The following is a 55,921-nucleotide window of genomic DNA, read 5'->3' on the forward strand; positions in this document are numbered from 1 at the left end:
GCAGCGCACCGAGCCGATTCGCCTTGTGCGCCGTGAGTTGGGGCCGGATGAGGACGAGCCGATGCAAGGCGCGGACGTGGCGATGCTGGAGGAAATGTTATGGCAGTTGGGACTGAGTCCGCAGCAGGGACCGAACGAGCAAAACCCCTACTCCGGTCAGATAGGCGCGCGGATCGCGAGCAACCGCGCAGGTCTCCCCGATGGCCCGGTCACGACGGAGACGTGCCAAGGCGAGCCTGCCGATCGCCGAGACGCCTACTACAGTGGGTGGTTTGCGCAATGCTCCGTCGGGCGCGTGTCTATGGAAGGTATGGTGCGCCGATTCCAGGCGCGCAATTTCTCCGATGGCCGAGTGCTGCTACGACATCTGCGAGACGATGCTTCAGGTGTCGTGGATGAAAGCACGCTGAATTGGCTAGGCCGTGACTGGTCCCTGTATCAGCGTGCGTACGAGGCATATGCCGACATCGGTAGTGGTGCCGGGGTGCTGGGGCCGGATGTGCCGCAGTTCGCGGACTGGTTGGCAGACGCGGTGACAGTTTGGGAAGAGGGTTACGAGGGGGTGAGTTCTGTCCCGGAAACCTACACCCAGGCCCACCACCGAGACGTCCTGGAAGCCGCCGGGCTAGGTGCGAACAGCTATGCCGCCTACAGTCGACAACGGCTATTACGCGGTTGGATTACCCACGAATCAAGTTTCCACTGGGGCAGCAACAGAGGTGGCAGTGGCGGCCGTCCCTACCAGCCGACCCCGTATCGGATGACCGAGGGCGGGGCGGACGAGCACGGTAGCTTGAGTTTTAGCCAATTGCTCTACGCATTCCGTTTTGGCAGCTCTCCCTGCCGGGCCCATGGCGAGGCTGAGCTGAACCTGTACGACCCTCGGGAGAATGTTATGACGTTTGCGCTTCACACGGGCTCGGACAATTCAAGCGCTGAGGAAATGTCCAATTGTCATGGTGCGTTTCACCGTGCCTTCGTGAGCCGTGGGCACCCACAGGTGTATCGCCAGGACAGAGGAGCTGTGGCAGGTACGGAGCAGCATCTTGACGATCTTGTTGGGTTTCGTCACGGCGGTGGAGCGATTGTGCCGATTGATGAGGCGACGGAGGTGGACGCCTATGACACCTTTGCTCTGGGTGTTGCGGCGTACAATGGCGGGTTAGGCATGTTCGCCCGGTCTTGGCCGCGTTGGCTGAAGTACTGGCGGTTCGACCGGAACGCTGTGCGTAATAGCAATAGCACGATGGTGTGTTTCTCCTGTCGGTATTCGATCGAGGTGCGCAATTTTGAGCACTATCTCAATCTCCCTTATCGGGAGTACATCTGGGCAGGGGAGATTTACAACGACAACGAGGTTCGAGAGGCGCTGATCGAAGCGTTTGAAGTCGAGCTGCAAGCAGCGTTCGGGGAGGAAGGCGCGGGGACGCGGCCCCTGGAGGAACTGCAGACGTGGGTGATGGAGCACGAGGACTTGGGCGAAGAGGCGTTTGCCGAGCGTGGAGTGCCGGATGTTGGGGAGCCAAAGTGGTGCTTTGCTTATGGGGAGCGGGAGTGGCGGGATCCGGAAAGAACGGAGGAAGGAGGGCTGGCCACCTTTGAGGATTATAGAAACTTTGCTTTGGCGGATGGTGAGCGGAGGGTGCCATGCGAGGATTGAATGCAATGAAGGCGCGAATGGCTTTGCTAGTGATGTTGCTGCCGGCAACGGTATACGCGCTGGATTTGACTGCCGGTAAGTCTGAGGCGGATGCCCCGGCTCTATTTATCGAGTTGTATAAGCAGAGGTTGTCGCCCGTCACAGTCGTTGAAGATTGGCAAAATGAGAAGAACTATTTTTACCTTTCTCGTGCCGGCAGTCTGCACTATTTCGATGCAGAAGCTGGAGAGCGCATAAGAGGCTGGCCCCTTACCCGCTGGGAGCACCAGCATGTTGTACCGGAGATAAGACGGCAATACGCAGAGTTTTTTGTCGCTTACCCCGACGAGCGCTATCCCTCGGCTCAGCACCACGGTGTCGGTTGTACGGGCCTATTGCCGCTACGCTATGGGGATCTTGAAGGTGGCGGCGAGTTGTCACTTGTGTTGATCCTGGCCCACCATTTCGTGGTGTTTTCACCGGCGCATGAGGCGATCGTATTTGCCGAGGAGCTAAAGATCGATGATTGGCTTAGCGAGGAAGAGGCCGAGCAGCTCCGTGAATGGGGGCAGCGCGAGGAGGATGCGCAGTACCTGTCGCGTATCGCGAGCGAGTTCGATGTGATCCTGCCGGGGTATCGCGGCTACTCCAAGCTCTTCTTTGGCGATTTCGCTGGCAGCGGTGCCGCCGAGATTGTGATTTGGCGCAAGCTCTACCAATCTCGGGAGAAGGATGATCCGGTGGCAGGCTTTGAGCTCGAACGTAATGAATGGCAACACTACCGGCGTCGCGCCAGTGATGGGCAGTATATTCCGCAGGGGACCCCGGAGGAGCTCATTCGCGCCTGGCTGAGCGAACGCGAGCTCACCTGGGCCGACGGTTACCCCCGTTACAGCGAATGCCCCGGCGAAGCCGGCGAACTGATTCCAGAGATGCACGACCCGCTGCTGAACGACCTGGAGGTGCTGCCGAACTTTGCCTACGAGTAGGGTGAGACGGACTAGGTGCGACGACCTCATCGGTTTCCGGGGCGCTGCTGCCGCATAGCGTCCAGACTCGCTTTGGCATTCACCCTGGCGGCGCACGAGGGGGCAGGTACTATTTTGGCTAAGGCGGTCGAAGCGGCGGTTTAGAGCATGAGTCGGATTCGGAGGAGGGATCTCAGTGCGACGGTTTTTAGCAGTGATTTTATTTGCGTGTGCTCCCAGCTTGGGCGCTCTGGAGTTTTTGCCGCTGGAGGAGTTCTACGTAGAGCAGTACGTGCAGCCCATTGATGACATGCCTTTCGAGCAAGCTAAGCGGGCGCTCTTGGATCAGCGAGAGCGTTATACCTACCCGTATGTGAAAGCGGCGATACGGCATGAAAACGATGTCTTCATGGTCTACTTTAACGGAGGTGTCCGTGGCGAAGAGCGTAGTGAGCTTTCCAGAAAAAACTTACAGCGCCGCCAAGACGGTTTGCCGCAGATCCGCACGCCCGAGCCCTTCGGGGCATTGGCCTGGGTCAAGGACGGCGAGGTCCGTTATTTAAGGCAAGCATTTGGCACCCACGAGGTTGGGAGTGAAAGAACCTTCTGGGTTGAGTACCACCCCTACGAGCGATACGGCTGCCTTTACCAGTCCCCGTTACGACTGACCGAACACTTCGGCTCCGACTATCCGCTGCTGGTGTTTATTGGTGGCCGCGGGGAGCGCGGACCGCCGGTTTTGTATCAATCGGTGGCCGATTACATACAAGTGTCCTTCTTCTCCGGCAATGAATTTCAGCACGAAGTGCGCACGATGCTCATGGCGCTGAACTATGGCGATGCCCGCCGCCCGTCGATCGATGAGCATGGCCCGTCCTGGCGTGACACGGCGTTCGACTTCCCGGCGGCGCATTTTGCTGTGGGGATCGATCCGCACTCGGAGCGTTGGGAGCGGTTTTTCCCGGTTCAGAGTGAAGCCGGTGAAGGCCGCCGAGTCTTTGGCAAACTGTTTGTGCTGGAACGCGATGACGCCGCGCCTGCGCTTTTCGTCTGGCGTAAGGCGTATGTGTCGTCCCTGAAGGAAGAGAGCTTCTCGGGCTTCACGTTTGAGAGCGAGGCTTACGAGATGTTCGAATTGACCGCCACAGCCGATGATTACCGCTTGGCGCCGCAGGCGCTCTCCCCCAGCGAGGGGCAAGCGTTGATCGAGCGGCATGAGCTCCGTTGGCGTGAGGGGTGGCCGTCGAAGAGCGAGTGCCATGACAGCGAAGGCGAGGAAATAGAGTTTTGGCGCGAAGGGATAACCATCCCCGGGTAGGGGTTGTCCCTACCCGGGTTCTGAATGCCGCTGTTTCAGTCGTCATTCCGATCTATAACGAAGTGGGCAGTTTAGAAAGAGTGGTCGGTGGCGTTGCCGCCGCGCTGCCTGAACTCGCCGTTGAGCATGAGATTGTCCTCGTCGATGACGGCAGCTCCGATGGGAGTGGCGCGATTGTCGATCGTTTGGTCGCGGAGTCGTCCGTTGTTAAAGCGTTTAAGCACGACAAGCGACAAGGATACGGCGCTGCGCTCCGGACGGGATTTGCGGCGGCCAGTAAAGATTGGGTGGTGCTGTTTCCCGCCGACGGGCAATTTGATATTTCGGAGTTAAGAGGGCTGCTCCAACGCGGCTCATCGGCCGATCTTGTGGTCGGCTACCGCCGATTGCGGCGCGATGGCATTGTGCGGGCGTTAAATGCATGGTTATGGAATCGCGCCGTCCGCCTGCGGGTTGGTTATCTATGCCAGGATATCGATTGCGGCTTCAAGCTGTTCCGGCGCGAGATATTCGATCAGGTGCGCTTAAGCTGCGATTCGGCGGCTATTGATACGGAATTGCTTATGCAGGCCAGAAGCCAAGGTTACGTGATCGATGAGATTGAGGTCACCCACCGACCGCGCTTGGCCGGGCGGGCAAGTGGGGCGGAAATCGGTGTGATCTTGCGTGCCGTCCGTGACCTGCTCGGGCTACGCAGGCCGTTGTCGGCGGGGTGATGTGAGAGGCAAGGGTCATGCAGCGTTTCCTTAGCGTGATCGACGTAGCTGAATAATACGAAGGTCGTGGTGTGTCGTTTTCAGGGTGACTGCCCGATAGCCCTGTTGATGCAGCAAACGTCGGATTTCCTGCAACTGCTGTTCGGAGGCTCGATTACGGAAAATGTCCGCGACTAGCCAGATGTCGTGGTGTGCATGGTGCGACGCCAGGGCCCATTGAAGCCAGTCTGACGTTGTTTCGGTGGGCTGTAGTCCATCGCGCGTTGCGCCCAGTAGTAGGCCGAAATCGGAGCTGTCATAGGGGATAGTCACGCAGCGAAAGGATGCCTCGCTCGGAAGCGTGCAGCTTGTTCCTCCCTGCCACTGTACGCCGTAGCGTCGTAATTCGTAGAGCACCGGCAATTGCCGCATACCGGTTAACAGAAGGAGGTCGTTTTCCTGGATGGAATGCGACAACAACTCGGCGGTGGCCGTTGCCGGTGGTCCGTACGCGACGGGTTCGGCTGCATAATAGCCATACAGGCGCTCGCCGGTGACGGTGATTAAGGTTGCGCCGAGGCCAACTGCAAGCCAAGCGCCTTTGGCTCCCCAGCGATGGAGTTGCCCCAAGCCCCAAGCGATTAACAGGAGAAACGCTGGGAGCACAATCATGTCGTAACGACCGACGACATAGTAAGGGCGGACCCAGGATAGTAGCCACAGCCCTAGCAGCGGTAAGCAAAGGCTGACTAAGAGCCAAAGCGTTGCGCCGCTTTCCGGGTGGCGCGGTCGCTTGATAACAACGGCCAAGGCGCTGGCGACGAGTAGCAGCAAAATACCGAGGCCTAGGTAGAGCAAGGCTTTGTTTGGTTCCAGCGCCGAGAATTGCTTGAGAAACACCGGGGCGAACTCGGCGTGACTGCCAAGGCCGAGGATGACGAAGCTTTTAGGGAGTGCCCCCAGGGGCGGCGTGCGCTGCCAAACCTCCGCGATCCAGTGGTGAATCTCGCCCTGCCCCGCCCCGGCCGCCAAACTCGGCACGAGCCAGGCCGCCAGCGCGACCAACGCCGAGAGGAGCGCCAAAGCATAGGGTGTGAGGTGGCGTTTATAATCCGCTTGTAAGAGGACGGCCACCAAACTTGGGGCGAGGGCGAATAGGGCTAAGTAGTGGCTATAGAGCGCAAACGTTGCCGCGGCTGCAAAGAAAACCCATGCGATAGGCCGATGGGTTTGCAGTGCGCGCCACAGAGTGCCTAGGCACAGCATGAGTGCCAATAGCAGCATTGAGTAGGCGCGGGCCTCCTGAGCGTAGTAAATCGCCATTGGCGAGGCGGCTGTTAAAAGACCGGCGTATAAGGCCGTGCGGCGGTCGAATAAGGTCGCGGCCGTCCAGATTGCCGCTGCTACAAAACCCAGCCCGAATAAAGCTGATAATATTCTGATAGCCGCGGTGCTTTCGCCGACTACGCTCGTCCATAGCTTGAGTAGGGCGAAATAAAGGGGCGGGTTGCCTTCCCGAAGAAAGTCATCCGGCCAGCGACCGACGTGCGCCGCGAAGAATGAGAAAGCTTCGTCGGCCCATAGCGGTTGGTTATCGATATGCAGCAGCCTTAGAGCCAGTGCCAGCAGGGTTATGCCGAGACAGGCAGCGGCGAAGAGCCGGGTGTTCAGTGTGCTGTCGCGGGGCATGTGTCTGTGGTTGCTTGATTATGAAGAATAAGAAATGGCAGGGGGTTAGATTTGCGGCTCGAATCGAACGTCTTGGTTTCGATCATTATCCCAGTTTTCAATGAAGCAGCAACTCTGCCAACGCTTTTGGCGCGTGTGGCAGCGGCGCCGTTTATGAAAGAGGTGATTGCTGTGGATGATGGTTCGACGGATGACAGTGGCGAGCTGCTACGCGCGGTGAGCCGGGAGTGGCAGACGTCGGGCGACCCCGTCAAGCGGTTGATTGTGCTGCAGCACGGCGTTAATCGGGGCAAAGGTGCGGCGGTGCGAACCGCGCTGGCCCATGCTTCGGGCACCATTACGCTGATTCAGGACGCCGATCTCGAATACGACCCTAAGGACTACCCGGCTCTGCTCGCCCCTTTACTTGAAGAGCGCCTCGATGCGGTCTACGGCTCGCGCTTTCTCGGGGTTCGCAAGCGGCGGGGGTATCGCCTGAACGCGTTCGCCAATGCCCTACTGACGCGATTCGCTAACCGCCTTCTTACCGGGCTCGAACTCACCGACCTGACCAGTTGTTATAAGGCGTTTCGTACCGAGCTGTTGCGAGAGTTGCCGTTGGTGCAGGAACGGTTCGGTTTCGAGGCGGAGGTGACCGCGCAGTTGGCTGAGCGTGGTGCCTGGATACGGGAGGTGCCGGTCAGCTACGATCCGCGCTCATACGCACAAGGTAAGAAGATCCGCTGGCGTGACGCTTGGCCAATTGTCCAGGTGATACTGGGGTCAGCGGCCCGTTCCCTTGGCGGTGGCGAACCCATTGTGATTAGGCGCCGCTAATGAGCTGCGTTGCCCAGGCCAACAGGCTACGGCCCTTGAGGTCGCTCGGTCGCTACTTGCGCCCCTTTCCGTCTTCGTCGCTCATCATGGCCCTGGGGGTGTTCGGCATTGCTTTTGCCATCCACCTTTGGCATATCGCGGCGCCGGCTGGGGGTGGAGCTGCGTTCGGCCTACCCGGTGTCGGACGCCTTTTTCTATTGGCAGGCGGCCTGGTATCGTGCCTTTATCGATGCCGATGGCGGTTTTATCGGCACCTTCATTCCCAACGGACCTTATGTCTGGAGCCTGACGCAGTTTTATCGCTGGCTGGGTCCGGGGGCGGCGGTCCCCTTTTTACTGCACGCCGTTCTTTTGAGTGCAGCGGCGGCGTTTATGGCTCTGCTGAGCCGCGAGCTGTTCGACGCCCGCACGGGCTGGATCGCTGGGTTGTTAACGGCCTTCTGCGGCCCGTTGGTGTTCTTTGCCGGTTTAACCGTTAAGACTAACGTAATCCTGTGTCTGATCGCGGCGTCGCTGTGGTGTTTTTCCGCTATCTCAATCATCGAACGGCGTGGCCCTGGCTTTTGTTGGCGGTGCTGCTCGCCAGTCTTGCGACGTTGGAACGTCATAACATTGGTTTTCTGCCGCTGTTTTATTTGGGGTATGCCTTGTTGCTCGCGCTGCGGATGCCGCAGCCGGGGGCGGCTGTTGCGCGGACGGTGGCTGCCTTTGGCGGCGCTCTGGTGGTGTTTACGCTGGTTTCGGGGTGGGATTGGCGCCAGCCCGAGCAGGAGTTTTTCGCGCCAGTCGGTCTGAATGTCTATGTCGGCAACGCCCCGGGTTCGCGCGGCGGCTATACGCCGGTTGAGGGGTTGCGCAACGACGTGCTGGGTCACTTTTTGCACGCCGCACCCTTTACCCGGGAGAAGCTCGGTTATGAGGCTAGTCGCGAAGAAGTCAGCGCCTACTGGGTTCGAAAGTCGGTGGATTATTATAGTAATCGCCCCGCCGAGTACCTTCAGTTGCAGTTGCGCAAGCTTGGTTTACTGCTCGCCGCCGAAGGTTATGGCTTGCCGGAGCAATACAGCGTCTGGCGCTGGAAGCGGCCTGCCCTGGCGGCGGCGATAGTCGACGGCGCGGTTATCCTCTCGCTGGCGGGAGGTGCTTTGCTCGTCTGGCCGGTATTGCGGCGTTATCCCGCGGCGCGTTTTCTTCTGCTGTGTGCACTGACTTATGCGGCTACTCAGTGGTTGTTCTTTGTCGGCGAGCGATACCGTTTGACGCTCTACCTCTTGCTGTTGCCCTTCGCTGCGGTGGGCGTGCGCTGGGCGTTACAGGCTGTTTGGCGGCAGCGGGTTATTTATGCAGCGGTGGTTGGGCTCTTGTTCGGGGGCTCCCACGCGTTGACTTCGCTTTTGGATCATGGCGCCGGTTGGGCTGCGGACCGACACGCGCAAGCGGCCTGGGAGCTGGAGCAAGTGCATGCGCTAACTCCGTTTTACGATGCTCAGATTGCGGTGGCGAATGGCGCTGGCTGGCCTGCGTGGGCTGAGTTAGGGCGCACCGCCCTGGCCATGGGTTTCTTGCCCGATGCTGAATATTATGCCCGGCAAGCGGTTAGTAGGCGGGGCGAATCGATCGAGCCTTTCCTGTTGCTGGCCGAAATTTTGTTGGCGACTGACGACCATTATGCGCAGGAGCAATTGTGGTTGTTGCTTTCCCAGGTGACGGTCACAACGCCGCAGCAAGCGCGCGAGCTGCAGAAGATACGCCAGCTGCTGCGTTAGTACCCCTTAGCCGGTTCAGCAGCCTGGTAGGCGTCGCCCGGTGTTTGAACACGACGGAACGGAACCGCAGTTTACCTTTCGGTGGCATTGTGGACCTATGAAAGGAGCGTTTCCTATGCGGATGAAAAAGCCGGTGGAGTCGGCGGTTGTCGCCGGGAGTTCGATGTTGGCGGTGATGGGCGTCGATTCGCTATTGAAAGCCGGGTGGCGGCGGACTCGGCACGAGGAGCCGCCGCTAGACCCTTCGCAGCCGGATATTCCGTGGCAGAAGGCGCTGATGTGGGTCGCCGTCTCCAGTCTGGCGATTGCGGTGGCGAAGTTTGTGGTGGCGCGGGGTGCTGCCGCACGCATGCGGCGGCAGCATTTTTAGTCGCTAAGCCCGCACCCGGCCGACTCGGAGGCCGTTTCCTATGCCGGTAAAACCGCTTCGGCTTCGATTTCGATCAGCCATTCCGGTTCGGAGAGCCTGTCCACCAACAGCCAGGAGGTGGCGGGCGGCTGGGTCGGGAAGTTTTTCAGTAGCGCTTCGGCGATGGCGTCCTGTTCGTTTTTGGCGGATTGCACGATGTAAATCCGTAGGAAGACGACATGGGCGAGCGTTCCGCCGATGGTCGATAAAATCGCTTCGATATTGTCGATCGCCGCTTGCGTTTGACCGCCAAGCGTGGCGCTTACTGTTTTTTCGTCGGCATCGACGCCGACTTGGCCCGATAGCAGTACGCGTTTACCGTCCGGTACCACAACAGCTTGGCTAAATCCGTATTGCCGCGTGTTGAAAACGGTATCGGGGTCGAGGGTGTTTCGTTGCATGCCGGCTCCTAAGGTCGCGGGCGGCGTTAACGCCAGTCGGGGAATAAGGGTTCGCCTCGCTCCAGAAGGCTCTTAAGGCTCGATAAGATTGCCGGCCACCCGTGGGTAATGCCGGGCAAGATCCTACTCGCCTGTGGAAATTCGTCGTGGATGAGCGTGAGCCGGACCTTGCCCATGTGCTCGTAGATCTCGAAGGTGACGCGGGAAGGCGGTTCGCGTTTCTCTAGATCGACCCGTTCGCCTTCGTAGTCCGGCAGCTCTTCGTCGTTAAGCGGGTCGAAGGTGTACGAGAGTTTTTTGTGGGGCTCGACGGTCAGCACTTCGCCTTTCCAGTCTACGCTGCCGTCCGCCTTGATAAGCTCGACGGCGGCACCCGGCTGCCAATCGGAGCGGATGCGCCGGCCGCCCCAGTAGCGCGAGGTGAACTCGCCGCCGGTCAGCGCTTCCCAGAGTTGGGCAGGGGTGGTGTCGATGTAGGTGACGTATACGAACTGCGGCTTGTCCATCCTATTTCTTCTCCTCAAGGGCGTGTTTGAGATCTCTCAGCGCGTGCAGGCGATCGTCCTCGAAATTGCTGATCCAGCGCTGGTGGATGTCGTGAATGGGCACGGGGTTGAGGTAATGCAGTTTCTCGCGCCCGTGCCGGATCGGTACGACCAGATCGGCCGCTATGAGTATCGCGAGGTGTTTGGTGACCGCTTGGCGGCTCATGTCCATGTGGGTGCATAAGTCCGTCAGCGTTTGGCCGTTGTCTGCCCGCAAACGATCCAGTAAGCGACGCCGCGTCGGGTCGGCGAGCGCTTTGAATACTTTGTCGAGATCTTTACTCATGCTGCGAATTTAAGCAACCAAATGGTTGCATGTCAATGTGCTTCCCTGATATATCTTTTATGCAACTCTTTGGTTGCGTAAAGATGAATGACGGGAGCGTGTGACAATGGCGGATATCGAACACATTCAATACATTAATGCGCCTGCTGCGGTGGTGTATCGGGCGTTGACTACGGAGGCGGGGCTGGCGGAGGTGTGGACGCGCGAGCTGGCTGTCGAGGCGCGGTTGGGTGCGGTTAATACGTTCCATTTCGGCGACGAAAAGCCGACTCGGATGAAAATCGTAGCGCTGGTAACGGACGCCCGGCTGGCCTGGGAGTGTGTGGACTCCGACCCGGAATGGATTGGTACGGAGGTGAGTTTCGAGCTGACGGAGTCGGCCGGTAAAACCTCCATCATCTTGCGGCATAAGCACTGGCGCGAGGTGACGGATTTTACCGGTGGTGCAACTACAACTGGGCGATGTTTTTGTACAGCCTGAAGGAGTACTGCGAGCATCAAGCAGGCTTGCCGTATCAGGAGCGGCGGTTTTAGGCGCGGCTTTTGTGGGGCGCCGGATGCTGCGCGACGCTTTGTCTCCGGCTGTTCTATTTGCTCGTAGGAGTCATAAGGGCCCCCCGTGCGCGCGCACGGGGGGCTTTAGCTCAGGCGACCTGCTTTAGTAGGCCGAGGGCCTCTTCAAGCGATACTTCGCCTTTAAAGCTTCCGCTGCTGTGCGCGGGTTCGCCGCGTTCGATGGCGTGAGCAAACTGTACCGCCGGGTCGGCTTCCAGCTTGTCGAACAGGCCTTGCACCCGCGGATAGTTGCGGCGGTCGATGACGTCATGGTACTTGGTCCAGCGGGCTATGCCGATGAAGTAGGCGTCGGCGAGGGTCCGTTGCTGGCCGAGGAGCCATTCGTTTCCTTCAAGCATTGCCTCCAGGTCCGCGTGTGCTTTGGTCAGCGCGGCGGTGCCGTAGGCGCGGAGCGTGTCTTTTGCCGGTTGCTCTACGTCGTGCTCCAGTGTGTACCACAAGGGGGCGAAGCCGCTGAAGAGGCTGGTGTTGAGGTACGCCAGCACTTGGTTAAGGCGGTCGAACTCGGGCGTACCTTGGGCAAAGCCAAGGCCTTTGTCGATGCCGCGAGCCCCGACGTGGTTCATGATGGCCATGCTTTCGCTGACGGTTGTGCCGCTGGCGGTCATCAGGGTCGGCGTTTCCGCTACCGGGTTGATGCGCCGATAAGCCGCGCTGGTGACTTGCTCCGGCATGTCGATGCGGCATAGCCGGTAAGGTTGATCGAGCCATTCCAGAGCCACGATCGAGCCGAAAGAGCAGCCGGAAGGCACGCCGTAAAAGAGGATGGGTTCCATGTTGAATCTCCCTGGTTTGTGGTTGCGAAGGTCGATGCCTTCGACAGGGAAAATCTAGCAACGTGGACGACGCGACTGTGATACCTTTTTGTTCGCTTTAAAGTCTATAAATGTGGACGATGAAGGTAGATGCTTAACCTCAACGATCTTCGGTTGTTTGTACGGGCGGTGGACAGCGGCGGGTTTGCTGCCGCTGCGCGGGCGATCGGCTCGCCTAAATCCACGATCAGCAAGCGGGTTGCGGAGCTGGAGGCGGAGCTGGGCGCTCGGCTTATCCACCGCACTTCGCGCAGTTTTACGCTGACGGAGCTGGGGCGCGAGTTCTACGAGCACGCACGGGCGGCGATTCTTGAGTCGGAAACGGCGGAGGATGTGGTGCGCCGGCGCATGGCCGAGCCGAGCGGCAGCGTTAAGATCACCGCTTCGGTGCCGGTGGCGCAGTTCCAGATCGCGAATAAGCTGCCGGGGTTGATCGGCGCTTATCCGAAAGTGCAGGTGCAGTTGCATGTTACCGATCGTTTTGTCGATTTGATTCATGAGGGGTTCGACCTCGCCGTTCGCAGCCACTTTGCTCCCCTGCCCGACTCCGGCCTCATTCAGCGCCGACTGTCGGTTGAGACGATTATCTTGGTGGCGGCACCGGAGTATGTGCGCCGTTGCGGGCTGCCGCGCGTGCCGCAGGAGTTGGCGGCTCACGATGCGGTGAATACGGGGCCGGCCGCGGGAGTTTGGCGGTTGCGGAATCAGGCGGACGAGGAGGTTCAGGTATCTCCCAGGCCGGTGCTCTGCGCCGACGAGGCGGGGGTGTTGCTGCACGCGGCGAAGGCGGGGCTGGGTATTGTGTGTTTGCCCGATGCGATCGCGCAGCCGGGCCTTGATAGCGGCGAGTTGGTGGCCGTCCTGCCGGGTTGGCATGCCGGCGTTGTGACAACTTCTATTCTCAGTTCGCACCGGCGCGGCCAACTTCCTGCCGTGCGCGCCGTGATGGATTTTCTCACGCAGCCGTAACCGTGTATCGGCAAGCTATTTCTGCGATCGTTTGATAAGCTTTTAACTAACTTAGGAAGAGGCGGCTAGCGATGTCGGTTGGAAACGGATGCGGGTGGTGTGCTGATGCTAACGGGCATTAAACAAAGCGGCGGCCTTTTCCTGCTGATTGCTTTGACGATGGTTATCGCGATGCTGCTGGTGGCGTGCTCGACGACTAACTTTAGCGCTAAGCGGATGTTGAGTCGGGTAGTGGCGGACGATTTCGACGGCGCCCTGTCGCGGGTGAAAGTGGAGCGCGAGCTGGAGCTGGGCGGGCTGCAAGGGAGCGGGCGTTTGCGCGTCTGGCTCTATGACGAGGCCGTCGAACAGTACCTTTTCTTTTATCTGCACGCTGCCGAGTACCAAGAGCCGGCGTATCGGGAAAACCGGCGGACACATGCGCGGCATACAGAGGCGGATGTGCAGGCGATAATCGCCGCCCAGCGTGCCGATATTCAGGCGCGAGTCGCTCATTTGCAGGCCGTGCGCGCACAGCTTGACGACATCGTCGAGTATCCGGTTTTCGTTTTTACGGTCGTCGCGATCCGTATCGTCATACGGCGTTCGGCGCACCGACGCATGATGACGATCATCCGCTGAGAGTCGTGATTGCGTTACCTCCCCGGCCTGAGGAGATTCAGTCGGCTGTTGCGGGTTTGTTGCCGTGGTTGCAGGCATTCTTGCAGCAGAATGCCTACGCGCAGGTTCATTTTATAGACGACGAGCAGCAGGAACGCTTTGAGCGCGAGTTCCGGCAAGGCTTTTGGGTCAGTTCGCCGCCGCCCGCTTTCCCTTACGTCGGTAGCCGAACCGATGCCTTTCTTAGCGCGTATACCTTAGCCACGGCACGCGCTCACGTTATCGAGCCCGTGCGTTCCGATCGCGACCGGGTGGCGCGGCATCATTATCCCGCCCCCTTAAAGCATGCCCAGGCGGTTGAGCAGGAGAGCAATCGGCTTGCCCGGCAGGGTGTGGTCATACAGGCCAGGCAAGCGCTACTGCCGCAACTGGCGCCGCTGTGGGAGCCTTCGTTGGCGCGCCTCGACGGCCGTCATTTACAAACGCAAACCTATCTCGATTACGTGGAAGGCAGTTGGTATTACCGGACCTACGTGCGTTCGGAGTCGGCCGAGGCGGTGTATCAGCTCGCTTATTCGCCGCTGACTCGGCAACAGGTTACGAAGGTATTTCCCTATTAGATCAAGGCTGCTGCGCAGGAGAAGTGACGTTGAAGGTAGAAGGACACGATCTGGCTAAGGCAACGCCTTCGCTTCCCGTTTTTCTTGGCGAGAAAGACCCTTTTCAGAACAAAAGCACCTATAGCTATTTCTACAACGGTCGGGCGCTGTATGCCTTTCATGGGCTTACTTGTCGTTCGCTGCCGGGGCTAGACGTTAATCGATTGCAGTGGAAGCCCTACGGCTTGTGCGACGACGCCTCGGTGGTGGTGGGCTTGTCGGTGTTGCGTACTAACCCGAAGAAGTTCAAGCGTGTCGGTAAGTACGGGCATTACTATTTTTGGCGGAGGAAGGCGTTTACCGGCCAATCGGGAAGTTGCCGACCTTGGAGTTGATTCCCGTAGCGGATCGAAAGTCTTTTCGGGTTATCGGCGAGGAGCTGGCCGAGGATGCGGACCATCTCTTTCTGCGGCGCGGGGCGTTGTCGCTTTCGAAACAGGAGTTGGGGGAGTATCGCATCATCGAGACCTCGCCGACGATTTTGGTCGGCGAAACGCGGATCTGGGTCGGCGGCCATGCGCTCGATGTGCATGGGGCGAGCTTTGAGATCAAGCCGGGCGGGTTGCCGGAGGCGGTCGTGCGTATCGCCCAAGACGGCAATTTTTCCCTGTTTATCCTCTTGGGTACCGATCGGGATGGCGAGTTTGTCCTCTTTCGCGATGACGCTAGCTATGGCGATGCTACGCCGCAGGTGATTCGCGGCGAGGCGATTGCGCCCTTCTATGAGCACCTTGAGCAAGTGTTCGAGCAACGCCGGCGGCCGGAGAACAAGCGTTTTCCGCCGGATTTGAGCCGCTTAAGCGACGATAAAGCGCGGCAGGCTTTGCTTACCGCTTGGTTTGAGAATGCCTTTGCGGAGAAATTCGCTTATAACCGCAGCAACGACGGGTTTTACGCGCTCGTCGATGGCTATCTGCGTCTCTGCCTGAGCTTGTACGCCGAGACTGGGGATGCGTCTTATTTGGAAGCGGCGCGCGCGCTTTATGCGCGGTTGGAAGCTTACGGTTGGTTGCTGCCGTCGATTCACTATCACGCCGCGCGCGTGTTTGCGCTGCGGGAGGATGTGGAGCCGATGCTGGAGGCTTTGTACCGAGCCTACCAATACCGCGCGCCTAACCTTGCCGGCATGAGCGAAGAGGAGGCGTTTGCGCCGTTTCGCGATCACCCCCGATTGCTTGCGCTGCGGGAACGCTACCAGCGCGAGGAAGCGCGCTATCGTTATATTACCTTAGAAGTTCTTGAGGCCTATGAGGCCGTAGCGGCGGCCGACGACGAAGCTTTTAACCGCTACTTGCGGCAGAAAATAATGGACGGATACGTGTTCTACGATGCGCCGCAGTTGGCGGAACAAGAAGCCGTATCCGAGCAAGCCGATTATTGGCGTGCACTGGCCGAGAAGAGTATTCCGTTTTTCCGGAATTATATGTTGTTGGAAGGCCTCGAAGCGTTAGGCCCGTTGGATAAACGCGTGCTGGAGCGCTTCCAGTCGTATCGGGACTATCGGATCCTGAGCCCGCTGGTGTACGTTAAATTGGCGGACGAGTTGTTTAAGAGCGCGCATCACTGGACGCCGTGGTCGGAGAAGTTTTTCGGCCAAGGGCAGCAGGGGCGTATGCAGGAGTGTATGGCTTTGCTGGAGGTGTTCCGGCAGCGGCTTGAGCAAATCGACGACGCCGGCGAGCGGCAGCGTTTGGCTGCCGCGGCCGAGGGCTACGAGGCGTATTCGTTTATTTGTTCGCCGTAAGGCAGTGGTGCGCCGGCCCCGTTACCCGCGGTAACGGGCGACCGGCACACCGGGGGTATCGACGTCGAGCGCAAATATGCCGCCCGATTGCGGCCACTTCGCCAGTTCTGCCTCGCTCAGTCCGGCGCGGAGGGAGGTGACGAAAAGGGTTTTCATGTCCGGCCCTCCGAAGCAGGGGCAAGTGGGACGCGGGCACGGCAGTTCTATCCGGCGGTCGAGCCGACCGTCGGGGGACCAACGATTAAGCACTCCGGCCGAGACCCCGGCACTCCAGTAGTAGCCTTCCATGTCGGTAGCGCCGCCGTCGGGGCGGCCGGTCGCATCGCCTTCGGCGAGTATTCGCGGGTTGGAGATATTGCCGGTGTCGAGGTCGTAGTCGTAGGCGTTGATGACTTGCCGGCTCGTATCGGAGTGATACATCGTTTGCCCGTCGGGGCTCCAGGCCAAGCCGTTGGAAATCGCGACGCCGTTGAGGATTGGGTGGCACGTATGGTCGGCATCCAACCGATACAGGCCGCCGATGGTTTGGTTATGCTGCGCATCGTCCATCGAGCCGAACCAAAAGCGCCCGTCGGGTGCGACCTTGCCATCGTTCAGGCGTGTTGCCGGCTCGTCGTCTTCGGGGTCTGGCGCGAGAAAGCTCAGCGCTCCGGAGTCTAGGTCTAGGAGATGCAGGCCGGTGCTCAAGGCGAGGACTACGCCGCCTCCGGCTCGGAGGCCGATGGAGCCGACTACTTCCGGTAATAGCCAAGTGCTCTGTGCCCCGGTCGCCGGGTCGAACCGGTAGAGGGCCGGCTCTAGTATATCGATCCAATATAATGCTTGTTCATCCGCCGCCCACACCGGCGACTCGCCTATGGCCGCTTTGGCATCTAAAACACAGCGTAGATTGGTCATGGTGGCTTACCTCGTGCCGGTGGTTGATGATTACAAGCGGCCTGTTGTGAGTTCGCCGTATGACGTTTTTTGCCTTGTTAACGGAGCAGGCTCGGCACAACGGCGCTTGTGGCTCTTGACCTCAACCGTTGTTGAGGCGGTAGCTTACGTTTTTTGCTTCATGCAACGATACAGAAGGATTCTCTGATGACAACGGCAGTTCCGCTTGATCAGTCGATTACCGCACGGCCTGCGGGGAAGCGCGAGTGGTGGGGGCTGGCGGTGTTGATGCTGCCGACTATCCTATTGGCGGTCGATATGACCGTGCTCCATCTGGCGGTGCCCAGTTTGAGTGCCGATCTGGCGCCTACTAGCACGCAATTGCTGTGGATTTTGGATATCTACGGTTTCATGATCGCCGGTTTTCTTATCACGATGGGGACGTTGGGTGATCGCATAGGCCGTCGGCGGTTGCTGTTGATCGGTGCGTTGGCCTTCGGGATCGCGTCGGTTATCGCCGCATTCGCCACTACGGCGGAGATGCTGATTGCCGCCCGGGCGTTGTTGGGTGTGGCCGGTGCGACCTTGATGCCTTCTACGCTGTCGTTGATTCGCAATATGTTTCTGGTCGAGCAGGAGCGAACCTTCGCGATTACTGTGTGGATGACCGGCTTTATCGTCGGTAGCGCTGCCGGGCCTTTGGTCGGTGGGTTGATGTTGGAGTTCTTCTGGTGGGGGTCGGTTTTTCTGCTGGGCGTGCCGGTGATGGCCTTGTTGCTCATTACCGGGCCGGTGCTCTTGCCCGAGTTCCGGGACGAGGCCAGCGGTCGCCTCGATCTTACCAGTGCCGTGCTTTCTATCGTGAGTTTGCTGACGATTATATACGGTGTGAAGCATATCGCCCGCGATGGTATCGCCGTGGCGTCGGTGTTGACCATTGTGGCGGGGCTTGCGGTTGGGGCGGTTTTTATACGGCGGCAGCGGCGGTTGGCCGACCCGATGTTCGATCTGACGCTGTTTAAGCGCCGTGCGTTCAGCGTCTCCATAGTGGCGATGCTGTTGACGATTCTGGCGCTGTCGGGCACTTGGTTAGTTGTTTTTCAGTATCTGCAGGGCGTGTTGGAGCTTTCGCCGCTCATGGCCGGCGTTGCGATGTTGCCGGCGACCGGCGTGCAAGTCGTGGCTTCGTTGCTGGTGCCCGCGCTCAGTCGCCGGGTGTCGCGATCGGTGCTGATCGCTAGCGGCTTATTGGTCGCGGCACTGGGCTTTGCCGCGATGACGCAGGCGGCCGGGTCGGGCAGCTTGATCCTGTTGCTGGTTGCGGTGGTTTTGATGAGCACCGGGGTGATGCCAATGATGGTTCTGGGTGTCGATCTGGTGGTGAGTTCGGCACCTGTGGAGAAAGCCGGCGCGGCCTCGGCGACCTCGGAGACAGCGGCGGAACTGGGTATGGCGTTGGGTATTGCCGTTTTCGGTAGTATTGCCGCGGCTGTTTACCGAAAGCAGATGATCGATACTGCCTCGTCCAGCCTGCCGCCGGAGCTTGTGGCCATCGCTCAGGATACCTTGGGCGGCGCTTTGGCTGCGGTTAAAGAATTGCCGGCTGTAGCGGGTGCCGAACTACTCGCGGCCGCGCAGGCGGCTTTTAGTGCGGCACTTTATACCAATGCGATGATCGGCGCCGTGATAGCGGTAGGTGTTGCCGTCTTGACGGCATGCTGCCTGCGCCAGGTGTCGGTATCGGCGCCGCCGGCCGCGGACGATGCGTTGGATACCCGGCCGTCGGTGTGAGCGAGCGGTTGCGGGTAGCCCTCGGTTGCGGAGATGGCGCAGCCGAGAGCTACCCACGCAGGGGAAGGTCTAGGTTCTTGTTCCTCTGGCCTGGCGATACAAAGCAGTTTGGTTTTGGCTAAAGCAGTGGCTGTTATTGCACGCGAAAAAGCTTAGCCATCGTTTCCTTTTCCAATGGGTGGTATAGCGCATACCCCTGCGCCCAGCGGAACCCAAGCTCGCGGATTGCCGCCAGTTGTGCCGCTGTTTCTGCCCCCTCCGCGATCGTTTCCATCCCAAGTGCCTCGGCCAGACGCAGAATCGAGCGCACAACCTCACGGCTTTGCGTATTGTCTGCTACTAAGTTTTGGGTGAAGGAGCGATCCACTTTGATAACGTCGAAGGGCAACTGGTGTAGGTAGCTTAGCGAGGAATAACCCGTACCGAAGTCGTCCAGACAGGTGTAGATGCCCATCTGCCGCAATTGGTGCAGGATGGTCGCGGCTTCGCGGTCGTAGCGGATAATGACGTTTTCGGTAATTTCCAGCCGCAGATTGCTGCCGGCGAGTTGATATTTTGCAGCATGTCGTCAATGAACGGGACAAGATCTTTCGCGTAGAACTCTTTCGGGGACATGTTCACGCTGACGTAGAAATCCGTAGGAAAACTATGTTCGTGCCGCCAATCGGCAAGTGCCGCACAGGCCCTTTCCAGGATAAAACGGCCGATGGACGTTATAAGGCCGGTCTCTTCCGCTACGTTGATAAACCGCGAGGGGTCGACGCTTCCCATAACAGGGTGTCGCCAGCGTGCCAGCGCTTCGCAGCCAACGGGTTTTTCGGTATGAACGTCGACAATAGGTTGATACTGAACTTTCAGACCCACTTCTTGCAGCGCTCGCCGTAGCTCGGATTCTAGATACAGCCGCGATACTTCTTGCCCCCGCATCCGGGCGTCGAATACGACGTATTGATTCTTTCCTTGCCGTTTTGCCTCATACAGAGCGACGTCGGCGTTACGTAAGGCGTGATCGCCGCTATGACAGCTCGGGTCGCTCAGCATGATGCCGATGCTTGAGCTTACGATGATCTCTTGCCCGCTTAACCGAAAGGGGTGCTGCAATGCCTCAAGAATCCGCTCGGCTACCTGCTTTACGGTGCTTTTGTCCTCAACCTCGGTCAGTAGCAGGGTAAACTCGTCGCCGCCAAAGCGCGCTAACGTATCGACTGGGCGTAGTAGGTTTTGAATGCGTTTGGCGAATGCGGTTAGCAGCTCGTCGCCGACCTGGTGTCCATAGGTGTCGTTGATGAGCTTGAAGTTGTCCATGTCCATGACGAACACGGCATAGTGTTCGCCGGAGCGCGTTGCGCGCGAGACGATATGATCTAGCCGATCGACGAACAAGGAGCGATTGGCCGCGCCCGTCAGCCGATCGTGCAATGCCTCGTGCTGGAGTTGTAGCTCCATGCGCTTACGGTCGGAGATGTCCCGGTCGATCTTGGCTGCGCCGATAACGCGGCCGGCATCGTCGGTAACGGGGACGACGGCGACCGAAACATCTACCAGCTCGCCATTTTTATGTATCCGGCTCGAATCGAAATACATAACGTTCTTGCCTTCCGCGATGGCGGTTAGAATCATCCCTAACTCGTCTTTATGCTCAGCCGGCATGAGTTCGGTAATGCTCTTGCCTACTATTTCCTCCTCCGTGTAGCCGTACAGCCGTTCGGCGCCGGCGTTCCAGGAGGTGATTCGGCCCCGCATATCGGTGCTGACGATGGCATCCGGGGAGGCCTTTACAATGGCAGCGAGCAGTGCTCGCTCGGCTTCGCTAGCCTTCCGCTCGGTGATGTCGACACTGACCGCGACGCCGCCGGCAATGAGGCCGTCTTTTCCGTAGAACGGTAGCGCATAGTTAAGGATGGTGCGGCGTTCCCCGTCGTATCGCAGGATTTCCATCTCTTCCGCTTTTACCGATTCCCCCGTTCTTATGGCGCGGGCAAGCCCCCACTCGTGCGTTTTGACCGGTTCTCCCGTGTCGGGCCACCAAGCCCGATAATCCTGGTGGTAGCGGTCGGGCGTATCGGATAAGACCGCTTTGCCCCAAAGCTTTTCCGCCGCCGCGTTGAGTTGGATTAAGCGACCTTGGGCATCGGCGATAAACACCGCAACGGGTAAGGCTTCCAGTACCGTGTTGAGTCGGTTTCGCTCCAGTTCTTTGGCTGCGATCTCGCTGCGGATGGCTTCTTCCGTCCGTTTGCGCTCGGTAATGTCGGCAAACGAGGCAACCACTCCGTAGGGCTTGTCTTCTCCGGTGTGAAATAAGGGGCGGGTGCTCGTCGACACCCAGCCCAAGGTGCCGTCGTCGTGACGTAAGCCAATGACGACGTCGTCGTAGGGGGTGCCGTTTCTAAGGGATAGAATGGCCGGCAACTCGGTGCTGGAAAGGGGGCTGCCGTCTTCTCGAACGGCCCGCCCTTCGGCGCAGTCGTAGGATCCGCCCCGAAATAGGGGCAGCCCCAGTAATCGCTCCGCGTTTGCATTCCATGCTTCGATATGCCCGTGTTTGTCGAGTAACACTACCCCTTCCGCTAAGGCGCCGGCTAAGGTACGCCAACGGTCTTCGCTTTCGCGTAAGGCTGCCAGAATACGGTTATGCTCGATGGCTCGACTGAGCGATTTCGTTAACGATTGAACGAGTGCCTGCTCGGCGTAGGAAAAGCTTTCTTCGGTGCGGTGGACCTCTAGCGAGCCGACGACTTGCCCTTGTGCGACCAGCTCTTCCGACAGGACGCTGATGCCCGGTTTGAAGCTGTCGGTTGTAAAGACGTCGTGCTCCCAGACAATCCGGACGCCGACTTGTGTCGGGTCGGAAAAGCCGCCCGGGATAGCCTGTACCACTTCGGCTAATAGCGTTGGCAGACTCTCTTGTCGTTGAATTATGCGCGACACTTTATAGAGACAGTCTAACTCTCTAATCCGCGCGCCGAGCTCTAAGGTTTGACTCCGCACTAAGCGCTCTGCTTGCTTGAGGGCGGAGATGTCGGAGCTTACGCCAAGGATTCCGGTGATGGTCCCGGCCCGGTTGGTCCGCCGTTCGCCTTGTACCGCTAACCAAATAAAGGTCGGCGTGCCCTGCGGTCGCAGACGAATCTCAACTTGAAATTGTGGCGGCGGCGACTGTAGATAGTCTTCCAGCGGAAAGCGGTCTTCCGGATGAACTAAGCTCAAGTAAGACGATAGTGGGCGCTGTTCTTGAGGGGGAAAGCCGCAGAGTTCTTCCAGGCTCCGGGACGGTTTCACCGTAGCCGTATCCAGTGCGAGCTCCCAGGCCCCCATGCGAACCGGCGAAAGCATATTCCGGGCCGGTCCGCTGTGTGAGAGGCTCTCCTCGTTGAGAGGGGGGATATCCGCGTTATCGCCGCTCTCAGTCGCGTAAGCTGAGTGCCCATCATTGGTCATAGAAAGTTTTCCTCATCTTATGCTTAGCGTAAACGCTCCCTAAGAAAACGCCGGGTAGCTCCCTTGCCCAGCAGGAGTCGTGATGTTTAGCGATTCCCTAAATTCTAGCGAACCGGCGGAGAATGGCTGGGCTTGCCGCCTCGTGGCGTTACCGTAGGATGGCAAGATTACCGCAGTTCCTTCCAAGGGCTTAAAGCGCTGTCGATGAGGGTGAGGCGGTGCGGCGCTCCGTCTTTTGTCAAAAAGCGTCATGCGGGATTATGGGAATGATTGGTAACTTAATGCTAATATTATGATTTTTACATGCTCAATGCCGCCGGATCGTTGCTTTGCGGTGCTTAGCGTTTGCGTAAGGGCGGTTCTTGTTTCAGACCGATATTAATTGGGCTTAGGATATAAAAAGAGTGCTTGACGGCGGTCATCTACTATTTTTATTCTCTTAACCATACGTTTGGTAGGGACACCCTTAATGCAAAAAACTGATAGAAGCGAGATTGTTAAGCTTTCGGCGGATTTATTTCGTGCCAAAGGCTTTCGGGCTACGACGATGGCGGATATTGCCCGAGCCACAGGTTTGCTCAAAGGGAGCGTCTATCACCACTTTCCAAGCAAAGATGCCATTCTTATCGAGGTGCTCGACACCTCATTAAATACGTTCGAAGCCTCCGTATTCTCTCTGGCTTATAAAGGGGGGCGCCCGAAAAGCGGATGAGAGAAATGACGGCTGCGATACTCGAATACTTTTGCGAATATCGCATCTGTCTCATGGCGCATATGTCCTTAGAGGACATTGGTCATCTGCCTGCGGCACAAGAGAAAATCGGCGTTTTCTTTCAGCGCTGGATTGCGGCTACGGCGCATGTATTAAGCGAAGTTCATGAGCAGCAGCGCGCTCAAGCGTTTGCCGAGGATATCGTTTCTCGCATCGAAGGGGCTGCGATCTTGCTTCATGTTCATAATAACGACGCTCCGCTCAAGCGCGCCTGTGAAGAAGCGATAGCGCTCGTACGCGTCGGTTAGGAGTTCCTTCGGTTTCGCCGGGATTTGGCGGGGCTGCGACAACGACGATAAGACCAAGGAGGAGCCCATGAGGCAAGAGTACGATATCGCTAATCCGAGACAATGCTCAGTCGCCCGCATGCAGGCAAGCCTGGATGCTGCCGATTGGCATCGCAATCTGGAATTCATTGAGGGAGTTAAGGCTGAAATAAGAGCGCATCCGGTTGCTAGTAACCCCATGATCGGGCTTCTCAATCGAGGCGCGTTTGGGCTGCAAGCATTACAGCAGATACACCTGGAATATCGGCACGCCATTGTGCAGACGTTCACCGATGCGTTATTGGTCGCTCAATTGGAAACGCGTCAGTTAGAGCCGCGGCTCAAGCCTGGGTCGAAAATGGCGGCGCGTACGCTATTGACGCTCAACTGCCTGGACGAGTTCGGCTTTCAAAAACCGTCGTCGGCGGGGTACCGTGCCGACCCCATATGCGCGCATTATCCGCTCTATGAGCAAGTCATGGAGGATCTTAAGATTACGCCGCAGATGCGTCGCGACTACGTACCTAGCGACATCGCCCAGGCGACGCGGGGGGCTTTGGAGAAAAGTTTCGGGAGTCTTGTAGAGGTTGCAGCGCTGCTGGCGGTGGCCGAGCAAGAGGTTGTGTTGTATAGCCCGCCATTGCGGTTAGCCGTTAAGGCTTTGGGTGTAGACGTCAGCCGCGGCTATTATCACGTCCATGGCGCCAGCACGGACGACTCGGCCAACGCCTGCGATGACGACCATGAGGACGATCTCTGGTTCGTGCTGGCGCAAGCTCTGCAACCGCAAGAATACGAGCATATACGCAGCTTATGCCTGGCCTATTGCGATACATGGAATGAATTCTGGAATTATCAGGCGGAGCGGGAGCTGCGCAACGCGGGGTGACGGTAAAGGCGGTTCGCCGTCGGTGGCGAGCCGCCTTTACGCTTTTAAGTACTGCAAGCTGTTTATCAAAGCCAATTTTTCACTAACGGACGCAGAATAACGCGTAACAGGCTGAGTTTGCTTAGCCGGCAACCAAGGGCCGTCAGGGCAAGATAGCGCTCGTAGCGCTCCACGACATTCTCTCCTACCAGGCGGACAGCATCGTTGCGGCGCACTCGTAGCCTACGCGCCCATTCCTCGCAGGTGCGTGCATAGTCTATCCGAGCGTTGTAGACCGCCTGCACCTCAAACAACCCGCCCGCTGCGGCAGATAATTCGGCAAGGGTCGGGAAATCCGCTTTCGGATACAGCTCGCGGTGGAGCGCGTAGCTATCGCAATCGCGGCAGCCGTCGGGATAAGCGGCGGTTTCGAGCGATAAGACGCCGTTTTCGTTCAGCCAGCTGCGACAACGAGAGAAGAATTCGCGATACATTAGAATTCTGCTGGAAGCGCTCTCGGCTGGCTGAGGAAACTGCTCCAAGGCGCCGATAGCCACAATGGCGTCGAAGCGGGTATTAAGTTGTAGTTGCCGCCAGCTGCCCGTGCGTACTTCGACATTTTGGCGGCTCCGTGCCCGTATATGTTTGGCTTGCGCCTCGCTTAGCGTCAGACCGACGGCTTTGGAAATCTCGTAGTGCTCATTGAGCGCGCTGAGTAGGCTGCCCCAGCCGCAGCCGATATCCAGCACACTATCGATCCGGTTGGCCTCAATTGCGTCAAGATGAAAGCTTAGCTTTCGCTCTTGTGCGTGCTCAAGCGTGTCGTCGTCGCCGGACCACAGTGCGCACGAGTCGGTGAGCGAGCGGTCGAGCCACAGCTTGTGGAATTGGTTTTCCGCATCGTCGCTGTGGCGAGGGGCTGCTCCCGCCTGGGAAGAATAGGTTTCTAGCGCTTTTGCTGTCATGGTCCCTGCTGTCATTGTTGCCCGAGGCCTTTGACCATCCGAAAACCTCTCCTCTAAAGCGCTCAAGCTTGTATCGCCCTAATGGAGGCCGTTCCTGGTGGGCGTTGCCTTTATTATTGTTCTGACCAAACATTCGTTTGGTACCTCCTCAAGCTAATAGGAGGCGTTCGATTCGTCAAGAAGAAGTTGTAGAAGTCGTCAAATACCAGCATATCTGTTGTTGCCCCGGCGTTTCCTATCGAGGATGTGTAACACGTCGAGCCAGCTCGCCAGGGATTGCTCGACGGAGCGTGCCGCATGGGGCAACAGCGAGCTGAAAGGTTCTGAGCGGACTTTTTCAGCGTTCCGCTATTGTCCCCCCAATCCAACAATTCGCAGTATTTCCGCTGCCTGAGCTGCTTCCTGTAAACAGCGCTTGCAGCGAGCGGCTTAAGACAAGCGCTTTCGGGTCGCGTTAGGACAAAAGCGACAGGTTGAGGTTCTTCGGCCGCGCTTGAGTCTGTATAAGGATGCTCTGATTCTCTTTCGCGTGGACTCACTAAATTAGGAAGTTGCGATGCTTAGAGACAAGCGTGCTGGCGGATTTGGTAGCCTGTGTGGGTGGATTGACGCTTTATGAAATTCCCTTGCCTTGCTCGGCTGTGGTCTGCGGGTACGACTGGGAAGCCGCCGCGCTCAGCACGTCATATTGCCCTCATTAATCAGCTGGGATTGTTTGGGGTTTGTGCGACGCTGCCTTATCAAGTCTTTTACTTATTACACGGTATTTCGCTGTATTGGCCGTCGTTTGTCGCTAACGTGTTTTTTATTGCGGGCTATCTGGTCGCGTTGCCGCTTAATGGCTGGGGGTGGCATAACTCGGCGCGTAACGTTGTGGTGCTCAACGGTTGCACACAGTTGTTTGTGGTTACCTATTTCATAAGTAACGGGGCCGGCGTGCACCTTTTCTACTTCAGTGTCGGCGGTGTCCTGCCGCTGATGTTTTACCGCCGTCAAGAGCTGCCCCTTTTGGTCGTCGCTACGGTGGGCGTTGTTGTGCTGTTCGTGTTCTGTCATTTCTATTTTCCACCCGGCAGTACCCCGATTCCGATTGCCGACTCCATCCTAGGGGGAATGTACGCAGCCAGCGCTTTCGGGGCGATCGGCCTGCTGGCTGTGGTGGGTTTTCTGTTCCGAGAGCGCGTGGAGGACGCCGAAAGCGATTTGACGCGCACTAACCGCCGCTTAGAGCAGCTTTCCCAAACGGATCAGCTCACAGGCTTAGCCAACCGGCGTACGCTTGAGGAATGGTTAAGGAGAGAGCTTGCGCGTGCGGGGCGGGAAGGAAAGCCGGTTTCTGTGTTGATGTGCGATGTCGATCACTTCAAAGCGTACAACGATTGGTATGGCCATCAGGCGGGAGATAGATGCCTGCGTAACCTCGCTAAGGCTTTTCAGAAGGTTGTTAGACGCCCTTCGGATCTCGTCGCCCGTTATGGCGGAGAGGAATTTGTGGTGATTCTTCCGTTGACTGGTAATAAAGGCGCATTCGACATCGCGGAAGCGCTGCGGCGTGCTGTAGAGCAGTTAGCGATACCTCATGAGCGGTCGACTTCAGGACCGGTGGTGACGATTAGTATCGGCGTGGCCACGCTAGACCCCGTGCCGCCCGCGCAGCTGAATATAGCGTCCAGGTTGTTACGCGCGGCTGATATGGCCTTGTATGATGCTAAGTCGAAGAATCGTAACCGCGTGATGTCTCGGATGGCTTGAAAAGCGGGGCCGCCGGTATCGGCCCCGTGCGTATTCGCCGCTATTACCAGTTTTTGTGCTGCGTATCGTAGCCGAAGCCGCAGAAGTCGCAGTTGCGGTCGAGGAACATGCTGCTACGTTCCGTCTCGCCGGCTAGATGCCACCGTAGCCACGCTACGATTATCGGCAAACCGTCCCGCGCTGCGCCCATATGGTCGGAACCCCGCATGACGGTGAACCACACCGGCACCTGGGTGTTGGTGTAATCGCGCCGACAGTTCGAGGTGGCCATACGATCGTTGGCGCCGCAGATGTAGGCAGCAGGTTTATGCAAGTTAGCCGAGCCACGCCCGTCGAACGATCCCCCAGCCACGTGAATCGTCGTGGACAGGCGTGGATCGGAGCCGATGGCAAAGGATGCGATGGAGCCGCGCGAGTGGCCGCCTGCCGCAATCCTCGTGGTGTCCAGCTTCTGGAAGTACGGGCTTGAAGAGCGCGCGTCTTCCGCGATCAGCCAGTCAATGGCGGCCGTCATCTCCCTGCCGGTGTTGGTGGAGACTTCGGAGTAAACCACGAAGCCATGCGAGGCGATGCGGCGCAGGTGGTCTTCATAGCTACTTGGCCTCGTACCCGCTCCGGGGCCCCAGATAAATACCGGGTGTTGGATGTCGTGTTCGCCGAGATTCGTCGGCCGAACAACCCAGCCGGACCGGGACGGTCCTGTGTTGCGCTCGATGGTGGTCTGGAACGGGCCGTCCGCATCAACTCGTTCTACTGGCGGTAAGATGCCATCGCCGACCGGCGGTGGTGGTTCCGGATCAGGTGTTCCAGGGTTGAAGGCGCCCGCTGAAAGGGGCAGAAGGCCGATAAATGCGCCAATGACAAGCGCTTTTTGCATCGCAGTTGTTACAAGCATGAGATTGACTCCTCCAGTTGAGATTAGCTCCTTCTTGTTGTCACCCACCTCCGTTACGCGTCGACGCAGGCGAATAGCAATGCCGTTGCCGAGTTGCTTTCCTTTCGTGCGTCTAAAAGGAAGCGGCGTGTCCACTCCGGCAAGCGAGAAGCTAATGGCACGGCGAGGCGTTCCCTTTTGTTCGTCGTGTCCGTTCCCCTAGTTGGTCCTTGCTTACTCGTTGAGACATTTGTTGAAAGTGTGTGACTCTTAAAACATAGTTTTAAGTTGTCGTTTCGTCTATGACCGTGGGATGTAGGTTGTAGCTTAGGTTCGCCGCCCGGTTACTTACTGCCCGAGGTTTGCGGGGTGCCTGTTCGGCGTTTTTAAAGAAGCTGGGGTTGCTCAAAAGTAGTAGTTGCTTATTGACGGGCGGATATGGGGCAGCGTCCACCGAGGCTCGGTAAGAAGTGTTGGCGGCGCCGGCTTGGCGCGGATTTCCTGCGACTTATCTTCGCCGCCAACAATTTTATTGGGCCGTATCTGTCATTAGTGGCCGGAGCTGCCTTTAGTCGAAGCTGAACGTGGCAGGCCGTTCGGCAGCGTCTATCTCCATCTGGATACAGCCGTGAAGAATTTGATAGCTGGCGCCACCAAACTGAGCTATTTCTAAACAGTGATTGCGTGTTCTTGTCGGCACTTCCGCCCAGACATTTTGCAGTTCTCGATACGAGGTCTGCTCCGTACGTATGCAGCCGTTGTATACCATATTGCTAGAACCGCCGAATTCTGAAACTTCTTTGCAATGAGCTTCAACGTCAAACCGCGGAATGTCGGCCATTGCAACGCTAGCCGCCAACAGTCCGGCAACCCCCAAAACATACTTCATTATTTTCTCCTTCGAGCTTATAAATCCATAGCCGCGCTACGGCAGTATCAGGTGACGGGAGATTGTGTTTGCGAGCCGGATCGCGGCAACCAAACGTTCTCCATCATCATCCGTGGATATCGGCCTTTCCTGAAGGAATCTTTATTAAATCTTACGGATTCGACGAGCCTCTATTCACAAAGAATCTGTTAAGAAACGGGTTTCGGTGTTGTTTCACTCATCGAGACGCATTATTTACTAATGTCTAATGTTTTTAGGGGGACTGAGTTTGGCTGCGCGCGTGAATTGGAAGCAGTTGTGGGCGAGGCACTTGGCTTCGTTGAGCAGGCGCTGCGCTTCGACGGCGCCTTCCGGGGTTTGCCTAAGCACGCCAATAATCGGGATAAGACAATGATTAAGCTCCCGGAGGCATTCGTGCCGCAGTACGGGGGGTAGCGCTGCGTCGCGAATGATCTGAATCAGTCGCTTGTGTGCCTGGCGCATGGCGTGGAACGCCAGTTCTTCCCGGCCGAGTTGGCGGTAGGTTTCGGCTAGGCAATTGCAGGAGGATATATACATGCGCGGCGTCGGTAAGTCCTCGGCGCGATGGAGCAGCAGCTGTTCGGCCTCGCCGACGGCGTCTAGAAAGTGCTCGGCAGCCCGGGCTAAATCTTGGCTTTCGATGGCGCTACGCGCTGCTTTTTGAGCATCGCGCCAGCGATTGAGGTTGTCGTCGGCCAGCATGTCGGTGTCTCCTTTTGCGTTAGGCGGCGCGGTGATCGTCCTGACGACCGCGTGGCGAATAAATCACCAACGGTTTGTTGATGGTGGGGTGTTCCAACACTTCCACATGAATGTCGAATACGGCATTTATCGCGGCCGCGGTGAGCGCCTGATAAACGTCGCCTTGGGTGTGGATCGCCCCGTCTTTGAGCAGCGCCACGCGGTCGGCGTACTGCGCGGCGAGATTAAGGTCGTGCAGCACGGCGAGGACGCCGACGTTTTGCCGGGTCAATTCCCGTGCTAGGTGTAGCGTCGCGTGCTGATGGGCCGGGTCGAGCGCGGCTGTGGGCTCATCGAGCAGTAAGAAGCGCTCGCCCAGCGGCGTCGGCTCCCAGATCTGGGCCAGTACGCGGGCGAGCTGAACGCGTTGCCGCTCGCCGCCGGAGAGGGTGGGAAACAGGCGCTGGCTAAGCGCTAAGGCATCGACGGCGCCGAGTGCATCGCGGGCAATACGATAGTCGTGCGCCGTTTCGACGCCGTCGATATGCGGCATGCGGCCCATGAGGACGACTTCCAGGGCGGTAAACGCAAACCGTAACGTCAGCTCTTGCGGCAGCACGGCCCGGAGTCGGGCGCGTTCGCGTGGGTGCCAGTTTTGTAACCGTCGGCCATGCATCGATACCTGCCCATGCGTGGGCTTTTGCTCGCCAACCAGCGTTTTCAGCAGCGTGGATTTACCGGCGCCGTTGGGGCCGAGTACGGCCACGAACTCGCCGGGTCGAACGCTTAAGCTGACCTCGCGCAGTAAGTGACGGCCGGCGGTGCGTACGCTAACCCGTTGGGCGCTTAGCATTAGAAGCTTCCCCCGTGTTGACGGTTTCTGAGTAAGAGCCACAGGAAGAAGGGGCCGCCGGCCAGGGCGGTGACGATCCCGATCGGTAATTCCGCCGGTGCAACGAGCGTGCGGGCAGCGATATCCGCTGCGGGTAATAAACAGGCGCCCAGTAGTGCGGAGGCCGGTAGTAGTAGGCGGTGATCGGGGCCGATCATCATCCGCAGCAGGTGCGGGACGACGAGGCCGACAAAGCCGATGATGCCGGTGAGCGCGACGGCAGCGCCGACCGCCAACGCGGTGAGGGCGACGATGCGGCGTTTGCTGCGCTCGATGTCGACGCCGAGGTGCCCTGCTTCCGATTCGCCGAGCAAAAAGGCATTCAGCACCCGTGCGTAGCGGGTAAGTAAGAGTACCGGGGCGAGAATAAGCGGGGCGATGAGCAGGACGCTGCTGCCGGTGGCGCCGCCCAGGCTGCCCATGTTCCAGAAGGTGACGCTGCGCAGTTCGGCATCGTCCGCCAGATAGACCAGAACGCCGGTGCCGGCCCCGGCGATGGCGTTGACGGCAATACCGGCCAATAACATGGTAGCAACCAGAGTGCGACCGCCGAGGCTCGCTAAACGGTAGACGACAACGGTGGCGATTGCCCCGCCGACGAAGGCTGCAAGCGGGATCAGTAACGTGCTGGTGTGGCTACCCAGTGTCGGCGGTACGCCTAGGACGATGACGGCCACCGCACCCAAGGCGGCTCCGGCAGAGACGCCGATCAAACCGGGATCGGCCAGCGGGTTGCGAAATAGCCCTTGCATCGCGGCCCCGGCGACGGCTAAAGCGGCGCCAACCAGCATACCGAGTATGAGCCTGGGTAGACGAATGTGGAGGATGACCGCGGCTTCCTGTTCGCTAAACCCGCCGTTATGCGACAGGCCGACGGAGTGGGCCAAGACGGCGATAACGCGCTCGGGCGGGATGCTCATCGCGCCGTAGCCAAGGCCGGCGATCCCGGTCAATGCCAGCAAAGCCAGCAAAACCGGTAGCGTTAAGGCCCGCCGGTTAAGAGGCGATTGCGCGAACGGCTTGGATGCGGTTTCGCTGCTCATAGCCCCTGCCAGTCCCGGTCAGGGTGTAGCTGGGCGGCAAGATCGCGCACGGCATCCGGTAGTCGGGTACTGAAGCCGAGTAGATAGAGATGGTCCATGGCAATCACTTGCCGATTGCGAAATGCCGGGGTGGCTGCCATGCCGGGAAGCCGACGCAGGCCCTCGATGCCGCCAAATTGCTCCAGCGTAGCGGTCGGTATCAATAGCGCATCGGGCGCGGCGGCGACCAGTGCTTCCGGGGTTAAGGGGCGAAATCCGGCAAAGGCCGTGACGGCGTTGTCGGCGCCGGCCAGCTTCAACATGGCTTCGGCGGCGGTGTCGCGGCCGGCCACTAAGGGCGCCCCCTGGCCGGTTGAGAATAGGAACAGCACTTTCGGTTTGTCGCTGACCTGCTGCGTGCGTTCGGTGATGGCCGCAAGCCGTGCTTCCAGTTCGGCGGCCAGCGCTTGCCCTTCGGCCTCTTTGTCCAGGGCTTCGGCGACGGCTTTGATGCGCTCGACGGCACCGCGAACGGAGGGTTCCGCCGGTAGCTTGCGCACGGGTACCTTAGCCGATTCAAGCTGTTGCAGGACGGCAGCCGGGCCGGCCTCCTCGGTGGCAAGCACCAGGGTTGGGCGTTGCGAGATGATGCCCTCGGCCGAGAGCGAGCGCTGATAGCCGACTTTAGGCAGCGTTTTCGCCTGCGGTGGGTAGGTGCTGGTGGTATCGACGGCAATCAGTGCCTCTTCGCCGCCCAGGGCGTACACCGCTTCGGTGAGCGAGCCTGCTACGGAGACGACGCGCGGAGCAGCGAAAGCCGCCCCGCTAATCAGCACCCCAAGCCCCAGTAATGCTATGCGAACGCATCGGATGCTCACGCCGAGCCCTCCTCCGGCAGAGCGTCGATTAGTTCGCGCCAGGGGCTGAGCTCCGCTTGCCCTGGCTTGCGTAGGCCGAAGAACTGAATGATGAGTTCGCCGTCCGCGTCGAAGGCTTCCAGCGAAGTGACGATGCCGTCTTCGGTGGGTTTGCGGACGACCCAACACTGGGCAAGCGCGTCTTCCCGCAGATGCAGGTTAAAAGTAGGGTCGAGTACGTTGAACCAGGGCCCGGTCGGGCGTAGCTGCTGAATCTTGCCGCTATGGATTTGCACGGTTCCCGCATTGGCAACGAAGACCATGATCGGGCACCGGGTTTCGGCAGCACTTTGCAGCAGCCGTCGTGGCGCTTGTAGGCTGATTGGATAGGCAAAGTCCCGCTCGGCGAGACGCAGCGCCTGCAAACGGCCGATCTTAAGATTCTTTAGCATGCCCTGGAAGTGGTGTGTGTCCCGCAGTCGCCGCCAGCGGTGATGGAGGGCTGCGACGTCGATCTCGGCATCGGGGCTGTCGGGCGTTTTCGGCGGATAGGCTTTGACTTCTTGGTAAGTGGATTGATCCGTCGCGGCGAAACGTTCGACCAAGGCGGCGAAGGCGTCGTGCCGGCTGGCCTCCGTTAGGTAGACTTTATGGACAGCGCTGCCATCGGCATCGAAAAACTGGAAGCTATGACGTTGTTTGCCGTCGCGGCCGGTTTCGGTAACGGCGAACGCAAAATGCCAATGGTGGAAGAACAGCCGCAGGTCGATATCGGCGTTGAGCACTAACCCGACGCGGGGCGTCAGGTTAAGGTTTTCGTACCGGCCATGACGTTCGTGAACGGCATACTCGTTACGTGTTAAGGCCATGACGGTGCCGAGTTCGCCGAGAGCGGGAAGTAGGTTTGGCCAGTTTGGCCGCAGGCGGGTGGCGGACTGGCCGCAGCGACCGGCTACCAGCTCGGCTTCGCTGAGGCCGGCACGGCGAGCCGCTTCCCGTGCGCGCACCCCGCCTTTGGCCAATAACGATAGCGCGGATTGTTGACGTTCCCGTTGGGTTTTGCGCGAGCGAGTGAGTTCAGCCTGTTCCATGTCGATGTCTCCTTGTTGCTTATTCGTTAACCAGGCGATAACGGAAACTCACATGACCGGAGGTATCCGCTTCGTCGTAGTAATTCGTGACTTGCAGGGCGTACTGCGGCGCCTCTGCCGTGAGGCGATTGGTGTCGATGAGGTAGACGCGGTAGTTTGGCCAGAGCCGGTGGCCGCCGAGCAAGTCGTATTCCTGCCAGGGCATGTCGACAAACAGGCCGGAGCTTGCATCGGCGGTATAGCGCTCGGCTATGCTGTCGCCGCTTGGGGTATAGAGTGCACTGACGAACGCGCTTAACTCTTGCCACTCGAACGGGCCGAAGGCGCCGCCTTCGCCGGGGCCGCTGTCGCCGCTATTGGTGAGCAGGTAGAGTGCGTGCCCTTCGACGCCGAACTGAAGATCCCACTCGGAGCCTGTGCAGCTGGTGTGGAGATTGCTGTCGAAGTCGAAGCAGATTGGGTCGCCCCCCAGCGGAAGTTCGCCTTCGAACACGGCGCTGGAGTAGAGCTGGTCGGCGCCGGCCGGTTGTACGTCCAGCTCGAAGCGGAAGTGCTCGATGCCGCGCCCGGAGCGGGTGGCGAAGGTGAGTTCGGTCATGCGTAGGCGGGCATAGCTGTCGCCCTCGCCGCTACGTATCAGCCAGCCGTTGTCGGGGTTGGCAACCATGTCGAAGGTGTCGCTGTCATAGCGGTACCAGCCGCCGTCGGTGGCGCTAGAGCCGCGTAAGGCGCTGGTCAGGCGGTCGAACTGCCAAGCATTGCGGGCTGGCTCGGGGAAATCCTCCAGTAGCAGTTGCGCTTGCGCGTTGAGGTCGACATTGGTGAATACGGAAACGTTCGGTTCGCCGTTGTCGTGGTAGAAGTGGTTTTGCGGTTTAACCACAGCGCCGGCGACCTGCCCCGGGCCGGAGGTGCCGCCGTTGAGTTTGATGTCAAAACGGCGAAAGGCGATGTGCCAATCGGTGCTGGCGGCCGCCTCGGCTTCGCTTAGCGCGACGGGCTTGGCCTCGTCGAGGTTGAAATATACCCACTGGCCATAGGAACTGGCATCGACGCGAGTGCTGGTGACCGTTTCCGGCAGCTCAATCGGTGGGTCGGTCTCGGAACTGCTGCTGCCGCCGCAGCCGGCTAATAGGACCGCTGCCATACTGGTGCCGAGAAGGGTGTAAGAGGCGCGTATGAACATGGTTTCTCCTTGTTGTCGTAAGCCTTAACCGCGCAGTCGCAGCCCGCTGTATATCAGGCGACCGCTAAGCGGGCTGGTGTCGTGGGGGTCGGTGACGTCGCGGTGTTCGTCCAGTAGGTTGTCGACGCCGAAGTAAAGCGTCAGACGCTCGCCGACGGCTTGATTGAAGCGCAGGTTCCAGCGCTGCCAGGCCGGGGTTTCGCCTGGGCCGCCGAGTTCGGCGGGGGCGCTGCCTTCGGCGATGAACTCTAAGGCTGCCTGGGTGGCCCGCCATTGGTAGGCCAGCTCGGTTTTCAGTTGGTGACGCGGCCGTTGCGGGAGGCGTTGCCCGGTCGCACGGTCGACGGCCTCAAGGTAGGTGTAGCCGCCGCTGAGTAGAACGCCGGCCGCTAGATCGAATGTCGCGCCGAGTTCCACGCCACGGGTGCGTGCGCGCTCGACGTTTTGGTACTGGTGTACCGTGATCCCCTGCCCAAAGCCGTGTTCGGCTTGCGTCTCCTCGACAATGAAATTACGTAGTTCGTTGTGAAACAGGTTGATATCGAGCTGGTAATGCTGCCCCTGCAACTCGACGCCGAGTTGGGTGCTGGTGGACTCTTCCGGCTTTAGCGCCGGATTGCCGACGACGATGTAGCCAAGCCGGCTGTGGTCGAAGTGGAAGTAGCGCTCCTTAAGGTTGGGAACGCGGTAGCCGCGACCGACGCCGGCATGAAAATGGCCGGCCATGGGCCATTGGAAGCCGTAGCGAAGGTTCAGGCTCGGTGCGAAGTGGCTGCCGAAATCGTCGTCGTAGGACAAGCGTGCACCGGGTACGAGCTCGACTTGGCCGAGTGCAATCTCGTTCTGTGCGTAGAGTTCGACATGCTCGCGTTCGGCGCCGTCGCCGAGTTCTCGCGTTACGGTGGTTTCGCCGTTGCGGTTGGTTTGTGCATGCTGCTGGCGCATGCGCTCGTGTTCTGCCCGGGCGCCTAGGGTCGCCAGCTGGCGGTCGCTCAGGGGTTCGTTCCATTGTATTTCTAAGGCGTGGGAATCGAGACTTGCTTTACGCACGCTTTCGCGGTGGTCGGTTAGACGGGCATTGTTCTCGACGCGGTTGTCGAAACGCTCGCCGCTCAGGCGCAAGAGGCCTGTGCCGCCGTCGCCGCGGTCGTAGCGCAAAGCGCCGCTGAGTCGGTGGCTTTCTACGGTTTCGAGCTTGTCGAAGGCCGCCCCTCCCGGTTGGGTGCGGTAGGGTTGGCGTTTGTCCTCTTCGCTGTAGGACGGGCGTAGTTCTAGCGACCACCGATCGTTGAGGTCGACGCCGAAGCGGCCGCTGAGATTGGTGTGTGTGATGCGGTGCCCATGCTGACTCGTTGCGCCGGGAAAGAGGATAAAACCGTCGTCGTGCCGCCGGTCGGCCGTCAGCCGGTAGTTAAAGCGCTCGCTGCGGCCGCTGAGGTTGGCGCCGAGGCGATGGGTGTGCGGTGCGTTGCCCACCCCTTTATCGTCGTAACTGCCGATTTCCGCTTCCAGTTGATAGTTAAAGCCGGACTCGGGCTGGCGCGTGATAACGTTGACGACGCCGCCCATCGCGGACGATCCGTACAACGCCGACGTCGCGCCCCGAATGATTTCAATCCGCTCGATGTCCAGGACGCCGATTTGGGTCAGGTCGACCGAAGAGCCGGTCGTCGGTGCCGGGCGTTCCCCGTCGATCAGAATGAGTACCCGGTCGGCGTCCAAACCTTGAATCCATAGCTCTTGACCTTCCTTGCCGTGAATCTCTCGTAGGTACAGTCCGGGTACGAGGCTTAGCGCTTCGTTGAGGTTGCGGCTGTGACGCTGCTCCAACTCCGCTCGGGTGAGAACCTGAGTCCGAACAGGCGCATCCTCCGCGGAATCGGTGGCGGTGCCGGGTATCGCCAACGGCGAGAGTTGAGCGACTGGAGCTGCGGTACTATGGCCAGGGCTCAGCGCTGCGAGGCATACCAGTAGCGATACCCCAGTGAGCTTACGTGTCACAGGGCAGGCCTTCGCTGTGCCTTCGGCGGTGGCGATTGTGGATAGGGAGCAACGCTTGTTCATGAATACGAATGATAATGGTTATCATTAATGAGTCAAGATCGGACTGCTCGGAAGTGATAGACGCGTTATTATGTGGAGGGACTTGTCGTCGCTGATCATCCGCAAAAGGAGCAATGGAATGGAAAAGACTGCCTTGGCGATTCGGCATCTTGCCTTTGAAGGCTTAGGAAGTTTCGGGCCGGTATTACAGCGGCGAGGCTATCGGGTCGAATACCGGGAGGCGGGGGAGACCGATTTTGCGGCTATCGACCCGGCGGCTGCCGACTTGTTGGTTGTGTTAGGCGGGCCTATTGCTGCCTACGATACGGATAAGTACCCCCTGCTCCGCGACGAGCAAGCCCTGCTCGCCGAGCGTCTTCGGCGCAGGCTGCCTACGTTAGGTATTTGTCTTGGCGCGCAGATAATGGCGCAGGCTTTGGGGGCGCGTGTCTATCCGGGGCCGGAGAAAGAGATTGGGTTCGGTCGTTTGCGGTATACGCCGGAGGGGCGGCAAGGGGTTTTTGCTCCGCTGGCCGAGGCGGATGTGCCGGTGTTGCATTGGCATGGCGATACGTTCGACCTTCCGGAGGCTGCGTCTTTACTGGCATCGACCGATGTTTGCCCCAATCAGGCCTTCGCCATCGAGAACTATGCGCTTGCGTTGCAGTTTCATCCGGAGGCTACGGCGGCGGGTTTTGAGCATTGGTTAATCGGCCATTGCTGCGAAATCGGCAGCGCCGGCTTGGACCCTGTTCAGCTGCGTGCGGACGGCATGCGCTACTTGTCGGCGCTAGAGGAAGTCGGGCCGCAGGTGCTGGAGCGCTGGCTCGATAAAGTGGACTGACTGCGTCCGGCTATCACGATCCGCTCGATGCTGCCGAATAAAAGGGTATCGCCGATAAGGCGTGACTTACACCGACACGACGATGTCTATTCCGTCGAATAGAAGATATTAATAAACCCTCTGGGGGGGAATAATGAATCAGGATTCGAATAATCCCGGTGGGCGCGTCGCTCACCACGGGAGTGGTGCCGAGTTGTTTGTGATCTACTTGGTCAATCTATTGCTCAAGGTCATCACGTTGGGGATTTACCACTTCTGGGCGGTGACTCGCGTACGCCGTTATTTATGGGCGCAAACCAGCTTCGACGGCGAACGCTTCGAATATACCGGCACCGGCAGACAGCTGTTCCTAGGTTTTTGAAAGCAGTCGGTATCGTGGTGCTTGCCGTCATTTTGATGGGCTTGCTCGTCTGGCAGCAGCCTATGGTCGCCGCCGTTCTCATCTTCGGGTTTTATATCGCGATGCCAATCTGTATCGGCGCGATTATCTATAGCATAACCCGCTATCGGTTAACCCGGACTCGGTGGCGCGGGATTCGCTTCGGTTTGCAGGGTTCGGCGTTTAACTACGGTGCGCAGGTGTTGGGTTATGGCTTACTAACGGGTATGACGCTCGGTATCTACAAGCCGTATATGAACATGAATCTGGCATGCACTATGCTCAATAATATGTATTTTGGCGATCAGCGTTTTACGTTTAGCGGTACCGGCAGCGACCTGATCGGCCGTTATATGATCTTTTATGGTTTGGTCGTCGCCGCGATCGTTTCTATCTTTTTCGCGTTTGTCGATCCGATGGCCTTGCTGGTTACGTTATTGCTGGCCGTTGCCGCCATGGTCGCCTGGTTTTGGTACAACGCGGAAGAGTTGCGCTATCAAGTCTCCAAGCTGCGGATGAACGACGTCGAGTTCGCGTTGGAGGCCAGCAACTGGCAAATGGCTGGGCTCTTCATTACGAACTTCTTGCTGTTGGTATTTACCCTAGGGCTTGCTTACCCCTGGGTGCTTGTGCGGACGGCTCGTTTTATGGCCGGCCATCTCGCTGTGATCGGCGACCTGGACTATGCCGCCATTTTGCAGGCGCAGACCGAGGCCGATGCCACCGGCGAGGGTATGGCGGAAGTGTTTGACGTTGGCTTGGTATGAGTTATTCGGGTTGGTGGAATGACGGCCTATCCGCACAGCGCTACGCGGTGCGGGTTCGGCTTATGGGGCGCCGTTTGGTGGTTACCGACGGCGAGCGGGACCGCCCCGTCGTGGAGTGGTCGCTGGAAGGCTTGAGCTTGGCCGAAGAGGTGTATCAAGGTCAGCCTATTCGGTTTCTACATCGCGATTTTCCCGATGCCCGACTTATTGTTGAAGACAGCGGCCTGCTTGAGCGTATTGCGCCGCTGGCACCGAAAATTGCGCGCCGTTATCACGGCAAAAGCGGCCCCGGACGGCGGGTCGTGCTTTGGGGCGGCGCATTTTTAGCGGTCGTGCTTGCCGTTGTGCTAGGTATGCCGTTCGCAGCTCGGGTCTTAGTCCATCATATTCCTGCGGAATGGGAAGTGGGGCTGGGCGAGGCGGTGATGGACTCGTTCCTGACCGGGCGCGACCAGTGTACGGCGCCCGAGGGCATGGCGGCATTGGGCGACCTAACGGCGCGTTTAGAGGCGGTCGCCGACGCGCCCTACCCCTTTGTCGTCAAAGTGGTTGACGACAGCATGGTCAACGCTTTCGCAGCACCTGGCGGTCAAATCGTATTGATGCGCGGTTTGATCGACGAGGCTGAATCGGCGGATGAGGTGGCCGGCGTATTGGCGCATGAGATGGCACACGGCGTTTTGCGCCACCCCACCCGAGGCTTGTTGCGTCGTGTCGGCTATCGGGTGACGTTCGCCGCCTTGTTCGGCGATGCCTCCACCGCGGTGCTGTTAGTTTCCCAGGCAGGAGAAATGCTGCTGAATCTTTCCCACAGCCGGGAGGATGAGGCTGAGGCCGATGCTCTGGGGTTGGCGATGCTTAACGATGCCGGGATCGATTCGCGCGGTTTGGAAGCGTTCTTTACTCGCTTACAGGCCGAGAGCGATGCGGATGCCGAGTATTTTGCCTTGTTGTCGAGCCATCCCTTGCATAGCGCCCGAGTCGAAAGCGCCCGCCAATTGAGCCGATCGGGAGAGCCGGCCCTGGGCCCCGAACAGTGGGGCGCGCTACAACGTATCTGCGAGGATTGAGCTCCGTTTCCCGTTAGCGGTTTGACTGGAAATCTCGCGATGGGCTGCTAGCTTTATATTAGTGGTTCGTAAACAGAGTAAGGCGGGGTGTCCATGGAGAGCCGGTTTCAGAGTTTTGGCGAGTTCTATCCGTATTATCTCTCTGAGCATCGGGATCGTACTTGTCGACGCTTGCATTTTGTCGGCAGTTTACTTGTGTTGGCGCTAATTGCTTATGCGGTGATTAGCGCTAACTGGTGGAGCCTGTTGCTGATACCGGTTGTCGGTTATGGTTTTGCTTGGGTCGGTCACTTTTTCTTCGAGCGTAATAAGCCGGCGACCTTCAAATATCCCTTGTACAGCCTGATAGGCGACTGGGTGATGTTCGGCGATATCCTGCGCCGTAAGATCCCGTTCTAACAAAGCATTGGCTTAGTTTCTAAAACATTCCTCAGCTCCAGTGACTTGGGAAGGCCGGAACCGGATCGCAAATATTTCCTCACGCCAATAGTTTGCGCTATAAGAGTTAGAAAGCGCGTTGACCGTCATTTTCTGGCTTGAGAATGGCGGCCACCGCGCCCTAGTGCTTCTGCGCGCGCGAGGAGGATTCTATGTATCGAGCTTTTCGCGAGCCGGTCAGCGGCCTGACCCATTTAGTAGCTGCTTTCGCTTCGATAGCGGCGCTTTGCATTCTTGTCGTTAACGCAACCTTGTACGGCGATGCCTGGCATATCACCAGCTTTGCCGTGTTCGGTGCCAGCATGTTCCTGCTGTTTGCCGCCAGCGCCTTGTATCACTTGCTACCTGTGCCGGATCGTGGCGTGCAAAGTCTGCAGAAACTCGACCATATGATGATCTACGTGCTCATCGCGGGCACCTATACCCCGTTTTGTCTTGTGCCTTTGCGCGACAGCGGCGGGTGGCGGTTGTTTGCCGCGGTATGGGGGCTCGCGGTTGTCGGGATTATCATGAAGTTCTTTTGGCTTAACGCACCGCGTTGGTTGACCACCGGCGTCTATTTGTTCATGGGTTGGTTGATTCTGTTCGCCTACGAGGCCTTGGTGCTCAACCTAACCGGTGCTGCGTTGTTCTGGTTGTTCTTAGGCGGTATGAGCTATACGGTGGGCGCGATTGTATATGCCACGCAGTGGCCGGATCCATGGGCGCCGCACTTTGGTTATCATGAAGTTTGGCATTTATTCGTTATTGCCGGGGCCTTTTGTCATTTCTGGGCGGTTGCCTTTCATCTGATATAGGTCCGTAGAGGATGTCCCGCCGCGCGCCGAAGAATAGGCTCGCGGCGGCGACGCACTGGAGGCCGAAAGGTAGATAGCCGGCATAGCCAAGCAGTGGCATTTCGAATATTTCAAAGCGATGTACGTAAGGTACGGCATACTCCCATCGGGCTAGGCTATGCCAGTTCCACAGCTCCCATAAGAAACCGCAGGCTAAGGCGGCTACGGCCGCCAACCAGATCGGGCGCCAGTCTCCGCTTGCTAAGGGGCTTAGTAAATGGCGTTCGCCGAGCAGTGCCTGGACGACGATGACTAGCAACAGCGGCGCTAACCATACCAATGGATAGAGCAGACCAGGCCATAGCGGTAAGGCGATGAGACCGGCGCCGGCGCCGAGCAGGCCCAGCCAAGCCGCGCTACGGGGTAAGCCTTCGGGGATACGGATGCCGTGGGCAACGCCGGCATAGAGCCTGGGAAACCCGGTCAACCAGTCGCGGGTGCTGAGTACGGCGGGCAGAACGGTGCTAAAGGGAAGACTGCCGGCGACGAGATAGGCAACGGCGCTGGGTTCTTCGGCGGCGATATAGTACCAGTTGACGACAAAACGGTTTAAGTACTCGAAAAACCACCAAAAAGCGCACTGACCGGAAATAGCCCTAGAAATAGCCAAGGCTGTCGAGTCAGAAAGCTGCTGCCGTCCCGGCGTACGCACAGGCCATTAATAAATAAGATATAGCCGAGCCAGATGGGGGTGAAGGTGTAGGCTTGATAAGCCTGCATCCAAGGAAAGCGCGTCCAAGCCAACAGCCAGGAAATCGCCATCAACGCCAAGCCGACCCAACCCCACCAGGGCATGCTCCGTTGTGCTGCCGGTCGCGGTTGCCTTGGGGTGCGCCACATTGCCACTAAGAAAGGGGCTGTCGCGAGCGCGACGAAAAGCGCGATGAGAATAAACCGAGGCCAAGAAAAGGGCGTCGGATCAGGGGTTGGCAGGGACGGCGGAAACCGCAAATAGACTGCTACGGTTTGGCCGTCCAACCAGGCGCCGAGCAAAGGTAAACCGAACAAACATCCGCCGATCAGCCCCAGCTTTACCGCTAACCGTATCAACATGTGCTCCCTTTAGTAAGGCGTCCTAATCTTCTTTGGGGATGTCCCCGGCGGCGGTAAAGCGCCGCCGCGCCCGGACCCATCGGCGATTAGCTGACCTGCGCCGTTTTCCGCGCCTCTTCGCCGATAGCTTCGTACGGTTCTAAATTAAGCATTTGCTGCGCGACGTCGGCGTTTTCGCTCCGCAACAGAGCGATATCCGGCAGGCTCTTGCGAAGAGCCACGATGTCGTCGAGTTCGAGTTCTAACAGTAGCGCCGAATGCGTGTTCGGGTTTATACCGCAATTATGCAGCGATGCCGGTTTGATGCGCCCGCAGCGGCCTATCGGCATCCAGTTGCGGCCATCGCGCGCATCGATCTGCATGCTGTTGAGGGTATCGTCGTCGGCAATGGGGAGTAGGCGGTAAGGCTGTTTAGGGAGCACGGATTTGATGGTCTTTTGCACCATCTCGGCCAGTTCGATACCCCCGAGTTCGCGTTCGACAAGGCGTACGAGGGCGAGTTGATGCGCTGCCTGGGGAGAGGGCCGTTTGGGGTTTCGCACAACCAGTCCGGGCAGTACAAGCAGCACATCCTCGGGAGGGTCGAGACTGAGCGATCGCAGCAGCGCCAGTGCCGAGGCTGCCGCTCGCTGACGTAAGCTCAGAGTGCGCGCGTTGTTCGTGCTCGGTCGGGTGGTGAGAACGCTCTCTCGGTGTAGCTGGCGCCGACAGCCCCAATGCTTGGCAAGCGTTTCGTGGGCAAGGTAAACGATGTCTTGAATCGCGTGAGGGCCTTGCTCCGGATCGCTGAGGTCGCGTAGCGCGAGTGCTTGTTCGAGTCGGGTTCGATCGCTGTCTGAGGTGATCATTCGAAGTCTCCTGGTCAGTGTGTCGTTCACGCGGCTTAAACGAAAACGCCCCCGGACTCGATCCGGGGGCGCTCCGCTGTGTTTGACCAGTTAACTTCTGGGGTTCAACGCGATGACGAGCCTCCCGTCCGGATCTCATGCTGAGACCGGGGGCTGGTAAATCGCCAATAATAGGAGTAGCTGTAAATCATCGCGCTTCCTGAATTCATCGCTGTACCCAGCCTAGCAATGCTTCGCTTCCGCTGCAACAGGAGATGAGGGAGGCGGCCGCCTAAGCGGCCGCCTGACTGGCGTTTAGCCCGCAGGTTGTTCGCCGAAGTCTTGCGTCTCGGTCTCCATTTGGGTTTCGGTCTCGTCGCCCCAGGCCGTGTCTTCTTCGACCTCGGCGGTTTCCTCTACCTCGCCGTTCATGGCAACCGTTTCATACTGATCTTCCTGGAACTCTTCCATTTGTGCCAGGTCTTCGTCCGGCGTGGTCAGCACCGCACCGGTGTCGGTTTGCTCTACCTGATCGAGCGGTACAACCCGTTCGGCACCGCCGCCCAGGCCGAGCATATCGCCGCCCTCTTCCTGCACGACCAGCGCTAACTGATCCTGCTCGTCACGTACGACGCCTTGGATTTGCCCCAAGGTTTCACCCTGTTGGCTTTCCAGATCCTGGCCGATCAGCTGTTCGGCTTCCTGCTCGTCCATTTCGCCGATTGCCGCGGTGTCTTCCTCCATCATCGCTTGGTCTTCTTGGACCATAGCTTGATCCTGAGCGGCTTGGTCTTCCATTGCCGCCTGGTCGTCATATCCCGCCCGATCTTCGGCCATGGCATAGCCGCCTGCGCCGGCCAATGCGAAAGAAACCGCGGCTGCCAGCAGCGTACGACGAAAACCGTGAGCCCGGGATTGCGTTTGTTTAACCTGCATCAAGGTATCCTCCTTGGAAACTCGAAACGTCTCGAAGTCAGCACATCCTGTGCTCGACCTTGGGTTGCACATGCAATATGCGCCCCTCCAAGAGGTGTGGATGGATACGCTTAAATCAACGGATGTTTCTTATATTCGGAAATACAAGGTTTTAGCGGCCACCGGAAAAGAGCGCTTCGGTAAGGCGTTAGGCCTTTGATCGGCTGGGGCTTTGTTACAGGTTGAGTTTTGTTAGGTTGGCATGGAGTTTGGTCGGATCGTGTAACAACTGGGTAAGTTCTCCCACGCCAACGGCAGGGCTAAACAAATATCCCTGGGCTTCTTCGCAGCCTTCGCTGCGCAGGAAATCGAGCTGTTCCTGGGTTTCCACGCCTTCGGCCAAAATGCGTAGTTGCAGTGTATGGCCAAGCGCGATGATAGCGCGCGTAATGGCCGCGGCATTACTAGAGACGGGCGCATCTCTAACAAAGGTGCTATCGATTTTCAGCGTATCGATGGGTAGTTGGCGCAGCGCATTGAGTGACGAATGGCCGGTGCCGAAGTCGTCGATGACGATGCCGACGCCTAAGCGTTTTAGTTCTAGTAGGCGGTTTGTCCCCGTTTGTACCTGTTCGAGTGCGCTTTCCGTAATCTCTAGATCCAAATTCAGTGCTTCGGCCGGCACGTTTAGCGCTCGTAGTTTGCCAATCAGGTGTTCGATAAAGCGAATGCTGTTGACCTGACGTAACGATAAGTTAATCGCGAGCCGGATCGGGGTGTCGAGCTGCTGGCGCCATGCCATGATTTGTTGGCAGGTTTCGTTAACCAACCATTCCCCGATAGGTTCGGTTAAGCCGGTTTCTTCGGCGACGGCGATGAAAGCCTCAGGCGCCAATAGCCCGCGCTCTGGATGTTGCCAACGGAGCAGAGCTTCGACGCCGACCAAGGCGAAGTCGTGTAATCGGATCTGGGGCTGATACAGCACGCAGAAGCGTTGTTTTTCTATCGCTTCTCGGAGGCCCGCTTCGGTGGCTAGACGACTTGCTGCCTGCTCCGTCATTTCCGGCGTGAAGAACTGAAAGCTATTGCTGCCGCTTTGTTTGGCACGATACATGGCGGCGTCGGCCGCTTTAATAAGGACTTCGCTATCTTGGGCGTGGTCAGGATAAATACTGATGCCGATACTGGTTGCCGGCGTGATCCAGTGCCCCTGTATGTCAACGGGCCGAATGACGGCTTCGATGATCTTCTCGGCGGGGGCGGCGGCATCGTCGGGTTGATCGAGGTCTTCCAGCAAGACCATAAACTCGTCGCCGCCTAAGCGGGCAACGGTATCTTCCGAGCGTACGCTTGCTTGTAAACGCTGGCCGATGGTCTTTAGCAGCTCGTCGCCGGCGGCGTGGCCGAGGGTGTCGTTGACGAGTTTGAAACGGTCCAAGTCCAGGAAGAGTAAGGCCAAGCGCTGTCGATGACGTTCCGCGCGCTGTAGCGCTTTTTCCAGGGTAAGGTTTAAGAGCAAGCGGTTGGGCAGGCCGGTTAGCGAATCATAATGAGCCAGCGCTTTTAATTTGGCTTCCGAGCTTTTCAAGGTGCTGATGTCGGTCAGGACGACGACAAAGTGTTTAAACCGCCCCTCTTGGTCTCGCACCGTTGCAATATTAAGCCAGGTTGGGAACGTCTCGCCGTTTTTGCGGCGGGCTTTCATCTCGCCTCTCCAGGTGCCGCGAGATTGCAGGCGGCGGTCGATGTCGGCGAAGAATGCCTGATCGCCTTCGACGTCGGAGAGCAGAGTTCGGGTGCGGCCGACGACCTCGTTACGGGTATAGCCGGTCATACGTTCGAAGGCTTTATTCACCTCGGCGATACGGCCGGCGCGGTCGAGGATGACAATGGCTTCGGTGGTGCTTTCGAAAACCGTAGCCGCTTGGCGCAGCTTTTCTTCTACCCTAACTTGATCGCTGATGTCGGCCATTGTGCCGACAACCCGAAACGGGTGGCCTTGGCGGTCGCGTAACGCGTGGCCACGGCTTTCGACCCAAAGATAGTGACCATTGCGGTGCTTGAGCCGATAGCGACTGACGTAGCCTTCGTCTCCATACTGTAGGTGGTCGTCAAGGTCGTCCAGAGCGCGTTGCCGGTCTTCGGGGTGAAGCCGGTCTATCCATTCCAAGGCGCTATCGGAGAGTTGCTCTTCGTTGTAACCGAGCATATTTTTCCAGCGTTTGGAAAAGTACAAACGGTCGGAGCCTAGATCCCAGTCCCATAAGCCCTCGTTCGCGCCTTGCAGGGCAAGTTTAAGACGTTCCTCATTCAGCCTGAGTAAGGTCGCGTTGTGTAGGTTAGTGGTTCGTAGCCAACCGACAGCTGCACTGACAGCAATCAGCAAGGTTAATAATCCGGCGCGATCGGCGAGGTGAGATCTGTCGTTTGAAAGGGGGCGTACCGGTACAGCTCGTGAGGGAATACATTCACCATTTTCCAATGGCGGTCCAGCCCGCTTGGCGTGAGGAGGCCGCGATCGTTTAATTCGTCGATAGCTAAGGTGGTAAACGCGAAGTAACCTCTCGGAGTCTCCACGTAACCGTTTTCTCGGTGTTCGATAACCGACCAGGCAACCGGGTACACATCCGAGAACGGGATTAATGCGGATGCTGTTGTGCCCGCGTTTACTTCTTCCGCCGGTGTGAGTGCGCTCCCGTCCATGTTAACGATGAATACCGCTCCGTAGGGGCCGGCGGCGGCGAGTTGTAACCGCGATAAGAGAATCTCGGCGGAGTAGCTTAAGAGCAGAATCACTGCCAGTTCGCCGTCCGCATCCGTGACTTGCGTGCCGAGGTGAATCTGCGGCGAACGGCCATGAAAGCGATCTACGTCCAAAGGAGACAAGTAGACTTCTTGCCCTTCTAGGGCCAAAGTGTCGTCGAAAAAAGCATAGCCGGACAAGTTCGCCAGCGGCGGCTCTGGAATCAGATATGGGTCTCCGTTATGGTAGTTGACCTGTATGCGCACGACGCCGCCGGGGTCGACCAGGCGGATGGTTTCGAACACCCCTATATAGCGAGCTAAGTCGAGTAGCTCTTGCTCTAGCTGCTGTACGTTGATGCGGGTGGGGGCTTCGATCAAGTTCGCTATATGGGGCGAGTCGGCAAGTATGCGTGTCCGGCTTGCAATCCAGCTCATATCGGCGCGAAGTAAGTCGGTGACGGAATCTAAACGTTCGACTTCTTCGCTTAGGGTCGTTTCCAGCTGTGCGGTATAGCGTTCGTGGTCCAGGAATAGCAAAACGGCAAAGGTGAATCCGCCCAGGATCGCAAAGGTAGCTATGCTGCGCACTACGTAGCCGAGGCGGAGCCCCTGTCGCTGTTTTGCGCCGCCATCGGTGTTTCGCTTTGTGCGATTCGATGTCATCTCCGCTCCCGCAGAGACCTCAGGGAATGAATCAGTGTGTCGTTAAAAGGTGGGTGCATCGAAAGGGCTTAGGAAGCCCCGGCCAAAAAGCTCTATAATCCGGCGCCCTTTCCAAGTAAGAGCGGTACTCGTGCGACACCTGAGCCTTAAGCAATTGTCCGAACGTGCACGGCAGCGAACCTGGATTATCGATCTGCGAGACTTGAAGGAAACGACCGAGGGAATGCTGGGGCAGCTCGTATATATCCATCATGACGTTGTTATCGGAGTGAATTTTCGTATGCAAGGGGCAGATGTCCGGTTCGACACGCCGCCGGTCTTTGTCGAAGCAGCGGGCATTAAAGGTGCAAAGGGCCGACGTGCGAGCAAGTCAGACGTTGAGCAGACCTTATTGGAAGCTTTAGATATGGCTGTGGTCGCGAGGGATGTCCGCGAACGCTTAGAGGGGTAAGCGGCTTGTTCGGTGTCTCCTTAAGGGAGCCTTGAGCGGCAGCTTGTATTTCTTCAACGTAACCCCTACCTGCACAAGATCGGGTTAAAGCCGCCGGCGTACGGGTAAGGCGGCATACTTATAACGTGTTACGTTTTTCGATGGCTACGGTCATGTTTGCGACCGACAAAGCCGGCTTTTAATAAGACAGCGGGAAGTCTATTGCCGTTTTCTCCCACCTTTCAAAGTACGGAGTCGTGACGATGACGCTATGGGTCGCCACGTTACTAGGTATTATCCAGGGCGTGTTCATGTTTGTGCCGGTGAGTTCAACCGCGCATCTGGTACTGGCCCAGCACTGGCTGATTTCCCAAGGAGAGCCGTTGCCGCCGCCGGAAAGCGCCGAGATGATCCTCTTCGATCTGGTGGTTCATGTCGGCACGCTGGTATCGGTTGTGGTGGTGTTCTGGTCGAGTTTGCTGCGCTTGACCGGAGGGATCATGCGCGATAGCTACAGCTGGGCGGCGGCCGGCGGTAAGGCTTCCCGGGAGATGTTGTATCTGCGGCTCGGTCTGCTGTGTGTGCTGTCGGTATTTGCGACAGCCGTGGTCGGTTTTGCTCTGAAGGCGGGATTCGAGCGCGTATTCGCCTATCCGTTAGTCGTGGCGGGCACACTGACACTAACCGGCGTGCTGCTCTGGTTAAGCGATCGTTTACAGCCGCGTACCGTCAGTTTGCGCAAACTCAACCCCCGCACTGCCACGGTGATCGGCGTTGCGCAGGGTTTTGCGCTGATTCCCGGGCTAAGCCGCAGCGGGATGACAATTACCTTTGCCTTATTCTCCGGGCTCAAACGACGGTGGGCCGCGGAGTACAGTTTTTTCTTGGCAATCCCGACGATTTTGGCGGCAACCGGCGCGCAAGCGTTGAGCGTCTTCTCGAACGGGGGATTGGACGGTTTGGACTATGCCGCTTTATTCGTCGGCTTTGTCGTCGCGGCGCTGGTGGGTATCGTGGCGTTGAAAGCGGTGCTTTATTTTCTCTATAAGGCGCGTTTGAAGGTGTTCTCGTTTTACCTCTGGGCGCTGGCGGCGGTCGTGGCTTTTGGCTACATCGACCCGATCAAGGGTTAAGGCTGCGCCGCCTGCCCCGCGCCGATGGCGGCGGGGCGCGAGCGGTTTTAGGCGAGTTGGTTCAAGCGCTCTTTAGCGCGCTTTACCTGTAAGCGGACTTGTGCCGGTGCGGTGCCGCCGAAGTGATCGCGGGCGCCGACGGAGCCTTCCAGCGTAAGCACATCGTGTACGTCCGCGGCGATGACATCGGAGAATTGCCGTAGCTCCTCCAGGCTCATTTCCGACAAGTCCTTACCCTGCTCGACACCGTAGCGGACCGAACGGCCGACGATTTCGTGCGCGTCGCGGAACGGCACGCCTTTGCGAACCAGGTAATCGGCTAAATCGGTTGCTGTGGCAAAGCCCTTACGGGCCGCTTCGTAGGTGGTTTTGCGATTGACGGTCAGGGCCGGCACCATATCGGCAAACGCGTGCAAGCAGTTGCGTAACGTGTCGATGGTGTCGAACAGCGGTTCCTTGTCTTCTTGATTGTCGCGGTTGTAAGCCAGCGGCTGCGATTTCATCAGCGTGAGCAAGGCCATCAACTGACCGTTCACGCGGGCCGTTTTGCCGCGCACGATCTCCGCCACGTCCGGGTTTTTCTTTTGCGGCATGATCGAAGAGCCGGTGCAGAATCGATCCGGCAGCTCGATAAAGCCGGTCAGCGGCGAGGCCCAAATGATCATCTCTTCGGCCATGCGCGATAGATGCGTCAGCGTAATGGCGGCCGCAGCGCTGAATTCAATGGCGAAGTCGCGGTCCGAGACGGCGTCCAGCGAGTTGTTGCTGGGGGCGTCGAAGCCTAGCTCGGCCGCGGTGAAATCGCGGTCGATGGGAAAGCTGGTGCCGGCCAGGGCCGCCGAGCCCAGCGGCATAATGTTCATACGCTTGGCGCAATCTTCCAGGCGCCCTTGGTCGCGTACCAGCATTTCGTACCAGGCGAGCATGTGGTGGCCGAAGGTGATCGGTTGCGCTACTTGTAGGTGAGTAAAGCCGGGCATGATGGTGTCCGCTTCGCGCTCGGCCAGCTCCACCAGCCCCTTTTGAAAGCGAATCAGCTCCTGCCGGATCAGGGCAATGCTATCGCGTAGGTAGAGTCGGATATCGGTGGCGACTTGGTCGTTACGGGAGCGGCCGGTGTGGAGCTTCTTGCCGGCGTCGCCGATGCGATCGGTGAGTCGCTTTTCGATGTTCATATGGACATCTTCCAGCTCCGGCAGCCAAGCGAAGTCGCCGCGTTCGATCTCGACTAAAATTTCTTCCAAACCCTTGATGATAGCGTCCCGCTCGTCCTCGGTGAGCACGCCGACCTTGGTCAGCATGCGCGCATGAGCGATGGAGCCGCGAATGTCGTGCTGATACAGCCTGCGGTCGAAATGTTCGGAGGCGGTAAACTGTTCGACGAAAGCGTCGGTTGCTTCGGTGAAGCGCCCGGTCCAGAGTTGGCTCGAGGTCTTGTCGCTCATGTACTGTTCCCTGCTATGCCTTTGGGGTGCTTGATGGGGGCACAGTATAGCGGTTAGCGCGCCGCCGAAAAACGTGCACGAAGGCGCGAGCGTTGAAGGTAGGCGAGTTTGGGCGTCGCTGCGCCTTGTTCCATACTCTACTAACGGAGCCGAGCATAGAGGATAATGACCGTTCTTTTGGCAGAGCGCCGACAACTCCTTGGCGGCGCTCTGCGGCGGCAGTGGGAAGAATAACAACAACGGAGTGTCAGTGCGGGAAGCCGATTTTTTCTGCCCAATTTCTGCGAAGTACGCAACCTCTTGGTCGTGGTTCTGGTGGCGCAGTTATTGGCGTTTATCCTGGTGTTGGCCGAGCCTGCCGGCGGCGAGCGTTGGCAATCGCTGGGGTTGGTCTCCCTCTTTGTGCAATGGATCGTCCTCGGTAGTGCCGCGCTTTTGTGTTTGCTGCGAACTTGGTTGGCGCGCTGGGGTATGGTCGGCGGTGCGTTAGCCGCCTACGCTCTTATTTTATTGATGGCGCTTGCCGTTAGCGGCGTCGGCCATTGGTTGTTCGCGCCTTATGCCGGTACTGCGGTCCGTATCGATTTTATGCTGCGTAGCCTGACCGTGACGGCCATCATTGCGGCTGTGGCATTGCGTTATCTCTATGTACAGCATCAGTGGAAACGTCGTTTAGAGAGCGAGGCAGCAGCGCGTATCGATGCCCTGCAAGCGCGGATTCGACCGCATTTTCTCTTTAATAGCCTGAACACAATCGCTTCTATGATTCCGCAGGCACCGGCCCAGGCCGAAGCGGCAGTGGAGGATCTTGCCGATCTTTTCCGGGCCAGTTTAAGTCGCAGCGATCGTTTGGTTCCCTTACGTAACGAACTCGAACTAGCGCGGGATTATCTGCAACTGGAAGCCTTGCGCTTAGGCGATCGCCTGAAGGTCGAGTGGGCGACGGAGCGTCTGCCGGAGGACGCCCTGCTGCCGCCGATGACCTTACAGCCGTTGTTGGAGAATGCCGTTTACCACGGTATCGAGCCGCATGTGCAAGGCGGCACGGTGCGTATCTCGGGGGCTATGGAGAGCGCTCGGCTTCGACTATGCCTGTCCAATCCGCTGCCGCCGGCGCGGCATCGACGGCGTTCCGGGTTGGGAATGGCACTGGACAATACCCGGCAGAGGATAAGGCTCGCCTTGGGGCCGAAGGCCGACCTAACGGCGCTTGCCGAAGCCGGAGAGTATCGCGTTGAACTTGTACTGCCCTATGTGAGCAAGCCCGATGAAGATACTGATCGTTGACGACGAAGCGCCCGCCCGGGCGCGGTTGCGAAGCCTGATAGAGGCTCTCGGCGAGCACGATGTTGTGGCCGACGCCGGTAACGGCGCCGAGGCGTTGGCGGCGGTGGAGCAAGCCGCCCCTGAGGTTGTGCTGCTCGATATTCGAATGCCTGGTATGGACGGCTTGGCGACCGCGAGACAGCTTGGCCGTTTAGCGGAGCCGCCGGCAGTGATCTTCGTGACCGCTTATGGCGACTACGCGCTGGACGCCTTCGATGCGCAGGCTGTCGATTATCTGCTAAAGCCGGTTCGGCGGGAGCGTTTGGCAACGGCCCTTGGTAAGGCGCGACGCTTAAACCGTGCCCAGCTGGATGCGTTGGGAACGCTCGATGCCGACGATGCACGCGATCACATCTTATGCCGCCGCCGGGGCCGTATGGAGCTGATTCCGCTGGAGGAGATTCGCTATTTTCAGGCCGATCAGAAGTATGTCACCGTCGAGCACTTAAACGGTAGCGACCTGATCGAGGATTCATTGAGGAGCTTAGAGCAGGTTTTCGGCGATAAAGTCTTGCGTATTCATCGTAATGCGTTGGTGAATCCCCATTTTCTGACGGGGATGGAGAAGTCCGGCGGACGCTATTATCTATTGCTGCGAGGGTGCACGGACCGCTTGGAGGTGAGCCGCCGCCAAGTGCCGGAGCTGCGTAGTACCTTGCGGCGGATGGGGTTGTAATCTTGCGGCAGCGTTACGGGTGAACCGAAGGCGCTCTCATGGCATCCTATGGCAGCCGTTTCCGGCTATGGTCCACTGCGCCCGATAGAGGTTTACATGCCGACAGAGCTCATTCGTATCGCCACTCGTAAAAGTCCGCTCGCCGTTTGGCAGGCCGAGCACGTTGCGCGTTTGCTAAAGACGTTTCACCCCGGCCTGGATGTCGAGTTAGTCCGGATGAGTACGCGCGGCGATAAGATCCTCGATGCGCCCCTGGCGAAAATCGGCGGCAAAGCGTTGTTCGTGAAAGAGCTCGAAGAAGGGCTGTATGAGGGCCGCGCCGACATTGCGGTGCATTCCATGAAAGACGTACCGGCCGAGCTGCCCGAAGGATTGCACTTGCCCGTGATCCTTGAGCGGGAAGACCCGCGCGATGCCTTCGTCTCGCCGCGCTATGAGCGAGTCGAGGATTTGCCGCACGGTGCGCACGTGGGAACGGCAAGCTTGCGCCGACAGTGTCAGTTGCTCGCGCGCCGGCCCGATTTGCGGGTGTCGACCCTGCGAGGCAACGTCAACACCCGTTTAGGCAAGCTCGACGCCGGCGAGTTCGATGCCATCGTGTTGGCCGCTTCCGGGCTTAAACGCTTGCAGTTCGACCACCGGATTCGTTACGAGCTGCCGCCGGAGGAAAGCCTGCCCGCGGTCGGCCAAGGAGCGCTGGGGATCGAGTGCCGGATAGACGACGAGCGCGTCAATCGCTTGATCGCGCCACTCGATCACCCCGACACGCATACCCGCGTGCGGGCGGAACGAGCCATGAACGCTTGTTTGCAGGGCAGCTGCCAAGTACCCATCGGCTCTTACGCGTTGCTGGAGAATGGCGAGCTTTACTTGCGCGGTTTGGTTGGCTCGGTCGACGGCCAACGGGTCGTGCGCGGGGAAATCCGCGGCGCGGCCGATTCGGCGGTCGAGCTTGGGCGCCAATTGGGCGAGACACTGCTGGCAGATGGCGCTCGCGAAATCCTGGATGAGCTTTATGAATAATCGGCAGCTTGTTTCGAATGCCGTTAGGACGCAGCTGTATCTTGAGATACGAGGCCTGCGGCGAGGGCGCGGAGACCGTCGTGGCTAAGCCGCTCGCCGGTTGTTCGGTGTTGGTGACGCGCCCGCAAGCGCAGGCGGATGGTTTATGCCGGCGCTTGGAAGCGCTGGGCGCTGCGCCGGTACGGTTGCCGACGCTATTGATCGGCCCGGTAGCGGCCTCGCCGGCGCTGGATGCGGCGATCGCCGATGTAGCCGTTGCCGACTGGATTATCTTCGCTAGCCGAAACGCCGTAAGCTATGGTTTCGAGTTACTGGACGAGCGCGGTTTACGTTTGAATCCGCAAGCGCGGCTTGCCACAGTAGGAACCGGAACGGCTCACGAGTTGCGTAAGCACGGATATCGGGTAACGTGTAAGCCCAAGGCCGGTTTTAACACCGAAGCGTTGCTCGATATGCCCGAGTTCGCGGTTGGTATGGGCGATCGGGTTTTGATTTTTCGGGGGCGCGGCGGCCGTGCCTTGATGGGCGATACCTTAAAGGAGCGAGGTGCCCGGGTGCGGTTTGTCGAAGTGTATCAGCGCCTACAGCCGGACCTTGACGTGCGAGCCGCGTTAATGGCCTGGCGCGCGTGCGAACGGCGCTGGACGATCGTCACCAGCGAAGAAGGGCTTGGTAACTTATTGCGGATGGTTGGAGACGCCGCCGACGAGCTACGTAGCTACGGATTGGTTACCGTCAGCGAACGTTTGATCGCTGCCGCGCGTCGGCGGGGATGGTCGGGGCCGATACGTTTGGCAGCTTCGCCCGGCGATAACGGACTGACCGATGCCCTGCTCAACGAGAACGACTAAAGGAATCGGGACACCATGGCTGATAACAACGACAAGGACATCGGCGATAAGGATAGCGCCGAAGGCACGCAGAAAACAGCAATCCCGGACCCGTCACGGGGAAGCGAACAGAACGCCGGTGCCAAAGAGGCCGGTAGTCGTGCGCAATCGGCTAAGGGCGCCAAGCGGCCGGCGGAAAGCGGCGGCGAGCGCAAAGGCGGAGGCGGTGCGCTCGGTGCACTAGCGCTGGCGATCGCGCTGCTTGTGGCGCTAGCCGTTGCGGGCGGCGGTTATTACCTCTGGGGCGAGCTACAGCGGCTGCAATCGGCGCAAACGGGCCTGGTAAGCAGTGCCGAGCTGAGCGCATTCGAGGGTCGCGTCGAAAGTGCGGTACAGGAAACGTCCGAATTACGGGCGCGGATGTCCGCCTTAACGGAAGACCGCTCGGTAGCAGACAGAGAAGTTATTCGTTTGCAGGAGCAGGTCTCCGGGCTGGAAAGCGCTCACCAGGCTCTCCACCAGCGTATGGCGCGTATCGACGATATGGCCGAGGCTTATCGCGAAGACTGGATTCGTGGTGAAGTGGCTTATCTTGCCCGTATCGCAGACCACCGGCTGCGCTTTCATGAGGACATAAGCGCCGCTGCCGATGCCTTGCAGCTGGCTGACGATCTGCTTGCGAACCTGGGCACGGGAGCCTTTGAGCAACAGCAAGCGATTAGCCGTGCCTCGCGCCGCTTGGCTCAGGTGGAGATTCCCGATACCGATGCGTTCGCTCGTCGCCTGGAAACGTTGATCGACGGTTTAGAAGGCTTGCCGATCGCCCATCAAGGAGAGCCATTGGAACCCGAGCCGACGCCGGCGGAGACGGACGAGGCCGATAATTGGCGGGAGGCCTTGAGCCGGGCCTGGGATCGTTTTACCGACAGCCTGGGGCAGTTGGTTATCGTCGAGCGCAATCGCACGGCGGTGCCGTTGTTAGCGCCTGAGGAGCGGTATTTTCTCTACCAAAATCTACGTCTTAGCCTGATGACGGCGCGCCTTGCCCTGCTCGAAGGTAATGCCGAGCTGTATCGGCGCAGCCTAGAGCAGGCCGGCGAATGGTTGACGCGCTACTACGATGTTGAGGATCCCCGTGTAAGCGAAGCACTCGAGGAGATCGAGCAGCTGGCCGGGCAGCGTATCCGTCCTGCATTGCCCGATCTTCGAGCGTTGCTGGAACCGGTCACCGAACAGGACTGATAAGGAGGTCGCCATGAAAAAGCTGTTCGGGGCATTACTGGTTCTGCTCGTGAGCGTGGCGGCTGCGCTCTGGTTTCAGGACCAGGGCGGGTTTGTCGTTATCCACTTCGGGGAGTGGTCGGTTCAGGTCCGCGTATTCTTCTTCGTCGGCGCGATAATCGCGTCCGTATTTTTGCTGTATCTGATTGTCGGCATCATCCGAGGCTTACTCGGTCTACCGAGCGGAATGCGGCGCTGGATAGGCGAGCGTAAGCAAAATCGCACGCGGGCGCGTTTGGTGGAAGGCATGATTCGTACTGCCGAAGGCCGTTATGCGGACGCCGAGAAAGTGCTGCTAAAGGATATCGAGCGCGCCGAGGCGCCAGAGTTGCATTATTTAGCGGCGGCCGTTGCCGCTCAACGCCTGGAGGCACCGGAGCGGCGTAACGAATACTTGGCGAAGGCGGACCGAAGCGGCCGCAAAGCCGGGTTGGCGATCGGGCTGATTCAAGCGCAGCTACAGTACGAAGGCGGCGAGCTGGAGCAGGCGTTGGCGAGCCTGAATTACCTGCATGATCGTGCCCCGAATAACCGGCGTGTTCTCAAGCTGCTTTTGCAGGTGTGCGAGCAGCTGAAAGACTGGGAACGCATCGACACCCTCGTGCCGGAGCTACGCAAACAGGGCGTACTAAACGAACCGGAAGCGTATCGGTTACAGGTCGAAACGGCGAAACATCGACTGGAAACCGCCCTACGTAGAAACGAGCGCGATTTGGACGCAGTCTGGCAAAGCTTGGCGAAACCGGTGCGGGAGGATGATAGCGTCTTGCTCATTTACGTCGATGCCTTGTCGGTGAAAAAGCGCGAAGACGAAGCGGAGAAACTGCTCCGTACCCGTCTACAAAAGCGCTGGAGTGCCGATTTGGTGGCGCGTTACGGCGCCTTGCGCGACGCATCCGACAAGGCGCTGCCCCAACTCGATAAGTGGCTGAAAGAGCGCCCTGAGGACCCGGTACTGCTGTTTGCCGCCGGCCGGCAATGCCTACGCGGTCGGTTGTGGGGGCGTGCTCGCAGCTATTTCGAGGCGGCTGTCGCCAGGAATCCGCAAGCGGAAATTT

Annotated in this window: 57 protein-coding genes (1 of these 57 cut by a window edge); 32 read left to right on the top strand and 25 right to left on the bottom strand. The window is 58.8% G+C overall.

Going from position 1 to position 55,921, the window contains the following annotated elements; translation table 11 throughout:
- From CAI21_RS23250 to CAI21_RS15165, 4 genes are all read left to right on the top strand, one after another.
- On the top strand, positions 1-1,660 hold a 1,660-nt coding region (locus CAI21_RS23250), incomplete at its 5' end, for a hypothetical protein (RefSeq protein ID WP_220348464.1).
- Positions 1,648-2,628: a hypothetical protein gene (locus CAI21_RS15155; RefSeq protein WP_147305135.1), complete on the top strand. Its 981-nt coding sequence runs from the start codon at positions 1,648-1,650 to the stop codon at positions 2,626-2,628. The genes CAI21_RS23250 and CAI21_RS15155, both read left to right, overlap by 13 nt.
- Positions 2,629-2,803: 175 nt before the next feature.
- Positions 2,804-3,925, top strand: a complete 1,122-nt coding sequence (locus CAI21_RS15160; RefSeq protein ID WP_116303060.1) for a hypothetical protein — start codon at positions 2,804-2,806, stop codon at positions 3,923-3,925.
- Complete coding sequence (locus tag CAI21_RS15165; protein ID WP_116303061.1) at positions 3,895-4,641, top strand: glycosyltransferase family 2 protein; 747 nt, start codon at positions 3,895-3,897, stop codon at positions 4,639-4,641. Before CAI21_RS15160 ends, CAI21_RS15165 begins: the two co-directional genes overlap by 31 nt.
- Before the next feature lie 30 nt (positions 4,642-4,671).
- Here the strand turns inward: CAI21_RS15165 and CAI21_RS15170 are convergent, their stop codons facing one another.
- Entirely contained in the window at positions 4,672-6,309 is a 1,638-nt protein-coding gene (locus CAI21_RS15170; RefSeq protein ID WP_116303062.1) for a glycosyltransferase family 39 protein, read from the bottom strand.
- Positions 6,310-6,381: 72 nt separating this feature from the next.
- On the opposite strand from CAI21_RS15170, the gene CAI21_RS15175 reads away from it, so the two are divergent.
- From CAI21_RS15175 to CAI21_RS15185, 3 genes are all read left to right on the top strand, one after another.
- Complete coding sequence (locus CAI21_RS15175; RefSeq protein ID WP_258868101.1) at positions 6,382-7,125, top strand: glycosyltransferase family 2 protein; 744 nt, start codon at positions 6,382-6,384, stop codon at positions 7,123-7,125.
- Positions 7,126-7,619: 494 nt separating this feature from the next.
- Complete coding sequence (locus CAI21_RS15180; protein ID WP_147305136.1) at positions 7,620-8,891, top strand: hypothetical protein; 1,272 nt, start codon at positions 7,620-7,622, stop codon at positions 8,889-8,891.
- A 115-nt stretch (positions 8,892-9,006) separates the two neighbouring features.
- Complete coding sequence (locus CAI21_RS15185; RefSeq protein ID WP_181919460.1) at positions 9,007-9,261, top strand: DUF4235 domain-containing protein; 255 nt, start codon at positions 9,007-9,009, stop codon at positions 9,259-9,261.
- A gap of 38 nt (positions 9,262-9,299) precedes the next feature.
- Here the strand turns inward: CAI21_RS15185 and CAI21_RS15190 are convergent, their stop codons facing one another.
- From CAI21_RS15190 to CAI21_RS15200, 3 genes are read right to left on the bottom strand one after another with little or no spacing between them, the layout of a single operon-like run.
- Positions 9,300-9,701 carry a RidA family protein gene (locus tag CAI21_RS15190; protein WP_116303066.1) on the bottom strand — a complete coding sequence of 134 codons (402 nt, stop codon included), beginning with the start codon at positions 9,699-9,701 and terminating at the stop codon, positions 9,300-9,302.
- Positions 9,702-9,727: 26 nt separating this feature from the next.
- A complete protein-coding gene (locus CAI21_RS15195) occupies positions 9,728-10,207 on the bottom strand; it encodes an SRPBCC family protein (protein ID WP_116303067.1) in 480 nt (159 codons plus the stop codon).
- Position 10,208: 1 nt separating this feature from the next.
- On the bottom strand, positions 10,209-10,532 hold the full coding sequence (locus CAI21_RS15200) for an ArsR/SmtB family transcription factor (protein WP_116303068.1): 324 nt from the start codon (positions 10,530-10,532) through the stop codon (positions 10,209-10,211).
- 106 nt (positions 10,533-10,638) lie between these two features.
- Here CAI21_RS15200 and CAI21_RS15205 point away from each other — a divergent pair, with 106 nt between their 5' ends.
- On the top strand, positions 10,639-11,013 hold the full coding sequence (locus CAI21_RS15205) for an SRPBCC family protein (RefSeq protein ID WP_220348466.1): 375 nt from the start codon (positions 10,639-10,641) through the stop codon (positions 11,011-11,013).
- A 163-nt stretch (positions 11,014-11,176) separates the two neighbouring features.
- On the opposite strand, the gene CAI21_RS15210 is transcribed toward CAI21_RS15205, so the two are convergent.
- A complete protein-coding gene (locus tag CAI21_RS15210) occupies positions 11,177-11,884 on the bottom strand; it encodes a glutathione S-transferase family protein (RefSeq protein WP_116303069.1) in 708 nt (235 codons plus the stop codon).
- Between the two features lie 129 nt (positions 11,885-12,013).
- Here CAI21_RS15210 and CAI21_RS15215 point away from each other — a divergent pair, with 129 nt between their 5' ends.
- The 5 genes from CAI21_RS15215 to CAI21_RS15235 all read left to right on the top strand — a co-directional run bounded on the left by CAI21_RS15215 (position 12,014) and on the right by CAI21_RS15235 (position 15,895).
- Positions 12,014-12,892 carry a LysR substrate-binding domain-containing protein gene (locus CAI21_RS15215; protein WP_116303070.1) on the top strand — a complete coding sequence of 293 codons (879 nt, stop codon included), beginning with the start codon at positions 12,014-12,016 and terminating at the stop codon, positions 12,890-12,892.
- A gap of 99 nt (positions 12,893-12,991) precedes the next feature.
- On the top strand, positions 12,992-13,513 hold the full coding sequence (locus tag CAI21_RS15220) for a hypothetical protein (protein ID WP_147305137.1): 522 nt from the start codon (positions 12,992-12,994) through the stop codon (positions 13,511-13,513).
- Between the two features lie 5 nt (positions 13,514-13,518).
- Positions 13,519-14,112 carry a hypothetical protein gene (locus CAI21_RS15225; protein ID WP_147305138.1) on the top strand — a complete coding sequence of 198 codons (594 nt, stop codon included), beginning with the start codon at positions 13,519-13,521 and terminating at the stop codon, positions 14,110-14,112.
- Between the two features lie 29 nt (positions 14,113-14,141).
- Entirely contained in the window at positions 14,142-14,486 is a 345-nt protein-coding gene (locus CAI21_RS15230) for a hypothetical protein (protein WP_116303073.1), read from the top strand.
- On the top strand, positions 14,477-15,895 hold the full coding sequence (locus CAI21_RS15235) for a hypothetical protein (RefSeq protein ID WP_147305139.1): 1,419 nt from the start codon (positions 14,477-14,479) through the stop codon (positions 15,893-15,895). Before CAI21_RS15230 ends, CAI21_RS15235 begins: the two co-directional genes overlap by 10 nt.
- Positions 15,896-15,916: 21 nt before the next feature.
- On the opposite strand, the gene CAI21_RS15240 is transcribed toward CAI21_RS15235, so the two are convergent.
- Positions 15,917-16,792, bottom strand: coding sequence for an SMP-30/gluconolactonase/LRE family protein (locus tag CAI21_RS15240; protein WP_116303075.1), 876 nt, complete (start codon positions 16,790-16,792; stop codon positions 15,917-15,919).
- Positions 16,793-16,978: 186 nt separating this feature from the next.
- On the opposite strand from CAI21_RS15240, the gene CAI21_RS15245 reads away from it, so the two are divergent.
- Complete coding sequence (locus CAI21_RS15245) at positions 16,979-18,562, top strand: MFS transporter (RefSeq protein ID WP_116303076.1); 1,584 nt, start codon at positions 16,979-16,981, stop codon at positions 18,560-18,562.
- Between the two features lie 133 nt (positions 18,563-18,695).
- Here CAI21_RS15245 and CAI21_RS15250 read toward each other — a convergent pair whose 3' ends face one another.
- Both CAI21_RS15250 and CAI21_RS15255 read right to left on the bottom strand, forming a co-directional pair.
- A complete protein-coding gene (locus CAI21_RS15250; RefSeq protein WP_472973976.1) occupies positions 18,696-19,025 on the bottom strand; it encodes an EAL domain-containing protein in 330 nt (109 codons plus the stop codon).
- Positions 18,965-22,003, bottom strand: coding sequence for a PAS domain S-box protein (locus CAI21_RS15255; RefSeq protein ID WP_116303078.1), 3,039 nt, complete (start codon positions 22,001-22,003; stop codon positions 18,965-18,967). Before CAI21_RS15255 ends, CAI21_RS15250 begins: the two co-directional genes overlap by 61 nt.
- 469 nt (positions 22,004-22,472) lie before the next feature.
- Between CAI21_RS15255 and CAI21_RS15260 the strand changes: the two genes are divergently transcribed.
- The 3 genes from CAI21_RS15260 to CAI21_RS15270 all read left to right on the top strand — a co-directional run bounded on the left by CAI21_RS15260 (position 22,473) and on the right by CAI21_RS15270 (position 23,930).
- Positions 22,473-22,715 (top strand): TetR/AcrR family transcriptional regulator, encoded by a 243-nt coding sequence (locus CAI21_RS15260; protein WP_116303079.1) that lies wholly within the window; start codon positions 22,473-22,475, stop codon positions 22,713-22,715.
- Positions 22,716-22,720: 5 nt separating this feature from the next.
- The gene (locus CAI21_RS15265; protein WP_116303080.1) at positions 22,721-23,023 is read left to right on the top strand and encodes an LmrA/YxaF family transcription factor; all 303 of its coding nucleotides are present in this window, start codon (positions 22,721-22,723) and stop codon (positions 23,021-23,023) included.
- Positions 23,024-23,090: 67 nt separating this feature from the next.
- Positions 23,091-23,930, top strand: a complete 840-nt coding sequence (locus CAI21_RS15270) for a hypothetical protein (protein ID WP_116303081.1) — start codon at positions 23,091-23,093, stop codon at positions 23,928-23,930.
- 65 nt (positions 23,931-23,995) lie between these two features.
- Here the strand turns inward: CAI21_RS15270 and CAI21_RS15275 are convergent, their stop codons facing one another.
- Positions 23,996-24,889, bottom strand: a complete 894-nt coding sequence (locus tag CAI21_RS15275) for a class I SAM-dependent methyltransferase (protein ID WP_220348477.1) — start codon at positions 24,887-24,889, stop codon at positions 23,996-23,998.
- A 600-nt stretch (positions 24,890-25,489) separates the two neighbouring features.
- On the opposite strand from CAI21_RS15275, the gene CAI21_RS15280 reads away from it, so the two are divergent.
- The gene (locus CAI21_RS15280) at positions 25,490-26,626 is read left to right on the top strand and encodes a GGDEF domain-containing protein (protein WP_116303082.1); all 1,137 of its coding nucleotides are present in this window, start codon (positions 25,490-25,492) and stop codon (positions 26,624-26,626) included.
- Positions 26,627-26,669: 43 nt separating this feature from the next.
- On the opposite strand, the gene CAI21_RS15285 is transcribed toward CAI21_RS15280, so the two are convergent.
- The 9 genes from CAI21_RS15285 to CAI21_RS15325 form a co-directional block, all read right to left on the bottom strand.
- A complete protein-coding gene (locus CAI21_RS15285) occupies positions 26,670-27,521 on the bottom strand; it encodes a poly(ethylene terephthalate) hydrolase family protein (RefSeq protein ID WP_116303083.1) in 852 nt (283 codons plus the stop codon).
- A 547-nt stretch (positions 27,522-28,068) separates the two neighbouring features.
- Entirely contained in the window at positions 28,069-28,389 is a 321-nt protein-coding gene (locus tag CAI21_RS15290) for a hypothetical protein (RefSeq protein WP_116303084.1), read from the bottom strand.
- A 237-nt stretch (positions 28,390-28,626) separates the two neighbouring features.
- Positions 28,627-29,112 (bottom strand): hypothetical protein, encoded by a 486-nt coding sequence (locus CAI21_RS15295; RefSeq protein ID WP_116303085.1) that lies wholly within the window; start codon positions 29,110-29,112, stop codon positions 28,627-28,629.
- Between the two features lie 19 nt (positions 29,113-29,131).
- The gene (locus tag CAI21_RS15300; protein ID WP_116303086.1) at positions 29,132-29,944 is read right to left on the bottom strand and encodes a heme ABC transporter ATP-binding protein; all 813 of its coding nucleotides are present in this window, start codon (positions 29,942-29,944) and stop codon (positions 29,132-29,134) included.
- The gene (locus tag CAI21_RS15305; protein ID WP_116303087.1) at positions 29,944-31,026 is read right to left on the bottom strand and encodes a FecCD family ABC transporter permease; all 1,083 of its coding nucleotides are present in this window, start codon (positions 31,024-31,026) and stop codon (positions 29,944-29,946) included. Before CAI21_RS15305 ends, CAI21_RS15300 begins: the two co-directional genes overlap by 1 nt.
- Positions 31,023-31,883 carry a heme/hemin ABC transporter substrate-binding protein gene (locus tag CAI21_RS15310; protein WP_116303088.1) on the bottom strand — a complete coding sequence of 287 codons (861 nt, stop codon included), beginning with the start codon at positions 31,881-31,883 and terminating at the stop codon, positions 31,023-31,025. Before CAI21_RS15310 ends, CAI21_RS15305 begins: the two co-directional genes overlap by 4 nt.
- Entirely contained in the window at positions 31,880-32,953 is a 1,074-nt protein-coding gene (locus tag CAI21_RS15315) for a hemin-degrading factor (RefSeq protein WP_116303089.1), read from the bottom strand. Before CAI21_RS15315 ends, CAI21_RS15310 begins: the two co-directional genes overlap by 4 nt.
- Before the next feature lie 19 nt (positions 32,954-32,972).
- The gene (locus CAI21_RS15320; RefSeq protein WP_258868099.1) at positions 32,973-34,139 is read right to left on the bottom strand and encodes an HmuY family protein; all 1,167 of its coding nucleotides are present in this window, start codon (positions 34,137-34,139) and stop codon (positions 32,973-32,975) included.
- 24 nt (positions 34,140-34,163) lie between these two features.
- Positions 34,164-36,140 carry a TonB-dependent receptor plug domain-containing protein gene (locus CAI21_RS15325; protein WP_181919462.1) on the bottom strand — a complete coding sequence of 659 codons (1,977 nt, stop codon included), beginning with the start codon at positions 36,138-36,140 and terminating at the stop codon, positions 34,164-34,166.
- Between the two features lie 181 nt (positions 36,141-36,321).
- Here CAI21_RS15325 and CAI21_RS15330 point away from each other — a divergent pair, with 181 nt between their 5' ends.
- From CAI21_RS15330 to trhA, 6 genes are all read left to right on the top strand, one after another.
- The gene (locus tag CAI21_RS15330) at positions 36,322-37,026 is read left to right on the top strand and encodes a glutamine amidotransferase (protein ID WP_116303091.1); all 705 of its coding nucleotides are present in this window, start codon (positions 36,322-36,324) and stop codon (positions 37,024-37,026) included.
- Between the two features lie 133 nt (positions 37,027-37,159).
- The gene (locus CAI21_RS15335) at positions 37,160-37,387 is read left to right on the top strand and encodes a DUF898 family protein (RefSeq protein WP_116303092.1); all 228 of its coding nucleotides are present in this window, start codon (positions 37,160-37,162) and stop codon (positions 37,385-37,387) included.
- A complete protein-coding gene (locus CAI21_RS15340) occupies positions 37,384-38,172 on the top strand; it encodes a YjgN family protein (protein ID WP_181919463.1) in 789 nt (262 codons plus the stop codon). Before CAI21_RS15335 ends, CAI21_RS15340 begins: the two co-directional genes overlap by 4 nt.
- Positions 38,169-39,242, top strand: coding sequence for a M48 family metallopeptidase (locus CAI21_RS15345; protein ID WP_116303094.1), 1,074 nt, complete (start codon positions 38,169-38,171; stop codon positions 39,240-39,242). Before CAI21_RS15340 ends, CAI21_RS15345 begins: the two co-directional genes overlap by 4 nt.
- A gap of 93 nt (positions 39,243-39,335) precedes the next feature.
- Positions 39,336-39,641 (top strand): Mpo1-like protein, encoded by a 306-nt coding sequence (locus CAI21_RS15350; protein ID WP_116303095.1) that lies wholly within the window; start codon positions 39,336-39,338, stop codon positions 39,639-39,641.
- Between the two features lie 191 nt (positions 39,642-39,832).
- Positions 39,833-40,477, top strand: a complete 645-nt coding sequence (trhA, locus tag CAI21_RS15355) for a PAQR family membrane homeostasis protein TrhA (protein ID WP_116303096.1) — start codon at positions 39,833-39,835, stop codon at positions 40,475-40,477.
- On the opposite strand, the gene CAI21_RS22920 is transcribed toward trhA, so the two are convergent.
- The 6 genes from CAI21_RS22920 to CAI21_RS15380 form a co-directional block, all read right to left on the bottom strand.
- Entirely contained in the window at positions 40,425-41,126 is a 702-nt protein-coding gene (locus CAI21_RS22920) for a hypothetical protein (RefSeq protein ID WP_147305140.1), read from the bottom strand. The two genes, trhA and CAI21_RS22920, sit on opposite strands and share 53 nt — an antisense overlap.
- Positions 41,066-41,569 (bottom strand): hypothetical protein, encoded by a 504-nt coding sequence (locus CAI21_RS15360; RefSeq protein WP_116303097.1) that lies wholly within the window; start codon positions 41,567-41,569, stop codon positions 41,066-41,068. The genes CAI21_RS22920 and CAI21_RS15360 overlap by 61 nt, the downstream gene beginning before the upstream one ends.
- A gap of 86 nt (positions 41,570-41,655) precedes the next feature.
- Positions 41,656-42,417 (bottom strand): hypothetical protein, encoded by a 762-nt coding sequence (locus CAI21_RS15365; protein WP_116303098.1) that lies wholly within the window; start codon positions 42,415-42,417, stop codon positions 41,656-41,658.
- Between the two features lie 294 nt (positions 42,418-42,711).
- The gene (locus CAI21_RS15370; protein WP_181919464.1) at positions 42,712-43,332 is read right to left on the bottom strand and encodes a PRC-barrel domain-containing protein; all 621 of its coding nucleotides are present in this window, start codon (positions 43,330-43,332) and stop codon (positions 42,712-42,714) included.
- Between the two features lie 214 nt (positions 43,333-43,546).
- Positions 43,547-45,697 carry a sensor domain-containing protein gene (locus CAI21_RS15375; RefSeq protein WP_147305141.1) on the bottom strand — a complete coding sequence of 717 codons (2,151 nt, stop codon included), beginning with the start codon at positions 45,695-45,697 and terminating at the stop codon, positions 43,547-43,549.
- 2 nt (positions 45,698-45,699) lie between these two features.
- On the bottom strand, positions 45,700-46,719 hold the full coding sequence (locus CAI21_RS15380) for a PDC sensor domain-containing protein (RefSeq protein ID WP_116303101.1): 1,020 nt from the start codon (positions 46,717-46,719) through the stop codon (positions 45,700-45,702).
- Between the two features lie 130 nt (positions 46,720-46,849).
- On the opposite strand from CAI21_RS15380, the gene CAI21_RS15385 reads away from it, so the two are divergent.
- On the top strand, positions 46,850-47,170 hold the full coding sequence (locus CAI21_RS15385) for a hypothetical protein (RefSeq protein ID WP_116303102.1): 321 nt from the start codon (positions 46,850-46,852) through the stop codon (positions 47,168-47,170).
- 242 nt (positions 47,171-47,412) lie between these two features.
- Positions 47,413-48,282 carry an undecaprenyl-diphosphate phosphatase gene (locus CAI21_RS15390; RefSeq protein ID WP_116303103.1) on the top strand — a complete coding sequence of 290 codons (870 nt, stop codon included), beginning with the start codon at positions 47,413-47,415 and terminating at the stop codon, positions 48,280-48,282.
- Positions 48,283-48,329: 47 nt separating this feature from the next.
- Here the strand turns inward: CAI21_RS15390 and argH are convergent, their stop codons facing one another.
- Positions 48,330-49,727, bottom strand: coding sequence for an argininosuccinate lyase (gene argH, locus CAI21_RS15395; RefSeq protein WP_116303104.1), 1,398 nt, complete (start codon positions 49,725-49,727; stop codon positions 48,330-48,332).
- A gap of 306 nt (positions 49,728-50,033) precedes the next feature.
- Here argH and CAI21_RS15400 point away from each other — a divergent pair, with 306 nt between their 5' ends.
- The 6 genes from CAI21_RS15400 to CAI21_RS15425 form a co-directional block, all read left to right on the top strand.
- Positions 50,034-51,014, top strand: coding sequence for a sensor histidine kinase (locus tag CAI21_RS15400; RefSeq protein WP_258868103.1), 981 nt, complete (start codon positions 50,034-50,036; stop codon positions 51,012-51,014).
- The gene (locus CAI21_RS15405) at positions 50,995-51,729 is read left to right on the top strand and encodes a LytR/AlgR family response regulator transcription factor (RefSeq protein WP_116303106.1); all 735 of its coding nucleotides are present in this window, start codon (positions 50,995-50,997) and stop codon (positions 51,727-51,729) included. The genes CAI21_RS15400 and CAI21_RS15405 overlap by 20 nt, the downstream gene beginning before the upstream one ends.
- Before the next feature lie 96 nt (positions 51,730-51,825).
- A complete protein-coding gene (hemC, locus tag CAI21_RS15410) occupies positions 51,826-52,752 on the top strand; it encodes a hydroxymethylbilane synthase (RefSeq protein WP_116303142.1) in 927 nt (308 codons plus the stop codon).
- Between the two features lie 80 nt (positions 52,753-52,832).
- On the top strand, positions 52,833-53,603 hold the full coding sequence (locus CAI21_RS15415; protein WP_181919465.1) for a uroporphyrinogen-III synthase: 771 nt from the start codon (positions 52,833-52,835) through the stop codon (positions 53,601-53,603).
- 15 nt (positions 53,604-53,618) lie between these two features.
- Complete coding sequence (locus CAI21_RS15420) at positions 53,619-54,824, top strand: uroporphyrinogen-III C-methyltransferase (protein WP_116303108.1); 1,206 nt, start codon at positions 53,619-53,621, stop codon at positions 54,822-54,824.
- 13 nt (positions 54,825-54,837) lie between these two features.
- A protein-coding gene (locus CAI21_RS15425; RefSeq protein WP_116303109.1) for a heme biosynthesis HemY N-terminal domain-containing protein crosses the window boundary here: on the top strand, positions 54,838-55,921 show its 5' portion. 164 nt of this gene lie beyond the right edge of the window; 1,084 of the gene's 1,248 nt are visible here — the first part of the coding sequence; it begins with the start codon at positions 54,838-54,840; the stop codon falls past the right edge of the window.

The sequence above is a fragment of the Alkalilimnicola ehrlichii genome, assembly GCF_003399765.1.
Classification (GTDB): domain Bacteria; phylum Pseudomonadota; class Gammaproteobacteria; order Nitrococcales; family AK92; genus AK92.

Coding starts and splice junctions, on each gene's coding strand:
- CAI21_RS15155 (WP_147305135.1), top strand. CDS start 1,648: ATGCGAGGATTGAATGCAATGAAGGCGCGAATGGCTTTGCTAGTGATG.
- CAI21_RS15170 (WP_116303062.1), bottom strand. CDS start 6,309: ATGCCCCGCGACAGCACACTGAACACCCGGCTCTTCGCCGCTGCCTGT.
- CAI21_RS15185 (WP_181919460.1), top strand. CDS start 9,007: ATGCGGATGAAAAAGCCGGTGGAGTCGGCGGTTGTCGCCGGGAGTTCG.
- CAI21_RS15190 (WP_116303066.1), bottom strand. CDS start 9,701: ATGCAACGAAACACCCTCGACCCCGATACCGTTTTCAACACGCGGCAA.
- CAI21_RS15195 (WP_116303067.1), bottom strand. CDS start 10,207: ATGGACAAGCCGCAGTTCGTATACGTCACCTACATCGACACCACCCCT.
- CAI21_RS15200 (WP_116303068.1), bottom strand. CDS start 10,532: ATGAGTAAAGATCTCGACAAAGTATTCAAAGCGCTCGCCGACCCGACG.
- CAI21_RS15205 (WP_220348466.1), top strand. CDS start 10,639: ATGGCGGATATCGAACACATTCAATACATTAATGCGCCTGCTGCGGTG.
- CAI21_RS15210 (WP_116303069.1), bottom strand. CDS start 11,884: ATGGAACCCATCCTCTTTTACGGCGTGCCTTCCGGCTGCTCTTTCGGC.
- CAI21_RS15215 (WP_116303070.1), top strand. CDS start 12,014: ATGCTTAACCTCAACGATCTTCGGTTGTTTGTACGGGCGGTGGACAGC.
- CAI21_RS15240 (WP_116303075.1), bottom strand. CDS start 16,792: ATGACCAATCTACGCTGTGTTTTAGATGCCAAAGCGGCCATAGGCGAG.
- CAI21_RS15245 (WP_116303076.1), top strand. CDS start 16,979: ATGACAACGGCAGTTCCGCTTGATCAGTCGATTACCGCACGGCCTGCG.
- CAI21_RS15255 (WP_116303078.1), bottom strand. CDS start 22,003: ATGACCAATGATGGGCACTCAGCTTACGCGACTGAGAGCGGCGATAAC.
- CAI21_RS15260 (WP_116303079.1), top strand. CDS start 22,473: ATGCAAAAAACTGATAGAAGCGAGATTGTTAAGCTTTCGGCGGATTTA.
- CAI21_RS15265 (WP_116303080.1), top strand. CDS start 22,721: ATGACGGCTGCGATACTCGAATACTTTTGCGAATATCGCATCTGTCTC.
- CAI21_RS15270 (WP_116303081.1), top strand. CDS start 23,091: ATGAGGCAAGAGTACGATATCGCTAATCCGAGACAATGCTCAGTCGCC.
- CAI21_RS15275 (WP_220348477.1), bottom strand. CDS start 24,889: ATGACAGCAGGGACCATGACAGCAAAAGCGCTAGAAACCTATTCTTCC.
- CAI21_RS15280 (WP_116303082.1), top strand. CDS start 25,490: ATGAAATTCCCTTGCCTTGCTCGGCTGTGGTCTGCGGGTACGACTGGG.
- CAI21_RS15285 (WP_116303083.1), bottom strand. CDS start 27,521: ATGCTTGTAACAACTGCGATGCAAAAAGCGCTTGTCATTGGCGCATTT.
- CAI21_RS15290 (WP_116303084.1), bottom strand. CDS start 28,389: ATGAAGTATGTTTTGGGGGTTGCCGGACTGTTGGCGGCTAGCGTTGCA.
- CAI21_RS15295 (WP_116303085.1), bottom strand. CDS start 29,112: ATGCTGGCCGACGACAACCTCAATCGCTGGCGCGATGCTCAAAAAGCA.
- CAI21_RS15300 (WP_116303086.1), bottom strand. CDS start 29,944: ATGCTAAGCGCCCAACGGGTTAGCGTACGCACCGCCGGCCGTCACTTA.
- CAI21_RS15305 (WP_116303087.1), bottom strand. CDS start 31,026: ATGAGCAGCGAAACCGCATCCAAGCCGTTCGCGCAATCGCCTCTTAAC.
- CAI21_RS15315 (WP_116303089.1), bottom strand. CDS start 32,953: ATGGAACAGGCTGAACTCACTCGCTCGCGCAAAACCCAACGGGAACGT.
- CAI21_RS15320 (WP_258868099.1), bottom strand. CDS start 34,139: ATGTTCATACGCGCCTCTTACACCCTTCTCGGCACCAGTATGGCAGCG.
- CAI21_RS15330 (WP_116303091.1), top strand. CDS start 36,322: ATGGAAAAGACTGCCTTGGCGATTCGGCATCTTGCCTTTGAAGGCTTA.
- CAI21_RS15335 (WP_116303092.1), top strand. CDS start 37,160: ATGAATCAGGATTCGAATAATCCCGGTGGGCGCGTCGCTCACCACGGG.
- CAI21_RS15345 (WP_116303094.1), top strand. CDS start 38,169: ATGAGTTATTCGGGTTGGTGGAATGACGGCCTATCCGCACAGCGCTAC.
- CAI21_RS15350 (WP_116303095.1), top strand. CDS start 39,336: ATGGAGAGCCGGTTTCAGAGTTTTGGCGAGTTCTATCCGTATTATCTC.
- trhA (WP_116303096.1), top strand. CDS start 39,833: ATGTATCGAGCTTTTCGCGAGCCGGTCAGCGGCCTGACCCATTTAGTA.
- CAI21_RS15360 (WP_116303097.1), bottom strand. CDS start 41,569: ATGTTGATACGGTTAGCGGTAAAGCTGGGGCTGATCGGCGGATGTTTG.
- CAI21_RS15365 (WP_116303098.1), bottom strand. CDS start 42,417: ATGATCACCTCAGACAGCGATCGAACCCGACTCGAACAAGCACTCGCG.
- CAI21_RS15370 (WP_181919464.1), bottom strand. CDS start 43,332: ATGCAGGTTAAACAAACGCAATCCCGGGCTCACGGTTTTCGTCGTACG.
- CAI21_RS15380 (WP_116303101.1), bottom strand. CDS start 46,719: ATGACATCGAATCGCACAAAGCGAAACACCGATGGCGGCGCAAAACAG.
- CAI21_RS15390 (WP_116303103.1), top strand. CDS start 47,413: ATGACGCTATGGGTCGCCACGTTACTAGGTATTATCCAGGGCGTGTTC.
- argH (WP_116303104.1), bottom strand. CDS start 49,727: ATGAGCGACAAGACCTCGAGCCAACTCTGGACCGGGCGCTTCACCGAA.
- CAI21_RS15405 (WP_116303106.1), top strand. CDS start 50,995: ATGAAGATACTGATCGTTGACGACGAAGCGCCCGCCCGGGCGCGGTTG.
- hemC (WP_116303142.1), top strand. CDS start 51,826: ATGCCGACAGAGCTCATTCGTATCGCCACTCGTAAAAGTCCGCTCGCC.
- CAI21_RS15420 (WP_116303108.1), top strand. CDS start 53,619: ATGGCTGATAACAACGACAAGGACATCGGCGATAAGGATAGCGCCGAA.